The sequence below is a fragment of the Marinobacter confluentis genome, from assembly GCF_004785685.1.
GTDB classification, from domain to species: domain Bacteria; phylum Pseudomonadota; class Gammaproteobacteria; order Pseudomonadales; family Oleiphilaceae; genus Marinobacter; species Marinobacter confluentis.
In genome coordinates, this window is the sequence record NZ_SRPF01000001.1 from 799,482 (window position 1) to 855,951 (window position 56,470).

The following is a 56,470-nucleotide window of genomic DNA, read 5'->3' on the forward strand; positions in this document are numbered from 1 at the left end:
CTGACCGAGTATGGACGCCAGGCGGTTGCAGAAGTGGCGTCGCAGATTGCTGAATCACCCTGGCGCCCCCGTGCCATGTGGTGCAGCCCACTGGTCCGTGCCCGGCAGACGGCTGCAATTGCCTCCGAGATTCTGAATTGTCCGGTGATCGAAAAGAACTTCATTACTCCCGACGATGATCCGGGCAAATGCCTCGATGAAATTCTTGATGCGCCTGACTCTCCGCTGATGATTGTGTCGCACATGCCACTGGTCGGCAGCCTGGCAACGCTGTTTGTTGACGGACATCGCAAGGGCATTCCGCTGATGACGGCCCAGGCCATCGTGTTGGATATGCCGGTTGCCGGTCCGGGCTGTGCAGATCTGAAAGCCCAGTTCCTGCCGTAAGTGGTTAAACCAGACGACGAATTCACTCAGGGCGACGAAATGAGCCAGAAACCTGAAGCCATTGCCGGGCAGATCGAAGCCGTTGCAGGCAAACAGTCAAAACCGCCGCTGGAACAGTGGCATCCCGAGTTGTCCGGGGATATCGATATTGTGATCAACCGAAAGGGCGAATGGCTCTACGAAGGTAAGCCCATTGCCCGCGAGGCCATTGTCAGACTTTTCTCCACGATTCTGCGTCGGGAAGCGGATGGCGACTACTATCTGGTTACTCCGGTCGAAAAATGGCGGGTACAGGTGCAGGACACTCCCTTGCTGGCCCACAGCCTGAAGGCGGAGGGTGAGGGGGATCAGCGTCAACTGTCTGTGACGACCAATGTGGGTGAGGTGGTCGCAATTGACGGTGACCATCCACTGAGCTTCGGAACCTATCCGGAAACCGGCGAGCCCAGGCCGGTGGTCAAGCTACCCCACGGCCTCGAAGCCCGGCTGGTTACCTCTGCTTACTACGATCTTGCAGAGTTGATCGCAGCCGATGAGCCGGATTCCGGCGCACCAATGGGTGTCTGGAGTCACGGAATTTTCTATCAGATTGCCTGATACGGTTGAAAACCTCAGGCCTGGCCCCATCAAAACACGGTAGAAAACGCAGGAAGACACTTGTTAAACTGTGTTTTCACACTTGTTACCGAGCCTGGCTCTCTAACGAGGCCCGGTGGTCGTAAGTTCCTCTGTGCAGTCTGGCTGTTCATGATTACTTTCGATTGCCCATACATTCATTAAACAGTCATTGCGTCACGCAAGGAGATCACATGGCCCAACCTCGTGTTGTCACCATCCATTACACGCTCACCAACGATCAGGGAGAAGAGCTGGACTCCTCCCGTGTTGAAGGTCGCGAGCCTCTGTCTTACCTGGAAGGTGCCCAGAACATCATCGGTGGACTTGAAAACGCACTGAACGAGAAAGCCGCTGGCGATCAGGTAAAAGTTTCTGTCGAGCCTGCTGAAGGCTACGGCGAAGTCAATGAAGAACTGGTTCAGCCGGTTCCGCTTTCTGCGTTCGAAGGTGTAGACACCATTGAGCCAGGCATGCAGTTCCAGGCACAGACCCCGGGCGGCCCCCAGGTTGTTCGTGTTGTTGAAGTTGGCGATGAGACCGTTACCATCGACGCCAACCATCCGCTGGCGGGTCAGACCCTGCACTTCGACGTCGAAGTGGTAGAAGCCCGCGAAGCAACTGACGAAGAGCAAGAGCACGGTCACGCTCACTAAGCACTTCTGTCAATGCAAAAAAACGGCCCTTTCGAGGGCCGTTTTTTTATGTCTCCGTCATGCGCCTGCTTACATGTTCGGATAGTTGGGGCCACCGCCGCCTTCCGGTGTTACCCAGGTAATGTTCTGGGCCGGATCCTTGATATCACAGGTCTTGCAGTGCACACAGTTCTGCGCGTTGATCTGGAACTTGAGGCCAGTACCGTCATCCTTCTCAACCACTTCATACACGCCGGCCGGGCAGTAACGCTGTGCAGGCTCGTTGTATTTTGGCAGGTTCTCCTCAAGCGGAATGGCCGGGTTGGCCAGCTTGAGATGAACCGGCTGATCTTCTTCGTGGTTAGTGTTGGAAATAAACACCGAAGACAGACGATCAAAGGTCAATTTGTTGTCCGGGCGCGGGTATTCAAGTTTCTTGGACTGATCCGCGTTCTTGAGCGTGGCATGATCCGGCACCGTATCGTGGAAGGTGATCGGCAAGCTGGAACGAAGAATGTTCTGCTCAATGTAGGCAATGGCGCCACCGACAAAGTTACCAAACTTGTGCATGCCCGGGCTGAAGTTGCGCTCGTTGTAAAGTTCCTTGTACAACCAGCTGTCCTTGAAGCGATCTTCAAAGCTGGTGATCTCCTCACCGGACTTGCCTTCTTTCAGCGCCTCGAAAACGGCTTCGGCACCCAGAATGCCGGACTTCATCGCGGTATGGGATCCCTTGATCTTGGAGCTGTTCAGGGTGCCGGCGTCGCAGCCCAGAAGCAGGCCACCGGGGAAGCTCATTTTCGGCAGTGAGTTGAAGCCGCCCTTGGTGATGGCACGCGCGCCATAGGCTACGCGCTTTCCCCCTTCCAGGTGCTTCGCCACTTCCGGGTGGGTCTTCAGGCGCTGGAATTCCTCAAACGGGCTCAGGTGGGGGTTGCTGTAGGACAGGTCTGTGATCAGGCCGACATAGACCTGGCCATTTTCCAGATGATAAAGGAAAGATCCGCCGGTCGAGCCGCTCTCATTAAGGGGCCAGCCGGTGGTGTGTACTACCAGGCCCGGTTCGTGTTTGGCCGGGTCTATGTCCCACAGCTCCTTGATGCCAATACCGTAGTGCTGAGGATCCTTGCCTTCGTCCAGTTTGAAGTCATTGATCAGGCGCTTGCCAAGGTGGCCACGGCAGCCTTCGGTGAACAGGGTATACTTGGCTCGCAGTTCCATACCGGGCATGTAGCCGTCTTTCTCGGAACCGTCACGGGCCACGCCCATGTCACCGGTAATAATGCCTTTTACCTGGCCGTCTTCAACAATGGTTTCAGCCGCGGCAAAGCCGGGGTAGACCTCAACGCCCAGACCTTCCGCCTGTTCGGCCAGCCAGCGGCAAAGGTTACCCAGGCTTATGATGTAGTTACCGTGGTTGTGCATGTTTTTCGGCACAAACGCATTCGGGATTTTGGTGGCCCGGTCCTGGCCTTTAAGAAGGAAGATGTCATCACGGGTCACCGGCGTGTTCAGCGGTGCGCCTTTTTCCTTCCAGTCGGGGAAAAGTTCGTTGAGGGCAGTGGGCTCGAACACCGTGCCGGCAAGAATGTGGGCACCGATTTCGGAACCTTTTTCAACCACACAGACCGTCAGCTCCTGCTCGGACTCCTGCGCCATCTGCATGATACGGCAGGCTGCAGACAGGCCGGCTGGCCCACCGCCGACGATCAGAACATCAAATTCCATCGATTCGCGTTCCACGTTGGTCTCCTCAAACATTTCTATTTAATGGGTGCCTATTGGCACTTCCCCAATCTTTCCGATGGTGCGTATGATAGCGATTTCTCGCCTCATAAACGACCGCTTCGGCCTGAAAGTGCTCAACTTGTGTTGGTCGAAGGATACCGCAAAACAGAAATCAAACAAACGTTTGTTTGAAATTTGCTCCCGGGTTTGGCATTGTTGGGTCAGCAGGGCGCATGAAGGTTGTTCTATTGACCCCACTGGCCATTGTGGGCAGTATTATGTCGCCCTGACAGACAGCAGCCCCGCGCGTAGATGCTGTCCTCAAACGTAAACTCATCGTAGAAGAACGAGGAATCTATGAAGGTTCTGGTCGCCGTAAAACGAGTTATTGATTACAACGTAAAGGTGCGCGTCAAGCCGGACAACACCGGTGTGGACCTTGCCAACGTCAAGATGGCAATGAACCCTTTCTGTGAAATCGCGGTTGAAGAAGCGGTTCGTCTGAAAGAGAAGGGTGTCGCCAGCGAGATCGTGGTGGTTACCATCGGCCCCAAGGCTTCCCAGGAGCAGATCCGTACTGCACTGGCACTGGGTGCAGACCGTGGCATCCACATTGAAACCGACGAAGAGGTTCAGTCTCTGGAAGCAGCCAAGCTTCTCAAGAGCGTTGTCGAGAAAGAAGAACCAAAGCTGGTTATTCTGGGCAAACAGTCCATTGATTCCGACAACAACCAGACCGGCCAGATGCTGGCAGCACTGACCGGCATGGGCCAGGGTACGTTTGCCTCGGAAGTAGTCGTTGAGGGTGACAAGGTACAGGTGACCCGGGAAATCGACGGCGGCCTGATGACCGTTGGCCTGAAGCTGCCTGCGGTTGTAACCACCGACCTTCGCCTGAACGAGCCGCGCTATGCGTCTCTGCCGAACATCATGAAGGCCAAGAAGAAGCCCCTGGAAACCATGTCTCCGGCCGATCTTGGCGTCGAGATTACGTCTCGCCTGAGCACCCTGAAGGTTGAGGCACCAGCTTCCCGTCAGGCAGGCATCAAGGTGGCCGACGTAGCTGAGCTGGTCGACAAACTGAAGAACGAAGCGAAGGTGATCTGAATGAGCATCCTTGTAATTGCTGATCATGACAACAGCAGCCTGACTCAATCCACACTGAACGTCGTTGCTGCTGCCAAAGCCATCGGTGGCGACATCGATATCCTGGTTGCCGGTGAAAACTGCGGTTCGGTAGGCGAAGCAGCTGCCAAGGCAGAGGGCGTTAATAAGGTACTGGTTGCCGATAACGCGGTCTACGGCCACTTCCTGGCCGAAAACCTGGCAGAACTGGTTGCCGAAGTTGGCAAGGGTTATGGCCATATCCTGGCTTCTGCCGGTACGACAGGTAAAGACTTTATGCCGCGTGTTGCTGCGCTGCTGGACGTAGCCCAGGTTTCAGACATCATGCGTGTTGAATCAGAAGACACGTTTGTGCGTCCGATTTACGCTGGTAACGCCATTGCGACGGTAAAGGCAACCGACGCCATTAAGGTGATCACGGTTCGCCCGACGGCTTTTGATCCGGTTGCAGCAGAGGGCGGTTCCGCCTCCGTTGAAGCTCTGGACCTGGTGAAAGACGCAGGCCTGTCTGAGTTCATCAACGAGGAAATCGCCAAGTCTGATCGTCCTGATCTTGCCAGCGCTGACATCGTAATTTCCGGTGGCCGCGGTATGCAAAACGGCGAGAACTTCAAGATGCTTGAGCAGGTGGCTGACCAGCTGGGCGCTGCCATCGGCGCATCCCGTGCAGCCGTCGACGCAGGTTTCGTGCCGAACGACATGCAGGTCGGCCAGACCGGTAAGATTGTCGCGCCGCAACTGTACATCGCGGTAGGTATTTCCGGCGCCATCCAGCACCTGGCCGGTATGGGTGACTCCAAAGTGATCGCCGCGATCAACAAGGACGAAGAAGCGCCTATCTTCCAGGTTGCCGATTACGGCCTGGTTGCAGACCTGTTTGAAGCCGTTCCTCAGCTTGAGGAAGAGCTCAAAAAGGTCATGTGATCTGACAGGCCCTGAATACGGGCGGAAAAGAAAGGCACCTGCGGGTGCCTTTTTTATTATCTATTTTTCGTCGGGAGGGTTGCTGCTGTTTTTGAGGCGGGTGCGCATGGTCAGCTTTTTCTCTTTACGACTGATGAACAGCGAGTCGGCAAGAAGGTGCAGGGCCTTATTGGTCGTTCGGGCCGCCTGATAGATCTGCCGACTGGTTTTATTGTGGGTTTCACGGGCGCGCCTGGCGCTTTCGCGAAATTCCTGGTCCGTCGAGAAGTGATCGATAAGACTGAAGGTGGTGGTGGCAATGGCCTGATGCATTTTCTCCACGGCGCTGGTGCCATGTTTGACGGTGTCTTCCAAAAGGCGGGCGCGATTACGGGTTTCCATCAGCTCCATCCGGCTTTTCTGGATATTGCTATTGGCAAGCCTTTGGGCCGCTCTCAGCCCGAGCAGCGCTTTCCGGTTCTGGAAGTGGATGGACGTCGCCAGCGCGAGAAAGCGGGCGGTTACAAGAATCAGGGCAGTGCTGACAAGAAGCAGGGCGTCCATGTGTCTCCTAGCGGTATTCCAGTTGCATCACGACGTCGATTTCACGAACTTCAAGCTCTTTCTTTAATTCTTTCATAACCTCCTGATATACAAGTTTTGTTACCATAATCGGAAGGCGATCTGCGAGCATTCGGGCGGACCGGGATTCCCGACGCGCGACAGCAATCGGATCCTGTACACACAGCGTAAGTACCAGCTCCGGTTCGCGGGTGTGATCCGGTCCGCCACTTTGCTCCCGGGCTTCCTGAATAAGCGCTTTCTGCAGGCGAACCTGCCAGAATAGCCAGGCGCTGATCAGGGCAAGAAACAGGCTCAGAATGAGCAGCAGGGTGGTCAACGTAAAAACCTCCGTAAAAGGCGATGTCAGTTCAGACAGTGTGCGCGATTGTGCAGCCAAAACGATTGGCCGCTGCGACATCAGCAATCAAGTTACAGGGAAATATAACGAAGGAAAATGACATGATCTGGTTAAAAGCATTCATCAGTGGCTTTCTGGCAACGCTGATTTTCCATCAGGGGCTGTTTGGTCTCTTTTATTTGGCAGGTGTGGTGCCTGCTGCGCCGTTCAACATGAATCCGGTGCCGCCTATCGGTATCCCTGCGGTATTGTCCCTGGCGTTTTTCGGCGGGCTCTGGGGGATGGTGTTGTGGCTCCTGCTGGGCCGGTTGCGCGGCCTGGGGTTCTGGCTGTCTAATGTAATTGTTGGCGCAATTGGCCCTACCGCCTTAGCCATGCTTGTCGTATTCCCGATGAAAGGGCTGGAAGTTACCGCACAGACCTGGACCGGTGGTCTGGTGTTGAATGGCTTCTGGGGCCTGGGTGTGGCTCTGTTCATGGTGTTAATGGGCGCGAAAGCAGCGAAGAAGGCCTGAGGCCGGAATTAATCCCGACGATAAGGATGACGAATGAGCGATAAAACGGATACAACCTACGACATAGTCGTATTTGGCGCGACCAGCTTTGTTGGCCAGATACTCACTGGCTATCTGCTTAAAACCTACGGCACGGGCAAAGACCTAAAATGGGCCATAGCAGGGCGTTCCAAGAACAAACTCAACTCCCTCAAATCCGACCTGGGCAAAGACGGCAGCGCCTTGCCGGTCATCGTTGCGGATGCGTCTGATGAATCCGCCCTGAAAGCCCTGTGCGATCAGACCCGGGTGGTGATTTCCACCGTTGGCCCTTACGCGCTTTTCGGTGAACCTCTGGTAAAAGTCTGTGCGGAAACCGGCACGGATTACTGCGACCTGACCGGCGAAGTGCAGTGGATTCGCAAGATGGTCGACAAATACGAAGCCACCGCCAAGTCGTCCGGTGCCCGCATTGTTCATTGCTGCGGCTTTGATTCGATTCCCTCAGACATGGGCGTATGGTTCCTGCAGCAGCAGGCCGAGCAGACATTCGGCGCTCCCTGCCGGGATGTTCGTATGCGGGTCAAGGCTGCCAAGGGCGAGTTCTCCGGCGGTACGGTTGCCAGTATGGTCAACGTCGCCAAGGAGGCCGCCGCGGACCCGGCATTGCGTAAAGAACTGGCGAACCCGTTTTCCATTTGCCCGCCGGGCCACCGGTCCGAAACCCGCCAACCGAGCCTTAAAGGCGCGGAATTCGATAAAGAGATGGGCGTATGGCTGGCCCCGTTTGTCATGGGCGCTATCAACACGCGGATTGTTCACCGTTCCAATGCCCTGCAGGATGCGCGCTACGGCAAGGAATTCACTTATGATGAAGCCATGATCGTCGGGCGTGGCCTGCAGGGCCGGTTAACGGCCTACGGCATCACCGGCGCCCTGACTGGCTTTTTCACCGCCTCAGCGTTCAAGCCGAGCCGCTGGTTGGTTGAAAAGTTTATACCCAAGCCCGGTGAAGGTCCCAGCCCCGAGGTGCAGGAAAGCGGCTATTACGACCTGCGTTTTGTAGGCAAGACTGAAGACGGCAAAACCATCAAAACCAAGGTAGTAGGCGACCGAGACCCTGGCTATGGTTCAACCGCGAAAATGCTGGGTGAAGCCGGTGTCTGCCTGGCCTTTGATGTGGCCGACAAGCCCGGTGGTATCTGGACTCCATCGTCCTTGATGGACGGCAAACTGTTTGATCGCCTGACCAGTAAGGCCGGGCTGTCTTTCGAGGTGCTTGAAACCAGCTAAGCGTCGAGACGGATCACGCGGTCGGTGTCCGATAGGGCATCCGACCCGCGCCCTACAAATTGATAACCGTCTGCCCGCAGCACTGCAAAGCAGCCCGCAAGCATGGATAGCCACATGAGTTTTTACGAAGACCGGATATTGCCCCACATCATCAACAAGGCCTGTTCCATGGGCCAGATCATGAAACTGCGCAGCCAGTTGGTGCCGATGGCAAAGGGCCGAGTGCTGGAAGTGGGCATGGGCTCAGCGATCAACATGGATTTCTACGATGCTGATCAGGTCGAAATGGTCTACGGCCTTGAGCCCTCCGAAGGTATGCGCCGCAAAGCTCAGGGCAACCTCGCTCGTTCGCCGATAAGGGTGGAATGGCTGGATCTGCCCGGAGAACAGATTCCACTGGCGGATAATTCAGTGGACACAGTTCTTTTGACTTTCACCCTGTGCACGATTGCGGACTGGAAAGCGGCGTTACAGCAAATGTGGCGGGTTCTTGAACCCGGCGGTGAACTGCTGTTTTTGGAACACGGCGAATCACCGGACGAGGGGGTTCAAAAATGGCAGAACCGCATCACACCGGGCTGGAAAAAGTTGGCCGGCGGCTGCCACCTGAACCGCAACATTGCCGACCTGATCCGCCAGGGAGGATTCGAAATCCTGGAGCTTGAAAACCTGTACGTTCCCGGAGCCCCGAAAATCGCCGGCTACATCTACAAGGGCAGAGCCCGCAAGCCCGCCTGAGAAGCAGCTGACCACAGGCCAATCCCAATTGCGTTACCGGGCAGGGCCTTATACAATCCTGCCCGTCAAAACCCCTCCTGTGCCCGGGTGGTGAAATTGGTAGACACAAGAGACTTAAAATCTCTCGGCCGTAAGGCTGTCCCGGTTCAAGTCCGGGTCCGGGCACCATATTTTTCAATGGCTTAAAAATCTGCGTTCCTAGCAATGTTTGGGAATCATCTGTCGTGTAGACACTATGTAGACATACCGTTATAACAATATGCGGTCGAGGCTTTCAGAAACCCCAAAACTCATATAGGTTGTCAAAAACTACCTTTTCGTTTAAGGACTTAACGGATGCGGCTTTTACCATCTGATCCCGATATCCAAACGTTATATGGGCGAATCAAAAATTCAAAGATCGATTTGCAGCCGGATTTTCAAAGGGGTGAGGTTTGGACTGAGGATAAGAAAAAGGCGCTTATCGACACGATTTTGCGAGGTTGGCACGTTCCTCCGATCCATATCATAGTTGTTGAAGAAACAGGAGAACAGGAGGTCCTTGATGGACAGCAACGACTGGTTGCCATACGAGATTTCATGTCCGGGGCGTTTCCGGTAGATGGATATTGTGAGCCATTCAATAAAGACATGAAGGCACTAGATGGGCTCTTCTACGAGGAACTCCCTCCGAAGCACAAAAATTTATTCGATAGCTATTCAATTCGACAGTTTTTGATTACAGATTTTGAGCCGGGAGAGCCTGGAGAATTATTTCATCGACTAAACCAGCATGTACGGCTGACACCGGCTGAAAAGAGGAATGCCTTCTATGGGCCGGTCAGGGTTCAAATTAAAGACCTTGTGAAAGGAATGCAGGAACTAGGAATTGATAAATCTATTTTAGGCTTTTCTAACTCTAGAATGGCCTATGACGATGTACTTTCGAAGTTCCTGCTATACGTCGAAAGAGGTTCAATAAGGGAAAAAATTACTGAAGGAGATGTTACGAATCTTTTCCGCAGAAACTTCGGGTTTTCGGATTCAACCGTAAATGATGCAAATGCTGCTCTGAAGGGATTCGCAGAAGCTTTTCACACTGTGAGCACCAGCAAGGTCAAGTTCAATAAAGCAACATTGCTATCTTGGCTTCTGTTCTTTCTCAGAATACGTGTGTCCTCGTATAGTCCCGAAATAACTCCCTACTTTTTACTATCCTTTGAAATGACTCGCCTCTCGGCTCGCCGAGGTTCCGATGAGTTCTCGTGGGATCAGAATGGAACGTTAGAAGGTGGTCTTGAGGAAATTCTTCATGATCAGCTTGCACTAATCAATCTATTTAATGATCGGGCAAGTTCTCGGGTGGCCGATGTTTCGTCTGTTATTGCTCGTGATTTTGTTCTTCATTACTGCTTTTTCTGGGCTTCCTCGAACATCAGCTTTAGCTACGATTCTCGGTTGTCGGATCGAGAACGGCAATTATTAAGAAGAGTTCTTGAGAGGGAGGGGATGGGTCAGCCCAGTAATATCGTCGAACTGGAGAAAATCTCTGAAGACTGGGGAATGTTTGTGTGAGGTCCAAAAAGGCTGACGATTACTGGAGAAAAATATCCGAGGACAGCGCACCCCTCCGCTTAAATAGAGTAGATTTTGATAATCTTGCGGGCGTGGGGAAAGGGACATTTTCATTTTCTTCAACCATAAATGTTGTTTGTGGTAAAAATGGTTTGGGGAAATCTACTCTTTTAAAAAGTATTTACCTCACGTTAAGCGGTAATCCTCACGACCTATATCCGGAAACAGTTTCTAGGCTCGATGGCTCAGAATTTAACGTAAAGTTGATGGATGAGGGTAAAAGTCTTGAAGTTGGCTATCCCAATACTGGTGCGCCAACCAGTGTAATATATCTCGACCCATCCGAATTATGCCAGGTATCGCTTGAGTCACTAAGGCGAGAGAAAAACCTGGATGAAATAATGGAACAACACGAGTTTTTCAAAGTCGATGAGTCTAGCCTCACGGAAATCCGGCGGATCTTGGGCCGGAGCTACAAAGAAATCGAGGTAATGGAGATTGACGACCTTGGCTCCTATAAAGTCACTCCATTTTTCAGAGTCACATTGAATCAGAATACCTACGATTCGAGAGAAATGGCATTGGGTGAATTTTCGGTCCTTTTTCTCTGGTGGTTGCTGTGGAAACGCATTGAAACACCCCATATCGTCCTAATAGAGGAACCCGAAAATTTTTTAACGCCTCAAGCCCAGCGTTATTTGACGGATTATTTAGCACTTGTTGCGTTGAAATCGAAGCTTTGGATCTTACTATCAACCCACTCAGAGCACGTGATAGAAAATGTTGGTGTCCCGTCTACTTCTGTAGTAGTTGAAAATGAAATCGATGGCTCAGTGATAGTTAAAAATCCAAGGCATAAGCTTGAGGTCCTTGAACATTTAGGACTTGATCCAAAAAAACGGGGTTTGATTCTTGTAGAAGATCTCGCCGGAAAAATTGTTTTTGAACAGGCCTGTATATATTTTGGTTCCTTTCTCCTAAATGATTATGAGGTCATAAAGAGTGATGGATCTGGTGCTATGCGGAGTGTCCTTCAGAACTTTCCCCACGATTCGAAGTGCATAGAATGTGTCGGAGTGTTTGATGGAGATGAACGAGGCAAAGTTGATACCAGCCAAATTAAAAACTCACATTTTTTGCCCGGCGATCGAGCGCCAGAGGCCGAATTTAGGGATTTAATTAGGGAAGCGCCTGGCGCCTGTGCCTCAGCGCTCCGTGTCTCAGAAGCGAGGCTCATTGAAAAGCTTAGTTTGGTTACGGGGCAGGATCATCACGATTGGCTTGACAACCTTGGTCGGTCGCTCGGTGCGGATTGCAATTCAATGGTGAGGGATCTCTCTCAGGTTTGGATTGAAACGAAGCGAGATGATTTTTATGCGCTGATAAGCGAACTAGATCCGACTGTAAAACAAGAGCGCCTCACACCTGAAATCGTGGAGGAACATCCCTCTAGGATCGTTGGTTATATTGACGCTTTGAATTTTGATCGTGGTTTTGGGTTTGTAACATCGGATGAGGGGGAAAGGTATTTCCTTCACTTCTCTAATGTTAATCACCTGAAACGTGATTTGTTGGCAGTCTCCAAGAGAGTTTCTTTTATCGCTGAGAAAACCGATAAACCGCTTGATTCAGTAGGTTCTATCGAGTTCGAATAACTAGCTTAGCCGAGTAAATTTTCGCTGTTGGGGCGATTCAGAAAAGTTGACTGTCTGTGATTGGGTAATTCTCTGTTCGTTTTGTGGTCTTCCGTACAGTTATTGACAGAACTCCAAGGTGGCGGGTGAACCTCATTGTTCAGTTTCTCCCAGGCATAAGCGGTATCGGCAGGTAACGCGTCGATTTCCGCCTGTGTCACTTCGCGAATCTGGGTGAGTTGGGCAAGGCGCTCTAGCCAGGCAGTGTTCGATTGGTCGTGCAGGTCCCTGGCCCGGTTGGGGCGCTTAACTTCCCATCTGAAATATCGGGTCAACACATACCGTCCACCAGAACAGAGGCCAAACAGCTTTCCTTTGGATGGTTCACCGTACTGGTTTACCGGGCAGTCAAGGCACTCACCGGTGTCTTGGTCAAACTCAAGCCATTTCGCAGTCTTGATGGGCTGGTCCTTTCGTTTGGCGCAGGGACCATTCATGGCCTCGATAAACCCGGCCCAGTCGCTTTTATCCGCCGCCTGGCGGGCAGCTTCGACGGTTTCATCGTCGGCGTGTTGGAGGCGGCGAAGCTCGCGCCAGACAGTGACCGGTGGCCCACCAATCTGCTGAAACTGGCGGATACCGTGGATGCTCGCCCAGGCACGAACCCTGGGTGCCACGTTTTTCGTTAAGTTGCCGTACCAGTCCTCTGCGTCTCCGCCATTTTCCTGAAACTCGCCGTCGATGTTCTTGCAGATGTACTTGACGATATAGCCGGTGGCGGAGCCCCTTTCGTAGTCGATATCAACTGCCTTAAATCGGGCTTCTTCCGCACCTGGCTCATTACCATCCTCAAGCAGGGCATAGGCGCCCATCAGCTCTACCAGCCGATCATTCTGTGCGGGTTCGACAAACAGCATGAGGTGCCAGTGGGGTGTGCCGTCATGGTGAGGCTCGGCAATTCGAAACCCATAGGTGCGGATGTCTTCACGATCGAGCTGCGCTCGTATCCGGGACCAGAGGCCGGTGAGGTATTGCTGGGCTTCCTGTGGTGTAGAGCCGTTGAACTTTGGATTCGGCTCGCCGGAGACCTTCACTGGATGGTATTTGCTCGGCGTGGTGAGCGTCAGGAACACACCATCATGGTCAAGCTGTCGTGCAATGGTTTCAAAACCGGCCGCACGAACTATCAACTCAGAGCGACGGATGTAGGGGTTACTCACCGTTAGTTCAGACAGTTCGGCCAGCGTATATTCCTGGCATTGATCGTTAACGGCGATCATTTCTTCCAGCAGTGAACGGTTTCGGGTGAGCTGCTCTTGGTGGAGCCTCAATCCCCAATCAGAGACGTACACGCCTTTCTGTTTCGACACCAGGCCATAGTCTCGGGCGAGGTTGTCCAGAGTCTGCTTCTGCGCCTTTCGAACCAGACGTCGCCACCAGCGCTCATCTTTTGTTCGTTCGATACGACTCTCGTTAGTAAGGCCCTTTGGGAGCTCGAAATCATAGCGGGACAGGAATTTCTCGATCGTGACTAGGGTTCGGTCAGGATCTTTAATCCGGGCGTGGATCTGCCCGCAGGCTCTTGCTTTGGCTTTGGCAAAGTCGATTATTTGAGCGTCGTCCACGGAAAACTTGAGGTCGCGCCTCTGGAGCCTGGCGCTAATTTTCTCCAGTGCAATTTCCAACGCAATGCAGTGGGTACCCTGACCTATAAGGTACAGGGCAGGTTCAAGCTTGGGGAATATCTTGGGGAACCGGCGCCGGAAGTCGGTTACGGCCATTCGGGTTTGCCGGGTACCAATGGTGTAAAGGCGGCCCTGGGTCCGGTAGTACCTAAAATCCCGTTGGTTTGGAGCGGTCATGGCGCCCATCCGTAACGGTCTGGAACTGTTGCCGTAACGGTTTCATGGACGGTTAAGTGAACCGTTAACCTAACGGTTTCAGACTGTCTATTTGAGCCTTTAACGGGTTTTGCAGGTTTGGGCAGGTTTTGTACCCGCCTGTATAACCCCAGTGTTCGCCTGGGGTACAGCAGGGGAGTACCGGATGTACCTATGGACCTGAACCTATAAGGAACGGGTATTTCGATTAATCTAACGGCGACCGGTTGGCTGAGTATCATCACGCGACCTCCGAGGTCGAGTGTCGAATCTGTCTTTCGATGTAACTCTCAAGATCCGATAGGCGGTAACGAACTGCCCGGCTGCCAACTTTGATAAACGGAACTCGAGCGCCGGCCCATCGATCTCTTTCGAGAAAGGCTTTGCTGACGCCCAGAAGCTCAGCGGCTTCTTTGGTGGTGAAAAGTGCTTTGTTCATTGCGTGTCTCCAACAGGGTTTGTTTCTGTCGGAGACACATTGACGTTAAGCGGGGAGGGTAAATATTCCCGTCTGGTTCAGACGGGGAGTTTCTGGCGCTAGACGGGGGGTTTTAGCTTGATCGGGGTCTGCCGCCTTTCTTGCTCTCCTCTGGCCTTGGGTCCAGATCCTTAACCCAATCCCTTAAGGTGTCCGGTTTCGTGTAGTAACGTCCACCGCCAAAACGCCGAATTGCCTCATGCTTGCAGATATCGGCAATACTGAGGTTCGGGGACTCCTTCCAAAGTTCCTGGGCGATCTCCCGGCATAAAACGCGATGCTTTTGCTTGTCGGCAAGCTTGGACCAAAAATTGTCGATCTGGTCCTGTTTGATCCGCCCTGGCAGTGCATCCTTTTCATCGTCACCGGTTTCATCAGACAGTTTGTTCTGATGCTCCTGATGCTCAACCTCGGTAAACCAGAACGGGGGAAGTGGTAGCTTGAGAGTTTCGCACAGCTCGCAAACACTGGTCTTGTTGATATGTACCCGCTCGAGTGTTTGCCGCTCAAAAATGCGGTTCTTAAAGCATTGAGGGAAATCTTTCGTTGCGGCCGCATGTCGCCTTAACCATCTCTCCGAGAATTCCTGATATCGTTCCCAGCGTTCATCGTCGGTCAACGGGTTTTCTGGATCTTCATAAGTCGTCGAGACATTGACGGTTATCGGCTCTCCAGTTTTCTCATTGATCTCTTCGTGAGTTGTTTCTTCCGTGATAGATGACTCGAAATCAACGTAGTGCTCGAAATCGACGAGGTTTCTTTCATCCTTCAAGACGATCCCGTTCTCATTGCAAACTTGAATCTCGTGCCGGTATTGCATCCGTGTAATCGTCCTGAGCATGTCCTGAACAGGCAAGGGTAGTTCGCTTGGATCTGAATTATTCGGGTCCTGATCGTGCCACCGATGGGCGACTTCCCAAATACTCAGGTGGTCAATTTCCGGGTGCAACATTCAATTATCCTTGTTTTTCGGCGGATGGAGTTTCCTGAGATTTCGAGAGAAAGAAATCGGTGACTTTTTGCATAGGGACGCGCAGACGCTCGACATCGAAGATGATGTAACCGTCCGTCACATCGTTCGGGTCTTTATGATTCATTAGTCGTTTTAGTGCATAGGCGGGAATATCCAAACGCTCTGCGGCTGTGATGAAGGTGCGTCGCAAGTCATGCAGAGTGAACGTTACGCCGGATAGCTTGGTTACACGGGCAATGGCTGTTCGTGGCTCTGACAAGTGGCCGCGTTCAGCGTCGCTCGGAAACACGAAAGAGCTAGACTTATCGTCGAAGCGCCGCTGTAACAGTTCCTCGATGGCATCACTGAATGGCAACCGGTGAATGCGATTGTTTTTGGTCTCGGAAATGGTCAGGGTCTTTTCTTTGAAATCGACCTGCTCCCAGGTGAGAGTGGCCGCCTCGGTTCGCCGTAGGCCGGTGAGCAGAACCAGGTGAAGGAAATCTCGCGTTGTCTGGTTGTTGAGCTGCATGGTCGCGTCGTACCAGGCCTTCAACTGGTGATCTTTTATCAGCGTTTGCCGCCGCTCGACTTTATACCAGGCGCGCTGGTGACTAAGAACCTCCACCGGGTTGGCTACCAGGAAAGGCTTGCCAGAAGCGTCCTGATAGCGTTGTAGGGCGTGGTTGAATATGGCCCTGAGTATCCGCATCCCATTATCAGCACGGGCAGGACTGCGGGCTCCGTATTCGGCGTGGCGGGTAATCACCATGTCGCGGGAAATATCGCTAAGGGCCCTGGTTTGCCAGTCCTTGAACATTTCTTTCATGGACCGGTTGTAGTCATTGAGGGTGTTGGGTTTCAGGTTCTTCCGGGTCGCCAGATAATCCTGAAAGGCATCATTCAAGGTAATCCGCCTTGCCCGTTTTTCCTGACCCTCCCGGATCGGGTCCACTCCGGAGGCAACCTTACCAAGGAATTTCTGGGCTTCTTTCCTTGCCTGCTCGACAGTCAGATTTCCATACCGGCCCAGGGTTTTTCGCTTAACCCGCCCATCGACGCGCTTTTCCACGATGAACGATTTTGCACCGCCGCTGGTCACTCGCAACCCAAAACCGGCAATGACCGAATCCCGGTAAAAGGCCTGGCTGGATTTCCCATCCGGGCCTGTTTCAGGGACGGTCACTTTATCAACAAAGCTTTTGGTGATCCTCAAGGGTAGGGCTCCATTCGAACTCGTCAGAAAGTCCCTTGTGTCTTCATGTAGACACTATGTAGACAAAAACAGTCAAATTCTAGCGGTTTTCTTCAAACAACAGCAAGCAACTATTTCTAGGAGTGCTACGTAAACAACTGTTTTTTGGTGCTTATTAAAACATTGTCGAATTTCTGCAAAGAAGGGCGCGAATAACTTAAAATCTCTCGACCTTATGGTCGTGCCGGTTCAAGTCCGGCTCCGGGCACCATTTCTCACCTCCGATCATGCTGAATGATTCATCCCGCATATTTGTTGGTTTCCGGGGCTTAAAGTGCTCTATACTCAAACTGTACAGACCTGATACCTAAAAATAATACAGGACGGTTAGTTTCTTATCGAACCTGCGCTTTATTGCCCACAGGGTGAGTAATTTGGCTGAAAGACTGTCTTTACCCGCTGACCGCCCCCTCTGGTTGAAAAAGCCCGTCAATTTCTTTGTCGCTACGGCACTTCTGTGTGCTTTCGCGGTCGCTGGAAACGCACTGGCCGTTCCTCTTTTCTATAGTGTTCAGTTCATTTTTGGTTCAATTGCGGTTTTTATTGCGATTGCCATGCTGGGTGCCTGGCCGGCCATTTTTGTGGCTGCGGCCGGTGGGCTGTATACCTGGTTGCTCTGGGGGCATCCCTATGCCCTCATGGTATTCGTGGCCGAGTGTCTGTTTGTGATCTGGTTCTGTCGCCGCACAGACGGTTCCGCGTTGTTGGCGGATGGTGCCTACTGGTTTGTGCTCGGGATACCGGCAACCTTGCTGCTCTACATCTTTGCCCTGGGGGTTGAGCTGCAGACGGCGTTTCTGATGGCGCTTAAACAGATGCTGAACGGCATCTTTAACGCAGCTGTTGCCGGCATCTTTCTGTTTTTCCTGCGATTGATCCAAAACCGGATCTCCACCGCTTACCTGGTTAGCGATCAGATTCGCGGGATTATTTTTCACACCACCCTGATGATCGCGCTTGTGGCTGGCAGCATTCCGATACTTCAGTTTGCCCATTACAAGCAGCACACCCAGGAGCGACAGGTCGAGGAACAGCTGGCCCATCAACTTGAGCGGGTTGACGCCTTTGTCAGGGCAAATCCCGGGTATACAAATGAAGCCTGGGCTCGTTTCCGGGCAAGCCTTCCGGATAATACGGATGTAGAGATCCAGCCAGCCGGCGCTGCCGAAGCCGCGTCAAAAGAAACGGGGTTTCAGCTGGAGCACAAGACATCGCCGGACGAGCCTTCCCTTATCAAGCGCTGGAAGCAGGGCAACTACCAACTGACCAGCCGAGTGGAAGGGCAGGTGCCGCTGGACGTGGTGATCAAGAGAAGTTCGCGGTCTATATCTGAAGAAATGGACCGGGCCAGCCTTGAGTTTCTGGCCTATCTTGGGGTTCTTCTGGTTCTGGGTATTGCCGTAGCCCGGCTGATGAGCAATCTCCTTACCCGGCCCATCTGGCGCCTGTCCACACTTCTGAACAGTGCGACCAATGGCATTATTACAACCGATGTCAGCGGCCGCACCGAATGGGTAAATCTCGGATTTTCCAGGCTCAGTGGATACAGCCTGGCCGAGCTCCAGGGCAAAAGGCCCGGTGATCTGTTGCAGGGCGTAGACACCGATCCAAAAACCATTGCCCGTATCGGCGAACACCTGCGCCGACAGGAATCCTTTGAAGAAGAAATTCTGAACTACAACCGGCAGGGCAACCCATACTGGATTCGCATCAACTGCGAGCCCCTGCGCTCAGAGAATGGCCAGTTGGCCGGTTTTATCGCCGTTGAGACCGATATCACCGAGCAGCGCAAGATTGCCCATCTGGAAAAAGTGGGCAGTGAAGCATTACAGCGGATAGCCCAGAGCGAAAGGATTGATGAAACGCTGGTGGCGTTGATTCAGAGCGTGGAATCCCTGATACCCGGTGTCCGATGTTCTGTGGAGCTGGAATCCCCGCTATTGAGTGACCACTGTGATCTCCATTTTGCCTGTTACCTGGCCGTACATGAGCAGTCAGGCGGGCGCTACTGGCAATGCGCCCCGGCATCACCGGCGATTGTCGACTCTGCCAACCAGACCATCGGCCGGATTCACGCCTTCTATCAGGTCGGCCGGGCCTGGTCCGCGAACGACGACGAAGTGTTCAAGCGGGCCGCCAGTATCGTATCGGTAGTGATTGAACGTTATTACGCGGAATACAAGCTCCGGGAGTCTGCCAGCGTGTTCCGGTTTGCCAATGAGGGCATTATTCTGACGGATGCGTCCGGCATTGTGGTGGACTGCAACGCCGCCTTCGCAAACATCACCGGGCTCCAGCCCTTTGAAACCCGTGGCCGCCAGATCCGGGAATTGCTGGCCGAGCTGGAGGAAGTTGCCGAGCCGGGCTCAAGGTTCCAGGATTCCATGACCCGGGAGAAGTGGGTTACGGATACCTGGATTCGCCACAAAAGCGGGCAACGCAACTGTGTTCGTCAGAGCGTGAGCGCTGTCAGGAGCAAGCAAGGCACCATCCACCGCTATGTCTATATTTTTAACGACATTAGCGAGCTCAAGGAATACGAAAGCCAGCTGGAAAGTATGGCGAAATTCGACCCGCTGACGGGGCTTCCCAACCGGGCCCTGTTAAGCGACCGATTGCAGCAGGCCATCATTCAGTGTGACCGGACTGGTTCTGAACTGGCGGTGTTTTTCATCGATCTCGATGGCTTTAAACAGATTAACGACCGTCATGGGCATACCGTAGGCGACCAGTTGCTCAAAACCGTGGCAAACCGCCTGAAAAGCGTTATGCGGGAGGGCGATACTCTGGCCCGCTTCGGCGGCGATGAGTTTGTGGTGGTAGCGCCCCTGTCTTTCGAGGTGAAATCGTGTCAGCTGCTACTGGACCGCATTCTGGACGTTGTGTCACGGTCATCGCGGATTCTGGGTGAGGAAGTGAGTATCACCGCCAGTATCGGGGTGACGGTTTACCCCCAGTCTGAAACCATTGATGCTGAACAGCTGCTTCGCCAGGCAGACCAGGCGATGTACTCAGCCAAGCAGAGTGGCAAGAACCAGTGTTTTTATTACGATGCCGACAGTGAACGGGCCGTTCGCGACCTGTTCGGTGATCTCAAACGGATTGAAATCGCCCTGGCCAACGATGAATTCGTGCTTTTCTTCCAGCCCAAGGTCAACATGAAAACCGACGAGCTGATTGGCGTTGAAGCACTGATTCGCTGGCATCACCCCGAACGTGGTCTGCTGGCGCCAGACGAATTCCTACCGGTCGTCGATCAGCACTCACTGGGTATTGCCCTGGGTGAGTGGGTCATCCGGACTGCCCTCCGGCAGAGCGAAGCCTGGAGGAAGCAGGGCCTTAACCTGTCGGTCAGCGTCAATATTGACCCGTACCATCTGGCCCAAGACAATTTTGTCGAAAGACTTGGTGCGATTCTTCAGGAATTTCCGGAGCTTGAGCCGGGGGATTTTGAGATTGAAATCGTCGAGTCTTCGTCGCTGGAGGATCTGAGGGCCGTTTCCCGGGTAATCAATGCGTGCCGGGCCCTGGGCGTGCGCTTCGGGCTGGACGACTTTGGTACCGGCTATTCTTCACTGACCTACCTGCGCCAGTTGCCGCTGGATTATCTGAAAATCGATATGAGCTTCGTGCGGGCGATGCTGGATAACCCGGACGACCTTTCCATCGTCAAGGGTGTGCTGGGTCTGGCGAAATCCTTCAACCTTCCAGTGATTGCCGAAGGCGTGGAAACTTCCGCCCACTACGACCTGCTGATCAGCCTCGGGTGTGATTATGGCCAGGGCTTCTGGCTGTCCCGACCCATTCCCCCAGATGCCCTGTTCAAGTGGGCGAAGCGGTGGCGCAAACCGGAGGATTACGCACTTGACTCAGACCCGGCCGCCCGGGCCGGCTCCGGACGGCTGCCTTGACAGCCTTGCCGCACGATAACGCCGCACTTCCAGCCACCCGTGCACTGCAAGCGCTGTAAAAATGATGGCCCCACCCACGAAACTCATGGATGGCGGCACCTCCCCGAGAAAAATCCAGACCAGCAGGGCGCCAAACAGGGTTTCCATCAGCAGCATCAGGCTGACTTCTGCGGCGGGAATATAACGGGGAGCGATCTGGATCATGATGCTGGATACTGGGAGAAACACCAGGCAGAGCAGGGCGATAAACAGTAAATCCCGGGTTGAGGGAATCACCGCGCCGCCGAGCAATCCCGCCACCAGGGCCACCAGTGAAGCGCCAAACATCAGCATCACGCTCATATCGCTGCCTGGCTGCGAGCGCGCCACGTTCAGGTTGGTTGCCAGAGCCACTGCCGCAACACCCGCCATGATCAGCCCGATGGGGTCACCACGCCCCCATTCGCTGATGGCCATCAGAGTGGCCCCGCAAACGCAGACCAGAATGACCACCCAGGTCCGCCACGGCAGGGTTTCTTTCCAGACTGCCCAGGCAATCAGGGCGGCAATCATTGGCGCCATGTTCAGGATAACCAGGACGTTACCGGCAGCGGTATTCTTCATGCCCATCACAAAGCCAAGGGTGCTCAATGAAAATGCGACGGCGCAGATCATTCCTTTCCGGCCGCACCGCTGGATTTCTGCAATCAGTCGGCCCGGGTAGCGGGCAGCACTGATCAGCAGAAAGCTGATCGCCAGAAGAAGGCCCCGCCAGAACAGGAATACCAACGGGTCGACGCTGGTAATCTTGACCAGCAACGCATCCGGCAGAATGAACAGTACGCCCAGGGCAGCAATCCCCAGGCCTTTCACACGAACTGTCTGGACCTGATCGGCTACTGACATGCCGAGGATCCCCGCAATAGCCGGTCGCCGGCGGACAGGCCCCGATTCTGGAAATACCCCTGGTTCATTTCCAGGGCATAATAGTAGGGCACACCCGCAGGGTATCTTGGGCAGTTACGGCCCTTTTCCGCCGGGCAGGGGTCCATCTGATGAATGGCGCGTATGGTGCCATCCTGATCCAGGTAGGCGATGTCCAGAGGGATCAGCGTTCGGTACATCCAGAAACTGTCTTCCGGGTCGCGCTCATTCCGGTAGACGAACAGCATGCCCGAATCAGCGTCCAGCGATGGCCGGCTCATCAGGCCCTGACTGCGCTGGGCAGGGCTGGTGGCAATTTCTATGGTTATTGGCTGCCTGGTGTCGTCAGACACCAGGCAGGCCTGCTCCACGGGTAGCGACTGATTGGCCGGCACCGCTGCCGCACACCCGGTAAATAGCAGGCCAGCAATTGGCATCAGCGCCCGCAATCTGTTCATGAGCGCAGCCGGTATCCGGTTTTGAAGATCCACCACACGCCAACCATGCAACTGGTCAGGAAAAAGAAGGTCATGCCCACGCTGATACCCACATGCACATCCGAGACCCCGTAGAAGGCCCAACGGAAACCGCTGATCAGGTAAACCACCGGATTGAACAGGCTGACGGTCTGCCAGGCTTCGGGCAGCATATCGATGGAATAGAAGGTACCACCCAGAAAGACCAGGGGTGTGACAATCATCAGCGGGACAATCTGGAGCTTTTCAAACCCGTCGGCCCAGATCCCGATAATGAAACCGAAAAGACTGAAGGTGATGGCGGTCAGCACCAGAAAGGCAAACATCCAGAACGGGTGGAGCACATCGTAGTTCACAAACAGCTTGGCGGTCAGCAGAATGATGATGCCCAGAATCACCGATTTGGTAGCCGCCGCGCCCACGTAGCCCAGCACCACCTCAAGATAGGACACAGGTGCAGACAGGACTTCATAGATCGTGCCGGAGAACTTCGGCATGTAGATACCGAAAGACGCATTGGAAATGCTCTGCATCAACAGCGACAGCATCACCAGCCCCGGAATGATGTAGGCACCGTAGCTGATGTTGTCGATATCACCCATCCTGCTGCCAATGGCGGATCCGAACACCACGAAATACAGGCACGTGGAGATTACCGGTGAGGCCACGCTCTGCATCAGTGTCCGGCGCATGCGGGCCATTTCAAACTTGTAGATTGCGCTCACACCGTGAAGGTTCATGAGGTCAGGACTCCTGAAGAGTTGGCGGTTATTCGTGTACCAGATTGACGAAGATGTCTTCCAGTGAACTTTCCCGGGTCTGAAGGTCGCGATACTCGATACCGAGTTCACTCAGCTTCCGAAGCAGTCGCGCAACGCCGTCCTGCTCTTCCTGGGAATCGAAAGAATAGATCAGCTCATAGCCGTCGTCTGATAGCTCGACCGGCTCAAGGAGCAGCTCACCCGGGAGTTTTTCCATGGGTTTCTGCAGGTGAAGCCTGAGCTCTTTCTTGCCCAGTTTGCTCATCAGCGTGGATTTTTCTTCAACCAGAATGATCTCGCCGTCCCGGATCACGCCAATACGATCCGCCATTTCCTCGGCTTCTTCGATGTAGTGAGTAGTCAGGATGATGGTTACGCCGTTTTCCCGAAGCTTGCGAACCATGTTCCACATATCCCGACGGAGTTCCACATCCACGCCTGCGGTAGGTTCATCCAGAAACAGGATCTGCGGCTCATGGGAAAGGGCCTTGGCAATCATCACCCGGCGTTTCATGCCACCCGACAGCGACATGATACGGTTGCTGCGTTTGTCCCACAGCGACAGGTCCCGCAATACCTGTTCGATGTGAGCCGGTGAGGGCGGTTTACCGAACAGCCCGCGGCTGAAGCAGACGGTGTCCCAAACGGTTTCGAACGAATCGGTGTTCAGCTCCTGGGGCACCAGGCCAATGCTCTGGCGGGCTTTGCGATAATCGCGAATGATGTCGTATCCGGCGGCTTTTACTTCCCCGGAAGAAAGATTCACAATCCCGCATATAATGCTGATAAGGGTGGTTTTACCGGCGCCATTCGGGCCAAGCAGGGCGAAAATCTCGCCGCTTTCAATGTCCAGGTTGATGTTTTTAAGGGCCTGAAAGCCGCCACCATAGGTTTTGTTCAGATTCTTGACGGAGATATCCGGTTGCACTGGGTTATCCTGTGGCTGCGAGTTAACGGCGGGCTAGTTTCTCATGCCAGCCATTCGTTTAGGAAGCTTTGCATTTGCTGAACAGTGCCCGCTTTCCAATGGGTAACTTGTGTAGAATTCTGGGCCTGACCGCCTCGGGTGAACAGACGATCAACAAAGGAACAGGGCAGGGATATGGATTACGGTGATAGCGTCCAGAAAGTTCTCTTGCGGAAGATACAGAAGGCCGAACAGGACCTTGTTCAGCTAAAGCTCGATTACTGCCGCTTTATTTTTGGCCTGAATCATCGGTCGAAAGTGACGCTTGAAGGTGCAACTTTTACGGTCCGGTCGGTGGACGTTGACTCCATGAAGCGCCAGGAGGATGACACCTTCAGCAAACCGGAAATATCCGGCTTGCCCGAAGGTTCAGACGACGATTCTGATATCCGGCCGCTGGGCACCGACTGGGTGCTGGTTTCAAACGAAAGCGTTTGAGGTTACCGCCTCGAACAGGCTTGCGTTGCGGGGGACGAAATGGTGCGTCTTCCAGTATTCTGCACCTTCGATGCCACTGCGGAAGCACGCGAGAAACACCGGGTTGCGAGTCAAGGTCGAAATAACCGTCACTGCTTCCGATTGGCGGATACCCAGTTTGCGCCCTGCAAACTGGCTCACAAGCCCTGCCAGTACATCTGAATTCCGCTGGCCGGGGTGACTCAGGGCACTGGCCGCGCCGTATAACCAGCATACCGCATATTCCCGGACCGCCAGATGCGCGGAATCAACATCGAAACCCTGCTGTTTACAGTCCCTGGCCTGAAGGCTGGCCAGAATGTGCAGTTGGGAAATCAGTTCACACCTGCCAGCGCTGGCTTTTTCGCGGCTTATCGGCATTGCCGGCGAACTCGTGTACCCGGGCGATGCTGACGACATCAACGGTTCGCGGCGGTTCAGGCTGAGCATTCGAAAGGCCAACAGCAGTAGCAGCGAGAGCAGTCCCAGTTCCAGGACAAAGACCAGTCCAGTTATCATCGGAAATCCTGATGTCTTCCTTGAGGCTATAAAGGCGTTGTGTAAGTGCCGGAAACTAATTGTAACCAAATGTTTCAGATCTTAAGAGCACTATTGACTGCAAGAACGCTTACAATCCGTGGAACTGTGATGGGGTAGTCAGGCTCAGCAGGTGGGCATGGTCTGAAGAGCGAGTTTTTTACGGATATACCGCCCCAGGATATCAACACCGATGTTCAGCAGCGCCGTTATGACAATCAGAACCATTGCCCGGTCGAACTGGATATTCTGGATGGAGCTGTCAACGTAGAAGCCAAGGGTATAGATGCCCAGAATCCCCAGGATCGCGGTTTCCCGCATGATGATTTCCCAGCGATAGAACAGAAACGCCAGGAACGAGCGGTAAACCCGGGGTACCAGTTCGTAGGTATAGCGATTGAATCCGATCGGTGCATCCGGTCGAAGCTGGATGCCGCTGGACTGCCTGCCAATCAGATGGCCGATAATACCGCCATTGTGCAGCGCCAGGGCCACGATTGCCGGCAACATCGACGGGCCCCAGAGCTGCAGCAGAATGTAGGCAAGAATGTATTCAGGCGTGGACCTGGTAATCACCAGAAAAACGTGCCCGCCGGTGCGCCTGACCGGCCCGCCGAAGTGATTCGAGATCAGCGGAAATGCCAACAGGGCAAGAATGCCGGTGGCCACCAGTGCGATCTGGGTCAGCAGCAGTGTGTTCCAGATTCCGGGCAGCGCTTCGGTGACCATCAGATCATTGAGCCAGGGCACCAGCCCCGCCAGACCCTCGCCGTTTTTAAGCGGTGAGGGAACAATGTCTTCGGTGAAAAACCGCTCTACATTGCCCCAGACGATGGGCAGCCCTTCGCCAAGGAAGAACGGCGCCCCCAGAATATAGACTGGCAGCAGTTTGGGTTTCACCCAGATAGGCATGGTGGCGATCAGCACGTAGAACAGAATCAGCATGGCGCCGGCTTCAGAATACAGCCCCTGGGAAAACGACGTCTCCAGAAAAAAGCCCAGAGTGGGCAGGCCGACGAAGCCGAGGATGGCGCTGGACCGCAGGCCGCACTCCAGACGGTAGGCGGTATAGGTACGCAATTGCACCCAGCAAGCCGGAATTCTTGTGTACAGAAAGGTGGAAATAACTCCGGTGCCCGGCGGTAAAAGCCGCCCGGGCGTCGGGTCGGTTTCGTCCAGTATTTCGGAATAGACTTTTGCAAAGATGCCGGAATAGGGAATGGCAATGGCCAGCACACCGGTCAGCGGATGAAAACCAAAGAACTGGAGAAAGATCAGCGCCCAGAACAGCTCGTGAATAGCGCGGATAAAAGCGCAGAACACCCGCACCACCGGGTTGCGATAAACCAGCGCCAGGATAAACCCACAGAGACTGCCAAGGGCCACGCCCACAAAGGCAAAGGCGACGGTCCGGAGCAAGGCGACCGCGACCCCTTCAGAGCTGAAAAAGTCTGGTGTAACCACACCCAGGAAGAAGCGCCCGAGATCCTTCCAGGGATTTGCCGATGTAATGGCAATATCGGCGAAAGCGAGGCAGACCAGCGCTATGGCAAGGAAGATTAGGCTGGCTTTGACCGTGGGTGATGACAGCATTTGGGAAATCAGTAAAGGGGCGTGATGTCTGCAGGGTTCAGGCGGTCGCTGGCTTCGTCCAGCGCAATCTGACCGTCCTGAATGCCGACAATGCGGGTGCAATATTTGAGTGCCAGCTCCACGTCGTGAAGGGCAATGACACCGGTGCTGAAGCGTTTTCTCAGCAAATCCATGACCAGATGGGCCATTGGACCGTCAAGCGCTGAAACCGGCTCGTCTGCCAGTAGCAGTGATGATTGTCGGAAAAGTGCGCGGGCAATCGCCACCCGTTGCCGCTGCCCGCCAGACAGGGAAGCCGTAGGCACCCAGATCTTTTCGCGCATGGACAGTTCCTGCAGCAGGGTACGGACCTCTGTCCTGTCCCGGGAAAAAGGGCGAATCAGGGTCAGGGTGTTGTACCAGGTTGCGTGAGCATCCAGCTTGCCCATGAAAATATTATGAAAAACCGGAAGGGCATTCACCAGGCCCAGATCCTGTGGCACCAGCGAAGACTCGCGGCCAACCTGTTGATGGATCAAGCTGATCAGAGTCGATTTGCCCGCGCCGCTTCGCCCGACAAGCGCCACCCGTTCGCCTTGTTTCACACTCAGGGAGAGCGGGCCTATGACCCGCTCCCCGGCGAATGAAGCCGACAGGCCGGTTAAATCAAATCCCGACATTAATCGATGATTCCGATCTGTTTTCCGACCATTTCGATCGGCGTATAGGCGTCATTCGAGACAGGAATAAAACCGGACCGGGGGAAGCTTTCCAGAAGCTCTTTATCTTCCATGTCGAGCAATGCCTGTTTCACCCGATCCATGAAACCTTCGCCGAAACGCTCATTGACGTCTCCGCGGATACTCCATTGATAATTCGGATAGCTTGGCGTGGTGTAAATCACCTTGACCGCATCCGTATCAATGTTTCCGTCCTCGAGCTCCTTCGTCCATACCGAGTAGTTGATCGCTCCCAGCTCATAGGTACCGGCTTCAACCAGTCGCAGTGTGCGGGTGTGGTTGCCACTGAAACCAACTCGTGAGAAAACTTCTTCGGGTGCCTGGTTGAACGCTTCCCGAATATAATATTCGGGGATCAGGCGACCGGAGGTCGAACCCTTGGAGCCAAACGTGAAGGTTTTACCGCGAACTGCTTCTGTCAGTTTTTCGTTCTCCTCCAGGCCAGTGCTCTTGTGGGCGATGATGTATGAATTGAAAGCCTGGTCCTCAACGCCCTGGGCGATAGCCTGGGAGCCGGGTACCAGAGAGCGTGCCTGAACGCCGGACAGCCCACCGAACCAGGCGAGTTGGACCTGGTTGTTGCGGAAGGCGGATACCGCTGCAGCGTAGGATTTCACCGGAATGTAACGAACGTCTACCTCAAGCTTTTCCTCGAGATAGTCAGCGATACCCCGGAAGCGCTCAACCAGTTTGGTTTCGTCTTCGTCAGGTATGGCGGTGAATACAAGGGTCTGAGCTGAAACCGCCGCCGAACTGGCAAAGAATAGAATGCCTGCCGCGGCCAATTTCCGTATAAGGTTGATAGCCATGTTGAATCCTTTGAGTCAGGGATGTGTTACTCGAGACTTGTCTGAAAAAAACCAATGAATGCCGCAAATTAAGGGCGCCAACAGCATACCGTGATTTACGCATTCCCGGAACATCTATACGATCCTGATATCCAAACAGGTTGTTCATCTCGTGAAAAATCCAGTAAGTAAAATGCGGTAAAACGAGGGCAGGAGAAACAAGCCGATGATGATTGTGATCATTACCCCGGCCCCAACCGGTTCAAAAGCGGGGAACCGGGCAACCGCTGAACGCTGGGCCGGACTGCTTGAGCATGAGGGACATCAGGTTTCTGTTCAAACCGACTACATTGACACGCCCTGTGACCTGCTGATTGCCCTTCATGCCTGGCGCAGCCACTCCGCCGTAGCAAGGTTTCGTAAGGTTCAACCCCGGGCTCCACTGATCGTTGTGCTGACGGGCACCGACATCTATCACCACCAGCACAAGTTTCCTGAAGATACGCTTCGAACCATGGAGCAGGCGGATTGCCTGGTCGGGCTGCACCGTCGTGTGGCCTTGGACATTCCGGAACGATTCGCTCCCAGGCTGATGACCGTTCTTCAGTCAGCGGAACAGCTGGGTGCGTCGACAGGCGATACCGACAACTTTCAGCTTTGCGTGATCGGCCACTTGCGGGATGAGAAAGATGCCTTACGCGCGGCCCTTGCCGCCCGCTTACTTCCCGACGATTCCGCCATAAAGGTGATCAATGCCGGAAAGCCACACACGCCAGAGTGGGAGGCACAGGCTCGACAGGAGCAGGAAACCAATCCACGGTTCGAGTGGATTGGTGAAATTGACAAGCCGGCGATTCAGGCGTTGATGAGGCAATCAAAACTGATGGTGATCAGCTCGGTTATGGAGGGCGGCGCCAATGTGGTTTCCGAAGCCTGTCGTGCCGGATTACCGATTCTGGCGTCGGACATTTCCGGCAATATCGGTCTGCTGGGAGACGAATACCCGGGCTATTTCCGCACCGGCGACCACCAGGACCTGGCGCAGTTACTGACCCGGGCCGAAAACTCACCCAGCTTTCTTGCCGAACTCAAAAACAGGGTCAGCAGACGGGCAGCAGATTTCACACCGGAAGCGGAGCAGGCCTCATTGGCCGCAGCCATTGACCGGGCTGTGGCACAGCGAGCCGCGTTAAACCGGGCTAATCCGTCAGGGTAATCGGCTCAATCGGGCCGGTTTCGTCCTGGGGCAGGATCCGCCCGATGATTGCAGTATGTGGATAGCCAAGGCTCTTGAGCTCTGCTACACAAGCCTCGGCCTGGTCCGCAGGCACACTGGCCAGCAGGCCACCGGCTGTCTGCGGGTCGAAAATGAGCGGATACCGCGGGTGTTTCACCCATTTTTCCTGATCCCGAATGCCCCGACGAAGCCGGATGTTGGCCGGCTGAAGTGAGCTCAGAATACCGGCAGCGGCGGTTTCCTCAGCGCCTGGTAATATCGGAATATCGCCAAGACTGACTTCGGCATCGACACCGGAGGGCCGGGTCATTTCAACCAGGTGGCCCAGCAGGCCGAAACCGGTAACGTCCGTGCAGGCTTTGGAACCATAGCGGTTCAGGCATTCAGCGCCGGCCTTGTTTGACTGGATCATCGATGCCAGAGCGCTGTCGATCCACCGGCCCCTGGCTTCCAGCTTGGCGTGCGCCGCAAACAGCGTCCCTGTGCCGATGGGCTTGGTCAGGATCAGGGCATCACCGGCCCTCAGGCCACCCTTGCTCATCACCTGATCCGGATCGATGAGCCCGTTTACCGCAAAACCCAGGGCGAGCTCCTTGCCTTCACCAGTGTGGCCGCCAACCAGGGCACAGCCGGCCTCGTTCAGCACCTCCACGGCGCCGGACATCATCTGGAATACAACGTCCTCAACCTTGGACTCAATACCGTAGGGCACGGTGGCAACCGCTGTTGCACTCTGGGCTTCAGCGCCCATGGCAAAAACGTCACCCAGGGCATGGTTTGCTGCCACTTTACCGAAAGTGTAGGGGTCATCAATAAAGGCACGGAAAAAGTCCACGGTGTGAACCACCGCTTTTCCCGGCGGTACCCTCAATACTGCCGCATCGTCTGGTGCGTGCAGGCCGATGATTATATCGTCCCGCTCAATTGGGCGAAGTTCACCCAGGGCCCGGGACAGCACCGTGCTACCGACTTTGGCGCCACAACCGCCACATCGCATGGCCACGGCGGAAATGGCCTGGGAGGCCTCTTCCGCATTCTGGGCGGCGCCGGTGTCAGGCAGGGCGGCGGATTCTTCCATCGGCGGCAGGTCATTGAATTTCGCCATGAACCGGTGATCGATCCAGTTTTTCCACTGCCACACCCAGGCACCGGAGAAAGACCGGTCTCCGCGGGATGCGATAGCGTATTTATCACCCGTGCTGATCAGCGCCAGCCATTTTTTCTGGGGCCTGAACGGCTTTACAGGCTTGCCCAGGGCAAGCTTTTTCAGGTTATCCGCGAGCGGGCGGCCCTGACGAACTGCAAAAACGCCCGCCTTCTCCCGGGGATGGTTGATCACATTCGCGATGTCACCCGCGGCGAAAATCGAATCGTCGGTTTCGGTCTGCAGGGTATCCCGCACCCGAATAAAACCACCCTCATCAAGGGCCAGGCCGGTATCCTTGAGCCAGGCCGGACCGCCGGCGCGGGTAACCCAGAGTACGTGGTCTGCCTGCACGGATTCCCCGCTCTCGGTTTTCAGGGTCTGGCTATCCACCTGGGAAACGGCAGAACCCAGGTGAACCTTGATGCCGCGCTGCTGGAGCGTCCGTTTGAAAATGTCGCGAACGTCGGCATTGTGGGTTGGCAGAATCTGGGGCGCAGCGTCGAACAGGTGGAACTGCAGCTGCTCCGTGTCATGGCCCCGTTTCTTCATTTCGTTCCGCAGTCTGAACTGCATGGCAAGAGTCAACTCAACCCCGCCGGCGCCGGCGCCGACCACGGCAATACTCAGCGGGCCATCGTGGTTCTCAAGCTGTGACAACAGCGACAGCCAGCGCTGGTTAAAACCATTGATGGGTTTTACCGGAACGGCATGTTCACTGGCCCCGGCCACGTCGCCCACGCGGGGGGATGAACCGATATTCACCGAAAGCAGGTCGTAGGGCACATCCGGACGCGACCGGCAGATCACCTTTTTGGAGTGGCGGTCTATGCCAAGTGCTTCATCGCGATAGAATCGGGCACCGGCAAACTCAGCGAGACGACTGAGATCAATATGGACCTCGTCATAGCTGTAATGCCCGGCAACATAGCCCGGAAGCATCCCGGAGTAGGGCGTGTGGGTGTCTCGGCAGATAAGGGTAAGGCGGACACCGGGCACGGGGTTCATCGCAAAACGCTTCAGAACCCCTACATGGCTGTGCCCACCGCCAATCAGGACAATGTCCCGTAATACAGGCTGGTCAGATTGTTGCATTAAAGAACTTTTTTCGCCTCTGCGCTGAAGGTGCTGAAACCTTTAACCGTACTGAATGCAGCCAGCTTTTCCTTATCCGCATCGGAGGGGTTGGCGATCTGAGAAATATCGGTGATCCCGGCGTCTTTCATTTTTTTCGCGGTAGCAGGGCCGATGCCCTTGATCCGCGTGAGGTCTGTGCTGTCTGCCGCTTTCGCAGCTGCGGCAGGCTTGCGAGCTGCGGGCCTGGCTGAGGTCGGTTTCTTCGCGGCTGGCTTTGTTGCCGGTTTTTTGGCCGTTGTTTTCTTGGCCGATGGTGGCTTGGCAGCAGTGGACTTGGCCGTTGTTTTCTTGGCAGCCGTTTTTTTGGCGGCTGGCTTTTTGGCCGCCGGTTTCTTCGTAGCCTTGGCCGATTTTCCGGATGTCTTCTTTTCGTCACTGCCGGCCCTGCTGCCAGAGATGCCCAGGCGTTCCATCACGCTGCTCTGGAGATCATGGAACTCGTCCATGCGACGATCAAATTCATCACTGAACCGCTTGATTTCACGGTTGCGGAGTTCATCGAGTTCTTTCAGCAGCTTCCTTACCGGCTCCTGAATCTGGCTCTGAAACCCGTCAAGCTGTTTGAGCGAATCATTGATCAGTTTCTCAACCCGTTCTGACGTTTTTTCAAACTCTTTATTAACGCGATCAACAACTTTATCGACATTTGGCTTCTTGGCTTTCTTGCCCATACGAGATTTCTCCTGGCGGTTCAGTCTTGCAATGTATAACGCGGCTTCAGGCCGTCTGACGGTCCCGGGATGATGATGGCCCGGCTGACCGCCGGGACTTCAGGGACTGCTTCTTGCCCAATACATCCCGGATACGGCGAAGTTTCCCTGAAAACTCAGTATCGTTTCCTGTGCTAAGTTCTGAAAAATCAATTGAATAGAAGAAATTGCTACAGTGTTTTCTGCGTTCGGTAATCAGACCATTGATGCCGTCCGCACGGATGTCATCAAAGGGCATTTCCATAACCAGATTCATCACCAGAGTATCCCCGGGCTCGAACACCTTGTCGGTTTTCATGACACAGCCGTAGTCGTCCAGCTCAAACAGCGCTGCCCGCACTTGTTCACGGCGGAACAGGCCCTTTTTAACGTTAAAATGGGCGAACAGATCGGGCAGGGCTTCCTTCATCGTGAACATAGTTTGGATCTACAGACGTCCCTAATCGGTTATTGATTAAACAATAGCCACAGTACTGAGGTTTGGCAATTTATTCAGCACTATACGACCAGTGTTTCAACTGGTTCTCAGGTCATCGGTTTTATTTTGGCTCGGTTCGGGTATTGATCTCATAGATATCGGTACGACGGTCTTTCAGATTGGTAACCGAGCCTTCATTCCGAACCAGTTTGAGTTTCTCAAGATCCATATCCGAGAACATGATCATTTCCGTATTCGGTGTTGTCTCTGCCATCACCGCATCATGGGGGAAGGCGAAGTCCGATGGCGAAAACACTGAGGACTGGGCGTACTGGACGTCCAGGTTCTCGACTTTTGGCAGGTTGCCAACACTGCCGGTGATCACCACGTAGCACTCGTTTTCAATGGCGCGCGCCTGGGCGCAGTGCCTGACCCGAAGGTAACCGTTCTTGGTATCGGTCCAGAACGGCACCATGATGATGTCCACCTCCTCGCTGGCGGCAATACGCCCGAGTTCCGGGAATTCGATGTCGTAGCAGATCATGATCGCAACTCTGCCTGCATCGGTGTCGAACACCTCAAACTGGTCACCACCCTCAATGACCCAGTCGCGGCGCTCGTGGGGCGTGATATGAACTTTACGCTGCTCGTCAACCCGACCATCCCGGTGGCAGAGATACGACACGTTGTAAACGCGATCGTTCTCCAGTAACGGCATGGATCCGGTAATGATGTTGATGTTGTAACTGACCGCCATTTCCGACATTTCATTACGGAACTGTTCCGTAAAGCCGGCGAGAAAACGGATCGCACGGGTCTGGTCGACCTGGTCGGTGAGGCCCATCAGTGGCGCGTTGAAGAATTCCGGGAACAGGGCAAAGTCACTTTTATAGTCAGACAGCGCGTCCACGAAGTACTCAACCTGTTCCAGAACCTCCTCAACCGAGGTGAATTCCCGCATCTGCCACTGCACCGCACCCAGCCGAACCTGCGTTTTCTTGACATTGAGCAGCGAGGACGGCGGCGTGTACAGAATGTTCCGCCATTCAAGCAGGGTTGCGTAGCCCTGGGATTTTTCGTCCTCTGGCAGGTACTTGTGCATCAGGCGGGTAACCTGGAAATCATTCGACAGCTGGAAGGTCAGGATAGGGTCGTAGATATCCTTGCGATCCACCCGCTGGATGTACTCTTCGGGCGAGTACTGGTCCGAGTATTTGAAATAGCCGGGAATGCGGCCGCCCGCCAGAATGGCCCGCAGGTTCATCGAACGGCAGAGTTCCTTGCGGGCTTCGTATAGACGGCGGCCCAGCCGGTAGCCACGGTACTCAGGGTGAATGAATACATCCAGGCCGTAGAGAGAGTCGCCTTCCGGGTTGTGCCAGAGTTTTTCGTTACGAAGAATCAGATCGTCGTAGGTGTGGGGGTTGCTGAACCTTTCGTACTTCACGCAGACGGTCAGTGCCACGGCAATCAGTTCGCCGGACTCTTCAATACAGATCTGCCCGTCCGGGAACTGGCTGACCAGCTGTTTGATCGTATCTTCAGGCCACGCCCCGCCAATATCGTCGTAAATCCGGTCCATCAATACCTGGAGTTGGGGGTAATCATCGGCTTCCAGGTTACGAAGATTAAGGTGCAGTTCTTCGTGGGCCATACACAGCTCCCGTTTGGTGGTTTGGTCGCAATCAGCAACCCAAATGTGATCAAAGGCCACATTTTATCAGACAGCGCTAAAGACTTCGCATCCGTCGTGCTTTTATTTGCCGGGATGGCAGGTAGGGATAAGGATCTACATCAGCGACGCAACCGGTCGACCCGCGCCCTGAGATCTTCCAGGGTGCGTTGGCCGATTCGCCAGGAGTCTTCGCTCAGAAAGGGATTGTCCAGAACCAGAATTTGCCGGGCGCCGAGGTTAAGGTCCTCAATGGCCCTGCCATAGAAGCGGTCGAGATAGTCTGCAAAACTGCCGTCCAGAATGGCGCGCTCCATGCCCAGTTGCAAACGGTGGGCTACGTCCTGGTTGTGCTTGCCAACAAAAAAGTACGACGGCATGGCATAGGCAAACAACAGGTCCGGCTCGATGATGTAGTCCGGGTTGTTAACCAGTCTGAGATCGTAAAGCACCTCGCTGACACCGCGGGCAAAACATTCGAACCGGTCGTTATCCAGCATCCGGAACAGAATTTCGTAGCGGGCATGGGTGACGACTTCGATACCGTTGACCCGCAGAACGCTGGTGTCCGGCCAATGGGTGCCCTGGCCAATGCGTATGCCCCGATCAGACAGATCCGCAATGGATGTGATTCCACTGAACTTTGGCAGGTCGTCCCGCCGCACTACGCAAACGCGCAGGCCCAGAAGGCCGCCGTCGATCGGAAGGGCAATAGCCGTCAGGTCCGACTCCCTTTCGACGTTACTGGCTACATTGGCAATATGCACCAGTGATGAATCACTGTTTACCAACTCACGCAGGGCCCGCCCCTGAGACATCTCCGGACTTCGGCCCAGCACAACCGGGCCGTATTCAGGGGTTTTCTCGAAGGCAAGCGATACCAGGGCCCGAACCGGCGGGCTATCGTAGTTCCGGTACCAGAGCAGGAACCGGTTATCCGAATCATCTGGCCCTTGCACCTGCTCAGTCTGGGCCCTTGCTGGAGCCAGTATCTGCAGGGCAAGGACGAAAAGAAGGGCAACTACCCCCTGCCGAGACTTCATCCTTCCACAACTCGTGCTTCCTGTGCGGTAAACTCTGGATTACTGTACTGCGCGGACCCGGTGCTCGATAATCGGTTTTCGATAGGAGTCTAGATCACAATCGAGAGAACGACACCACCAATTGATGAATCATTTCTGACCGGAGTGAAGGAATGGCTTTGTTAGATACTGTAATTGGCGCTACGGGCCAGTGGGTTTCCGGGGCAGACCCCGATGCAGGCCTTGGGTCCCCCTTGCAATGGCTGCGTAAAACCAGTGGCTATGCGGCGGTCAACCGAATCATCGGGCTGTCAATTCCCTTTGCACCGCGCAACGGTTTCCGGGTGATCGAACTTCGTCCGGGTTTCGTCAAGGCAAAGATTCCCTTGAAAGGCAACAAGAACCACTTTGGCAGCCTTTACGCCGGCGCCTATTTTCTGGTGGCGGAAATTCCCGGTGGTGTGCTCACGCTGTTTGACCTTGGCCCCGCCTACACGCCGATTCTGAAGGAGATGACCCTGCAGTTCCTGCAGCCGGCAAATTCGGATGTGGTGGTGGAGTTCTCACTGGACCAGCAAACCGTTGACGCGATCAAGGCTGAAGCCGATTCGACCGGCCGGGCTGCGTTCGAACTGGAAGGCCTGATGTACGACAAGGACGGCACCCATGTGGCGACGTCCATTGGCCATTACCGGGTGCGCAAGAAAGGTTTCAACGCGGCCAGGAACTGATCCCCGTATTTCTCCAGCTTGGCGGCACCAACGCCCGTGATCTCGGCCATATCTGCGAGGGTCTCGGGTTGCTTCGTCAGAATCTCGAATAGCGTGGCGTCGTGGAAAATCACGTAGGGCGGCACGCCTTTCTCGTCGGCCAGGGCCTTGCGACAGGCGCGCAGGGCTTCCCAGGCCTCCTTGTCCTCCACCTCGTCGGCAAACTTCCGGCCCCGATTGCTGCCGCTGCCGCTGGCAGTGCCACGGGATTTGCCCGCTTTCTGGACCGGATCCTTTCGCAGCTCAATCGCCACTTCGCCTTTCAGTAAAGCTCGACATTCTTCCGTAAGCTGCAGGGCGCCGTAGCCCTCCGGATCGGCCCGTAGATAGCCGTTTGCGACCAGTTGACGGAACACCGATTTCCATTCATTGGCAGACAACTCCTGGCCGATGCCGTAAGTCGACACGGCCTGATGCCCGGATTGCAGAATGCGTTCGTTCTCCGATCCACGAAGCACGTCAATCAGATAGGTGACGCCGAAGCGTTGGCCGGTGCGGAAGACGCAGGACAGGGCTTTTTGCACCGCCACCTTACCGTCCCAGGTTTCTGGTGGGTTCAGGCAGGTGTCGCAGTTGCCGCAGGGCTGGTCCAGGGTGTCGCCGAAATACCTCAGCAGCACCTGGCGCCGGCACTGGGTGACTTCGCAAAGCCCAAGCATGGCGTCCAGCTTCTGGCGCTCGACCCGCTTGAAGTGATCGTTGCCCTGGGACGCTTCCAGCATTTGCCTCAGTTTGATCACATCCTGAAGCCCGTAAACCATCCAGGCTGTGGAAGGGTTGCCATCACGTCCCGCCCGGCCGGTTTCCTGGTAATAGGCCTCCAGGCTTTTCGGTAGGTCCAGGTGGGCCACAAAACGCACGTCCGGCTTGTCGATACCCATACCAAAAGCAATGGTTGCCACAATGATAACGCCGTCTTCCCGCAGAAATCGTTCCTGATGTCGGGACCGGGTGTTGCTGTCCAGGCCGGCGTGGTAGGGCAGTGCGTTGTATCCCTGTTTCTGAAGCAGTTTGGCTGTGGCGTCCACCTTATTGCGGGACAGGCAATACACAATGCCGCAATCGCCGCTGTGCTCCGCGGCAATAAAATCCAGTAACTGTTTGTTGGCATTGGTTTTGGGGGCAATGCGGTACTGGATGTTGGGGCGGTCAAAGCTGCTGATGAAATGCCGGGCCTGAGTGAGGGACAACCGCTCGGCAATTTCCTTGCGGGTACGCTCGTCCGCGGTCGCGGTCAGAGCGATTCTTGGCACGCCTGGAAATTCGCTGGCAAGACGGCTGAGTTCCAGATAATCGGACCGGAAATCGTGGCCCCACTGGGAAACGCAGTGGGCCTCGTCAATGGCAAACAGCGACAGGGACGCGTCTTTTAGCAGGTTTAGGGTTCGTGGCTGGATCAGGCGCTCCGGTGCACAGTAAAGCAGGTCCAGTTCGCCGGTCATCAGGGCATTTTCAGTTTCCTGGGCCTGATGGAAATCCATGGTGGAATTCAGAAACGCCGCTTTTACGCCAAGCTCGGTTAACGCCGCTACCTGGTCTTGCATCAGGGCGATCAAAGGCGAAATGACGACGGCCGTGCCAGTGCGAACCAGAGCCGGCACCTGATAACACAGGGATTTACCGCCCCCGGTGGGCATCAGTACCAGCGCATCGCCGCCGCTGACCACCTCGCGGATGATGTCTCCCTGCAGCAGGCGAAAGGATTCGTAACCGAATACCCTGTGCAGGACGTCTTCCGGGGCTTCTCCTGTGGTTTCAGGGCGAACGGTGCTGAGTTGTTCAAAGTCCATAGTGTGTATCAATCAGGTGTTTTGCAGGGGCGACGAATCATTAGGGCGACATACTACCAGAAACCGCTGCCCCAGAATCATGGCGGGAATGGATACGGGCGCTGAATCCGGGATGGGGGAATCGACAAAGACAGGCAGGCGGTTTGGAGTCTACAATACGGGTTTTTTCTGTAACCAACAGACAGGAAATGCATGCAGGAATTTGACGCAATTCGTCCATACAGCGACGAAGAGACCCCGTTAGCGATCAATAATCTCGTCAGGGACGCCGAGTTTCTGGATATGGTTGGCCGGTTCAAGGCACCGATGGTCGCCCGCTGGGCGCCAGCCCTGCTTCGCGGCTGGATTCGCCGCTGGCTGATACGCCGGTTCGGCGATGTCACCAGAATCAACGACCTGCAGGCCAGATTATCCGGTTACGTGGGAGACCTGGTCGACGGAACCACCAGCCGTGTGACCCAGAGCGGCCTTGAAAATCTCAGCAAAACCGGTGCCTACCTGTTCATTTCCAACCACCGCGATATTGTTTTTGATCCGATGGTGGTCAACTATCTGCTTTTCATCAACGGGTTTAACACCACACGCATCGCCATCGGCGACAACCTGCTTTCAAATCGGGTCTTCGCGGAAATGATGCGCCTGAACAAAAGTTTTGTGGTAAGGCGCAATATGACCAGCCCCCGGGAAATGCGGGATGCCTATCTGACCCTTTCCGGCTTTATCAACCACAGTATCGACAACAACGAAAGCATCTGGATCGCCCAGCGGGAAGGGCGGGCGAAAGATGGCCTGGACTATACCGACCCGGCGATCATCAAGATGTTCTATATGAACCGTAAAAAAAGCGGCCTGAGTTTCGCGGAAGCCATGAACCGCCTGCATATCGTGCCGGTGTCCATTGCCTATGAATATGATCCCTGTGATCTGGACAAGGCCCGGGAACTGGAAACCCGTGCCCGCACCGGGCAGTACGCAAAGACAAAGGACGAAGATACCGAGTCGATCATGAAAGGTTTGACCGGTTACAAGGGTCATGTTCATGTTCATTTCGGCCAGCCCATTACCGACGCCGAGGACAACCCGAAAGCACTCGCGGCAAGGATCGACCACGAAATGCACGGCAACTATCACCTGCATTCCTCCAATCTCGTGGCCTACCAACAGCGCTCACTGCATCCCGATGCTCATCACACTGGCGAATCGGTCAGTGATTCGGTGGTCACCGCGGAAACCTGGTCGCCGGCGGATATCGAGGCCACAAAGGCTGAAATGGAGAGACGTCTTCAGGCCTGTGTGCCACCGGCAGCGCAGAACTATCTGCTGGATATGTACGCCAATCCTGTGGTGTCCGCGCTCCAGGCCAACCAGCCACGCCCTTCAACCACTGACGATTCGTCGAACTGATAGCCGAGGTATCTGTGCAAGATTTGAAAACCATTGAAATCGAGACCAATCCCAACCCGACCGCCTCTGTTATCTGGCTGCACGGTCTCGGCGCCAGCGGTCATGATTTCGAACCTGTCGTGCCGGAGCTGGGGCTACCCGCAGACGCCGCCGTAAGGTTTATTTTCCCCCATGCGCCGAACCTCCCGGTTACCATCAACGGCGGTATGCGAATGCCCGCCTGGTACGACATAAAGGCAATGGATATTGACCGGATCGTGGATACCGAGCAGTTAATGCAGTCAGCTGCAGCGGTCGGCCGCCTGGTGGATCAGGAGATTGAACGCGGCATCAGCAGCGATAAGATCGTGATTGCCGGTTTCTCCCAGGGTGGGGCGGTTGCCTATGAGCTGGGCTTGAGCTATCCCAAACGGCTGGCCGGCATTATCGGGCTTTCAACCTACTTTGCCACCGCTGGCAGTGTTGTTGTCTCTGAAGCAAACAGGGGCATCCCGATCAATGTCTACCACGGCACCCGGGACCCGATGGTGCCGGAATCCCTGGGGCGTATGAGCGTGGATAAACTGAAGGAACTTGGATTTTCTCCGTCCTACCAGACCTATCCCATGGAGCACAGTGTGTGCATGGAAGAGGTCGTGGACATTGGCGAGTTTCTGAAACGCCATCTGCTTTGATTCAACCGCGCCAGAAAGCCGGTGAAAGCACGATCACAACGCTGAGTATTTCAAGGCGACCCATCAGCATACCGACCGACAGAATCCACTTGGCGGCCTCCGGAAGGGGGCCGAAGTTGCCCGCAGGCCCCACAATGGCACCCAGGCCAGGGCCAACGTTAGTCAGCACCGTCAACGCGCTGGAGAGGCTGGTGATGAAATCCAGTTGCATGGCTGCCAGGGCAGTGGTGATTACCAGCAGACACAGTAGAAAAATGAAGGTGTACGCAATCATCGAGGCGATGATTTCATCGCTGACCGCGCGGCCGTTGTAATTGCGGGTCAGCACGGCCCGGGGATGCAGCAGCCGCATCAGCTGTTCCCGAAGTACCAGCAACGACAGCTGGAAGCGGAAAATTTTCATACCGCCCGCGGTGGAGCCGGAACAGCCGCCCACGAACATCAAAAAGAAAAACACCACAAACGCTAACGGACCCCAGGCCGAATAATCGTCTGAGGCGTAGCCGGTGGTTGTCACAATGGATGTAACGTTAAACAGAGTCGCTACATAGCCATCTATCAGGTCCAGATCACCGCCTGAGATCGTCCAGCGATAAGCGGTCAGGAGCGCGGGAACGACTAGAAGAATGGTAAAGAACAGCCGCACCTGCTGGTCCCGGAACAACACGCCGTGCTGGCCATACATCTCCCGGACGAACAGGAAAAACGGCAGGCTGCCGATCATCATGAACGCGGTAGCTTCCAGCAGGATCAGATTGGAATCGAATTTCCCCATGGATAAGTCAGAGGTCGAAAAACCACCGGTCGCGATACTGGTCAGGCCGTGGTTGAAGGCATCAAACAGGCTCATGCCAGACAGCCAGTAAACGGTTACCGCGATGATCGAGAAGGCCAGATAGACGATCAGCAGGCCCCGGCTGAGGGTTTTCATGCGGGGCAGCGCCTTGTCTGTCCACTCTGAGGACTCCGTGGCAAACAGCCGCATACCGCCGACCCGCAGGAACGGCAGTACCGCAACGAACATTCCGATGATGCCGATGCCGCCAATCCACTGAAGGATTGAGCGCCATAGAAGCAGATCCCGGTCCATCTCATCCAGCCCGGATAATACGGTTGCGCCAGTGGTTGTAATGCCGGATGTGCTTTCGAAAACGGCGTCTGCCAGGGTGACATCAAGGTCACTGAGGTAAAACGGCAGGCACGACAGCAGCGCCAGGATAAACCAGCTTGATACGGTAAGAACAAACATGAACCGGGGCTTGAGTTCCTGGGCATGGCGGCGGGTAAGAAGAACCCCAATAACGCCCACGCCCAGACAGATCGCGGAGGACTCTGCAAATGCCATGGCATTGGGTGCTTCAGAAGATGCAAGAAGAAGCACAGGCAACGTCATGAATATACTGAGAAGTATGAACATGATGCTGATGATGAAAATGACGGGGCTCAGATTTCTCAAGGGACGCTCAAGCCGGCTGAACAGAATGGGCGCCAGAATACATCCGCCCCAATGCTTTCGCAAGGCAGAAGCCCCGTGTGTCAGGGTGTTACAGGAAAGTTCAAGCCAGGTAAATTTGAGGTAAACCGGGTCTCTGAGTCTGGTTTCGGGAAGCAGGGCGGGGCAATCTTCCGGGAAATCATCACGCGAAGATCAGGGAGTAACACCATGAAATACCCAGGAAGAGCTCTGTTTATTGCCGCTGTGTGTTCTGCCTCTGTCGCGGGGGCGGACTCCGCCTTTGCTGACGTTTACCGTTCCGGTTCGGCCGGTGTCTATGCCGGTCTGGGCTATAATTTCATCACTATTGATGACGGGTTGGACCAGTTGGATGTGAGCACCGTATCAGCGCGTCTGGGTGTCCAGCCCCACCCGTTTTTTGACATTGAGGGCCGGTTCGGTTTCAGCGCCGACGAAAGCCGGCTTGGTGGGGTGGATTACGCCCTGGACAATACCGCCGGTGCTTACGCGGTGCTGAATCTCGCCAATGAATCGCCGATCACGCCTTATTTCCTGTTCGGTGTTTCCCATATAGAGATTGAGGCAACATCCAGTGCTGGCACTACCACCGAGGAAGATTCCGATTTTTCTTTCGGGGCCGGTATCGATGTGGAAATGGTGCCCGGTGTGTCTGGAAACATCGAATACTTGCAGTACTATGACAATGGCACCACGGTTGTAGACGGTATAGGGCTGGGAGTGACTTTCCGGTTCTGATGCATCCCTGACATCAAGGAGGCACATTGAACCATCTGGCGCATCTGTTTCTGGCCCCGGACAGCGAGCTGCATCGGGTTGGCAGCCTGCTGGGGGATTTCGCCCGAGGCCTTGATTCGAGCGCCTTGCCAACAGCCCTGCACGAAGGGTTGCAACATCACCGCTCGGTGGATGCCTTCACCGACCAGCACCCGGAAGTCATGGCCAGCAAGCGCCTGTTTTCAGCCCAGCGGCGCCGGTTTGCCGGCGTAGCCCTGGACATTCTGTATGACCATTACCTGCTGCGGAACTGGCATCGTTTCAGCACGATGGACAGGGAGGCGTTTATTGATCAGGTCTACCAGGAACTCGAAAACCATCGGCAGACAATGCCGGAAAAGATGCAGCGGGTGACCGGCCTGATCGTGCAGCATGACTGGTTCCGGTCCTATCAGGATCTGGACAATATCGGTTTTGCCCTTGACCGGGTTGCCGGACGTATCCGCTTCAGCCATTCGTTCCACGGTATCATCGAGGAAATCCGTACCCACGATGTGGAGCTTGAGCGCCGGTTCCTGGCCTTCTTCCCGGATCTGCGCGCCCACGCAGAAGTCTGTCTCGACGTAGACTAAAACGTACAAAACGTCTACACTGAGACTTAAGGTGAGTTCATTCACCAGACCGCCCGAAAAAACAGGAGCCCGATGATGAGCCAGGCAACAGCCGTTCAGACGATTGACAACCGGCGCCTGTCGTCCGCAGGCCTGAAAACGGTGCTCACCATTCTTGAGCGCTGGGGATGCACGGCCGAGCAGGCGCAGAAGATCCTCCAGATCTCCCGCCCGGCCTATTACAAATACCGAAAGAATCCCCAGCAGGCGAATCTGAGCCAGGATCAACTCGAGCGGTTAAGCTACCTGCTGAACATTCACGCCTGTCTTCGCACAGTGTTTGAAAATCCTGATAACGTCTATGGCTTCATGGCCATGAAGAATGACAACCCCTTCTTCAACGGCAAAAGCCCACTCGAAATCATCAGCACCGGCCAGTTTGCAGCGCTCTATGAAACCTTCAGGCGAATTGATGCGCTTCGTGGAGGGCTCTGGTGACAGATTCGCTTCCGCCACAAATATCGCTGGGGCCAATGACAGCGTTCCGTCTGGTGAATTCGAAATTTCCGCCGATCAATCTGTTTGATGATGTGGCGGACCAGGACGAATTCGAACTGCTTTATGAATTACAGGCCATGACCAATCCCCGAATACAGACGGAGGTGGGGAACCTCAACCTGATTCGGCGTTCGGAGATACCGTTTGGTATCACCGGATGTTCCTACGCCACGAGTCCGTTTACCCACGTCAATCCAGATGGCAGCCGTTTTAGCGATGGCCAGTTTGGGGTGCTTTATCTGGCGGATAGTATGACCACCGCTATCGCTGAAGTGGCTTATCACCAGGGACGGTATTGGGGTGGCGTGAAAGGTCTTGCCTATGACCGGATGGTTTACCGGGGCCTGAAGTTCAAAATGGCGCAGACCGAATGCCACGATGCCACTACCTATGGCCAGGACCACCCGATCTACCAGCCAGATAGCTATACGGCATCCCGGGCCTTTGGGCGGAAGCTGTTCAGGGCGGGTTCCCGGGTCCTCCAGTATCATTCGGTACGCAACCCCGGCGCCACCTGTTGGGGGCTGTTCACCCCGAAGCACGTGAGCAGTGTTATTCAGAGCACCCATTTCGAATTTATCTGGAACGGGCAGGCAATCAGCGCCGTTCACCGCGTCAGTCGGGTCTGATGTAACGACGAACTGCTTGATAAGCAGCCAGAACCAGCCATAGTGAAGCAGGGGTGTTGAATGGTTAAAAAACCGCGCGGTAAAAAGTACCTAATCAGAGACGCTACCGAGGAAGACCTGCCAGTAATGGTGGATTTCCTTGCAAAGCTGGCTCTGCACGTTGCCAATGCAGCACCACAGAATCTGAAGCCGGATGAAAGCCGCCGACTGGTAACAGTAATGCGTTCGTCCCTGACCGCACCGGATAAGCTATTAGTAGTTGCCGAGGTTCCAGGGGCGGGGCTGGTCGGAATGGGCTATATCTATGTGATGAGCAGCCAGGGAATCTGGGAGCAGACCAGCCACGTGGAATTCCGGTCCGGCTTTATCGACGATGTCTGGGTAGAACCGGAATTCCGCAAACTGGGTATCTTCCCGGATCTACTTCGAAGGCTGGTGGCCTTTGCCGAGAGTCGCCATGCCTATGAGCTGGTTCTGGAATATTCGGCATCCAACAAGGAGGCGAAGGCCGCCTGGACCCGATTAGGGTTCAAGACCGTCGGGGTGCGCGCCGCCGCATTTACCAGCGCGGTTCAGGAAGCTTTGGCAAACAGGAGGCAAGAGTGAGAGGAGATCGATCAGTCAACGTTTTTTACGATGAGATCATGCTGGGCCACAAGCCTGAGGTGGATATGCCGTTTGTGCCAAGCCGCGTTGAGAAGCGCGTTCGGCACATACTGCAGGGGCTGGATTTCAAGTGGAGTTATCCTGAACACCCGGGCCGGCTGACCGCCATCAGGGACTATCTTGAAGAACATCCCATTCCCGGTGTGCATTTCCATACCGGCAAACGCGCCACCTATGACCAGCTTGCCCGCGTTCATACCACATCCTATCTGGATCATATCTTTTCCCTGGAAGGCAAAAGTGCCTGGCTTGATTCAGATACAACAGCCGTTTCACCCGACAGCATTAAAGCCGCAACAGCCGCGGCCGGCAATGCCATTGCCGCGGTTGAAAGCGTGGTGAAAGGCAAGTGCCGAAGTGCTTTCGCGCTGGTTCGCCCGCCGGGCCACCACGCGGAACCGGTCCGGGCCCGCGGATTCTGCATGCTGAACAACGTTGCGGTAGCCGCAGCCCACGCCCAGGCCAAACTGGGCTGCGAAAAAGTCCTGATCATTGACTGGGACGCCCACCACGGCAACGGCACCCAGGACATCTTCTGGGCCGACCCCGATGTGCTTTTCTTTGATACCCATTGCGCAGCGCCTTTTTATCCCGGCTCAGGTTTTCTTGAGGAGGTCGGAGCAGGATTTGGTGAAGGCTACACCATCAACGTTCCGCTACCGGAATCCGCCGGTGATGTAGCTTTTGAAAAGGTCTACCGAGAGATCCTTATTCCGGCTGCGAACCACTTCAAACCCGACCTGGTGCTGGTGTCCGCCGGTTTCGACCCGCACCGCAATGACATGGCCATGAACCTGACTTACGACGGCTTCAAGGTCATCACCCGGATAATCCAGAACATCGCAGACGAACACTGTGGGGGCAGGCTCGCCCTGGTTCTGGAAGGAGGCTATAACCTGACATCGCTCGCCAAGGGGGTTCATTCGGTACTTGAGGTATTGTCGGGCGGTGACGTACCGGAGGTGTTCGAAACCGGGATAAAAGAAGCCGACGAAGCGGCCGAGTTTCACAGGTCTGCGTTCAGTGATGACGACGAACTGTCAGAGGAGCAATAGAGGAAATCAGGGGGAGACTTGAGATACCCATGATTCCGACACCTGATTAACGAGATCAGACTGACGAAATCATGGGTGGCCGTTCTCTAGACGTAGAAGTCCAGCTCTTCCTGGGACTTCAGCAGGTCCCGCATTTTGATGGGGTCATCGCCGAAGAAGAAGACCAGGCCCCAGTGAGTACCAAAGGCTGACCGGTCAGGAACCGTTTCCTCCGTTGGCGCCACTAGCTCATGTGACTCGAAATAGGGGTGGTCCACGCACTCTGGTGGCATTTCCAGCTTGCTGACCACGCGGCGGCGAGGATAAACGCCGAAACAACCTGCATAGCCCTTGGCATCCACCACTTCTTTCGGGAAAAAGGCCGCAACTTCCTCTTTCGTGCTTTTCGGATCAAATACCAGCATGGACGCCTGGTATGCATTGAATCCGTAGGCTTTTTCGATCAGCTCGAATGCCTTGAAGCCCGGTGGGCGATAGGCCACCTCGCCGAAGTACATCTCGCCATCAGCGGTCACAAAATATTCCGGGTGAATGAGACCGAACTTGATTTCGAAGGTCTTGATCAACAGCTCAATCTGCTTGGTAATCGCATTGCGCCAGCTTTCCAGCTGTTCTGTCGCGGGCACGAATACCGAGTAGCCCAGAGTCACGTACTCCGAGATGTTGAGAAACTGGATCTTGCCATCATGAATCCAGGCTTCAACCGCAAACTCCCAGCCGCTGAGATGGCTTTCCATGAGTAGCGGATACTCTTCCGCCGGGATGTGCTCAATCTCTTCCAGGGTACGGATCATCCGATGGCCCAGACAGCCGGCTTTGTCGAACGCCTTCACGTGAATCGGGTCATCCGGGTCGCCATCAAGCTTCAGTAGCGTCTGGTTAACCCGCTTCATGAATCGAACGATGTCCTCTTTTTCGTGAGCTTCCTCGAAAATACCCACGCGAATGCCGCCAAGCTGGGCGCGGCGTTTCATCAGGGCCTTGTCACGGAAAAGAATCGACTGGCCGTACATTCGCGGGCTGTCGAGCAGTACCGAGTTTATAGCACCGGACCATTCAACGGTTTCTTCAAAAAGCGGAATTGCAACATCAACGCCTTCAGCTTTGAGCCGCTCGGCAATTTCCAGAGAGCGATCATTCAGGCGGATGAAGTCCCAGGGTATGAACGGAATCTTGTTGGCTGTGCAGAAATCCGCGGCCCATTCCGGAGCAACCACGATGTAGCGGCGATCAAACTTCTGTGCTGCTTTAATCGCGTTGACACTCCAGCCGAGGAGGGCGATGTAGCCTTTGTTGGGATCTTTTGGCGTTTCCGTGCCTTTGACTGAATCCATGGTCGGATCGAGCCAGGCTGATACATCGTTGGATACGGTAGCTTCTGGTGTTGTCGACATTCTTTAATCTCCTTGCTGGTAAACCCAGACAGACAGCGCCGACATTAAAGCGCGCCAGGTAGTTGAGAATTTTGAAATGTCTGTAGCGGGCGATCATGAATCCCGTTGATCACTTACCAATATAGACCCTGTGGTTACAAATAGAAACGTAAGACCCGGAATGGACCGGGGCTGGCCGGCCATTGGGTCAAAAGTCGTGCTATAAATAGAGACAACTAAATCAACGGGAGCTGTCAATGAGCCTTTCTCCTTTCCATCTCGCAATCCCAGTCTACGCGCTCTCAGACGCGCGCAATTTTTACAACCAGGTTCTTGGGCTGGAAGAGGGTCGCTCCTCTGATCATTGGGTTGATTTCAATTTTTACGGTCATCAATTGGTTATCCACGAACATCCAAAAACAGCTTCCCAGGAAAACGTGCATTCCAACCCAGTAGACGGCCACGACGTGCCGGTTCCGCACTTTGGAATCGTGTTGCAGTGGGATCAGTGGGAAGCCCTGGCAGAACGCCTGCGCTCGTTTAATACCAAATTTGCCATCGAGCCCTACATTCGGTTTAAAGGAGAAGTTGGCGAGCAGGCCACCATGTTCCTTTACGATCCCTGTGGTAACGCACTTGAGTTCAAGGCTTTCAAGGACATGGGGCAGTTGTTTGCGAAATAAGTCGTGAAGTATCTTGAAAAACGCTGTTTATCAGTATTCTGCAGGAGCTTTTGAATGTTGTTTGTAAAAAAGGCAGCCATTATCGCAGTGCTGTCGTGCGTTTCGGGGTTGTCATACTCGGCACAATCTGGAGGCGATACCACCGCTGAAAAACGACCACCGGAAACCATGGGTTACGTTGAATGGATGGTTATAGAAGATACAAGCCTGAGGCTCAAAGCCAGGCTCGACACCGGCGCCAAAACGTCGTCATTGCACGCCGTAAATATCGAAGGATTTGAGAAAGACGGTGACGAATGGGTGAGCTTTCAGATTCCACTGGGCGATCACGAGGACCAGCCAACCGAAGGTGAGATAGACCACGACGACGTCATTCTTGAGTTCGAGCGACCGGTCGAGCGTACCGTCCTCATAAAAAGGAAAGGCGCGCCATCCCAGAAGCGCTACGTCGTGCTGATGGATTTCTGCATTGCAGGCACCAGCCACACAACGCAGTTTTCTCTGACAGACCGCGGCAAGTTTTCATATCCGGCGCTTCTGGGCCGGCGGTTCATGAGAGATGACAACATCCTGATTGATTCAGCCCACACCTTCACCACCGAACGAGAGTGCGAGTACATGACGCTGGAAGAGCTTGCGGAACGACACGAGGACAACCTGGCAGAAGCAACCGACCCTGATGCCTGACGGCGGGGGTTGATCTATCATTAGAAGCCCTGCTGCAACTCAATCGAAATTGAAGTGTTGCGGCAGATCATCCGTAATTTCGAACCAGGTTGCCTTACTACCGACAAACACATGTCGCTCTGCCTTTACTCCGGGATCGGTATCGAGTGTTCCCAGTGGAAAACCATAAACTTCGGGGTGGGCGTCAAATTTCGTGTAAAGGCTCGAGCCACAATTTGAGCAAAAGCCTTTATGCTCACCCGGAGAGGATTCATAGAACTTTAACAAGTGTTGGCCTTTGACTGTTTGCCAGTCCGAAGCATTGACCTTGGCACGGGTCCTGAAGGCTGACGCGTGTAGCTTTCGGCACATTGAGCAGTGACAGTTTAGTACCTCAGATAATGGCCCATTAATCTCGTAGGCAATGCCTCCACAGAGGCAACTTCCAGTTTGTTTCATCCGCACGCGCTCCTTTTCAACACCAGTCTGTCCAGAAAACCTTACTCTAAGACTGGCAAGTTGCCACCTATCAGCTCACTCAACAAACGGGTCAGAGTCTGCAATAATTAAGTCAAGCTTAACTGTGGATCATCACGATGCAGAGACTTCCACCGCTCAGAGGCCTTCAGGTTTTTCGACACGCAGCGAAGGATCTGAGTTTTAAAGCCGCGGCCGAGGCGTTAAATATTTCCAATGCGGCGGTCAGTTCGCACATTCGCGGATTGGAGGAGTTTCTTGGTTTCAAGCTTTTTCACAGGTTGACTCGCGAGGTGCGGCTGACACCGGAAGGGAGCCGGCTCTCTGGTTTTGTTGAAACGGGGTTCCAGGAGCTGGAGCGGGGACTGGCGATGTTTGCGCCGAATTCAGATCCCACAAACCTGAAAGTGGCAACCTTGCCTTCTTTCGCCAATCGCTGGCTAATGCCGAAAATCAGCCAGTTTCAGGCCAACTATCCCAACCTGAAAATAAGCATCATGCCGGGATTTGATCTGGTCGATTTTCAGGGTGACGGCGTGGATTTGGCCATTCGGTATGGCAAAGGTGAGTATCCGGGCCTGGAAACACGGGTTTTGATGGAGGAGTCGCTGGTCATTGTTTGCCACCCATCATTGATCGGTGATCAACCAGTTACCAAGGCGGATCTCGCTCAGTTGCCATGGTTGATCGATGAGTCGATTGATATGCAAGGATCCTGGATCGAGTTTCAGGATGCCCTGGGCATCGACATCCCTGACGCATCTGTAAAACTCGCTGTGACTGAGGCGTCAGCCCAGGTGGAGGCTGTCCTGGCTGGCCGGGGTTTGTCACTGGTTCGCCATAGCCTTGTCGCTGACATGCTTGAATCTGGACTTCTGATTTGTCCGCTGGATTTTTCAATCACTGCTGAATATCAATATTATCTGGTAGCGCCAGAAGCCAAGTTCAGAACGGAAAAGGTGAGGGCGTTTGTGTCCTGGATTACACGGAAAGTCGAAAATTGAATGAAACAATTTACCTTGCCGGCCTGGCAAGCCCCGTCGTGTTTATTATTGTTGTTCATGGAACTAGCCAACCTCCAAAACACAGTCTTCAAACAAGAAACTAGATGCCCATAGACGTGACCTGGTTCATTAAATATTTCATGCAGAGTGTTTATCAGGTTTCTCATGAACTTTACTAGCCTGCCGAGGGCCTTTCACCGCTGTCTGCTCACTTGGCAACGAACCCAACCAAAGGAAGTGGCGACAGTTATCTCGACCATTCGCCCAAAAAACTGAGGAAGCCTCCCTTATGAACAAGCTCGCGTTCTTATTTACGGTCGTCCTGTTGCAGGGGTGTGCCATGCCCGGACCCATTCAGATTGAGAAAAAAGAGGTGCCCATTGCCGGTCAACAATCGCTGATCATCGGCGCATCCCTGGATCAACACAACTACGTCTATATCGACGGCAAGCAATATGAGGTCAGTCCCGGTGACCATTTCCGGGGTCTATACACCTATGCCATTGAGCTGCCGCCCGGCCAGCATACTCTAACTGCGGTGAAATCCGGTGACCCTAACTACTCATCGACTTATTATCCCATTGGCCGCTCATTCCAAACTGAGCCAGGCGAGATCCTGAGCCTTGGCACTCTGCTTATTCAAAAGGTCTCTGAGAAGTCTGGCAGCTTCGTCCATACTTGGGTGCCAAACCACAAAGACGTGGCCAATGCGCTGAGCCCTCTGGCACCGCAGTGGTTGGCTAACGACCTGACGCAGAATAGCTTTGTGGCTGCGGACGGCCAGTACGTGACCGCCAAAACGCTGCGAAACCTATTGGTGATGCGCGCTGAACCCTACGGTGGACTGACCGACCCGAGTCGGATCCCTGCTGGTGCGCCAATCGGTTTTGAGGGCCAGGCCCTAGGTTCGGTAATGATGCACGCGTGGGTGAAAGAAGATGGAAAAATGGTGACCAAGGATTTTCTGCTCTTTCTCACGGACAACACCACGAATTACTTTGAAAAGTGCTCTGGCGCTATGACGGAGATAATGTGCGTCACAGTGGACACCACCAAGCTCGATCCTAGTGGTTTTCCTCTGGACGGCGAGTCGCCGAGAACGCTGCGTTTGATTGACGTTGGAACTGGCCAGACCAGCCATGTGGCCGACATCCCGTTCATCGGACATGGCCGCTCGCTATTGTGGCATGAGGACTTAATCATCGCCGTGGACGAGGATTTCGGTGTCCACACCACCAATGACCAAGGAAAGACGTGGCAATCCCTTGCGACCGGGGTAGAGCGCGAGTTTCTTGAGCTGGTGCTTCGCGGTGTTACTTACGAAGCAAAGAATGGCAATATCCTGGTTCACCTCAGCGGGTCGAACTCCGGTACGGTTGAGATCGACGCGAGCACTGGCGAGCCCACGCTGGCTCGCCTTACGGAGTAACTTTCACCAATATTGAGTATATTTATTCGGTGAAGCTAAGTAGCTTTATCCAAGAAGAGCCTAACGATGAACATAATTTCCCCGATTGCTATCTTTTTATTTTCTTTTATTCTCTGCAACCTCGCGACTGCGAATTCCGGTGCGTCCCAATCTAAAGTCATCTCCCTCGATGCGACAGTGAATCAACTTGTAGATGGCCAGCGTAGGGTTTTGAGTCAAGTTGTGAAGTACTGTGCGACACTTAAACGGACAGGTGAGGCGTCCATTGAGCAGGACCTTAAGTCATATCTTGATGCCTTTCGAGAAGGTTCAAAGGCTGGGCTTGCTGAGATCGCAGCGACGGATCAGAATTTTCTCGGGCGGGAGCCTGCCTATAAGGGTAAAGACTTTGAGGTTATGGACAAGCAAGGACAGCTTTTAGTTGATAAAGCTAAAACAGCTCCCGTGAAGGAATGTGCGAAGTTCAGTGCTTTCTTTAATTCTGCTACCGCAACAGCATTCCGAAACGACATACTGCGAAACCATAACGATTATCAAGCAAGACGTGCCAACCATTGCGCCCAACGCCCCACGCCGAAAGGCTGTGAGTAAGCTAGCTTTTTTGAAACTATTCGTGGAAATAGGGTAAAACCCCACAGCCTCAAACAAGAACTGTCAGGGAACATTCACACAAGGGAGATAGTGATTTGAAAATTTTGTTTATCCTGTTATTGGGAGGGCTCGTCGCAGCCTGTGCGAACACAAACTCAAACACCGATAACACGGACAATGCCGATGCGGCAACGGCTGAGATGAGCGAAAAGGACAAGGCGCTAAGCTGTCTACTCCGGTGGGACATGTCATTTTACGCCTATACCATGCGTTCAGCAGGAGGCACTCAATCCCAAGCGATCGAGGAACTAAACAACTGGTATGGGGAATCACACTTCATTGCTAAAGAAATTCGACCGGCTACAAACATCGTATACGGTTTGAAAGATATCAAAACGGACCCGGTGCATGCGCTGGGAGATTCACTTAAACCCGGCTTTCAGGAGTGCCTGACTGAGAAATCAATGGCTGACAGCTCGCCTTACTTAGCTAGGTGCCTAGATATGGGAATTTATATTACCTACGTCGCATCCGCAAAATCACGGCAGCTCAGCAAACAACAGGTGATTGACCAATTGAGCCCGCTTACCGACCACCAACACTCGATCATTACTCAAGTCTACTCCAGCCCGCAGTACGAAGCAGGTGTCGAGAGAATGAAACTTTGGGGCCAGTGCATCCAGCGTTTTGAAGGCTAACGGGGGTACTTTTGCTGCTCCCATGCAGTAAAGGAGGGCGGGCCGATCAGCCATGGCGGTTGATCGGCGTTTCTGGATAACCTGGCTCGAGATCATAATGAGTCTGTAAATTGAGCCAGAAATGCTCGGTGGTTCGAAAATAACGCGCCAGTCCACAATGTCCATAGGTGGGTAGAGCCGAATATAAGCCCGCGGGTAAGAGAAAAGGAGAATTTTTGGTGATATTTGTAGGAGAGCGCACAGTCAGTGGGCCTGGTCGTAACTACTCAAGATCTAATAGACAAAATTTGCATCATATTATATTTAACATAATATACATTATACGCAATAACATGTGCATTTATGAGGGGCTATCGCGAATTTGGTTTTCTCTTTCCTCCCGCACCGACCGACCTGTTATCAGCCTCAACTACTGGTTTTGAACAAGTTCACTCAGGCCCCGATCTAAACGAAGAATTTAGTAAAACTGCTCGATGCAAGTCCTATCTGTTGTGAGAAATTGGGCGCATACTGAACGTCGACAGTAAATGCATCGGCATCAGAAAGAGCGCCGATGTAGTTCACCTACAATCAGAGTTGGACAAACCGCATGAGCAAAAGTCAGGACAGAAAAAAAGACATCAAAAAGAAACCGCTTTTAACCGCGAAGGAAAAAAAGAAGGAGAAAAACGCCAGGAAAAACGAGACCGATGTGCTGGGACATTGATCTAAGGGCTTTCCCCCCAAGAACTGGCCGGCAGCTTTTTTGGTAATGGAATAAATTCCTCGTCATCTCCGGGAACCTTGTCAAACCGTCCCTCGCGCCAGTCAGCTTTTGCCTGGACAATTCGCTCCTTCCGGGATGGAACCTGTGCCTTAACTTCTTGATTTCCTGCGAAAGGTGTTTAGCACCTTCTATGGTCGTACACTATACTCTTCTAGGCACGATGCGTTACGGGCAAGCTTAGGGATAAGGATGATGAACAGGAACATGGCATTGAGCGCCCTACTTTGTATCGTATTTTTCCTGGGCTTTGCCCCGATGCTTCTTCATGCCGACAATATTCGAATCAGTCTTCAACTCCAGCCTAATCAGAGAGACCAGTTTGAACTGATTTTCAATCAGTTTTATCTGGAAACCGGGATCAAAGTGACGTCCTTGGTCGAACCCGATCTCGCCTACAAACGCAAAGTGCCAGTCTGGCTCCTAAATGACACGCCTGATGTGATGTTCTGGAGTGCTTCACAACGACTTTATCGTTTTGCAGAGCAAGGTTTGATTCTGCCCATTACAGACCTTTGGAATGAACAGAATTACGACGAGCAATTTTCACACGTAAAACGAGGCGTAACCTTCAAAGGGGACGTCTATGCGATTCCCTTTGCCTACTATCACTGGGGCATTTTTTTTCGCAAAACGATGGTCGAAAAATTCGGTGGAGAGCCGGAAGACTGGGAATCCTTTCTAGCAATGCTGGCCCGTATGAAGGAGTCCGGGATTACCCCGATTGGTATCGGATCGAGACAGAAATGGCCCGCAGCAGCCTGGTTTGACTATATCAATCTGCGCATGAATGGCCTGGATTTTCATCTTGATTTGCTTACCGGAAACGTCTCCTTCTACGACGAAAAGGTTCGAAATGTCCTGACTGAGTGGAAGAAACTAGTAGACAGAGATTTTTACAATCAGGACCACGAACTCTACAACTGGGATGAAGTGCTTCCTTTCTTTTACAGGGATAGGGTTGGTTTTCTATTGCTTGGAAATTTCGTTGCCAGTAAATGGCCCAATGGCGACCCTTTGTTTGAAGACATAGGCTTTATGCCCTTCCCCAGAATAAACAAAAACATGCCCTTTTTTGAGAATGCGCCGACTGACGTCTTTATGATTCCGAGAAACGCCACGAACGTAGAGGAAGCGAAAGCTTTTATTCGCTTCATAGCGCGTGCCGATGTGCAATCCTCTCTCAACGCAGGTCTAGGGTACCTTCCCCCGAACAAAGACGGCATTGTTGGAGCAAGCCCACTCATCAGAGAAGGTGAGAAATTATTGAGTCGGGCTGAGGGGCTTGCCCAGTTCTTTGACAGAGATACGCTCCCGGATTTTGATCGGCTGGCAACTCCCCTGATGGCAGAATTCATCACCACCGGAGATATAGAAGAGATCACTGAAAAGCTGGAGCACGCCAGAATTAAGGTATTTGGTTCGAAGTACGGCGTTATGGGGACTTCCTCGGAATTGGGTTCAGACTGAATACTGAGAGCACAAACAGCTTACACTTAAGTTTTTTCTAATCATCGCTGAGTTTTACCCGTTTGTTACATGTACCCGTCGTTGAAAGAATTCAAGGACGATAACCAGTAACGGGTGAACCAGATGCCATTCAATACGACCACTATCAAAACCGCTGGAGCCACTCCAAGGGCGAGCACAGTTAAGTTTAATGTTTTTGCGATGCTCACAAGATGGCGAATTAACTACAAGGGCCGTAAGGAGCTCGCCTCCCTGCCGGATTTTATGCTCAAGGATCTCGGGATTTCTCGGAGCCAGGTTGAACAGGAATACTCCAAGCCGTTCTGGAAAAACTGAAGGAGCGCCTGTCATGAAAATTGAGGTCCCGATTGTCAGCGCTTTTGTAGACGGTAATTCCGGCGGCAACCCGGCGGGTGTTGTGCTGAATGCCGAAAGGTTTGAGCCTGAGCAAAAACAGAGAATCGCGGCAGCAGTTGGTTTGTCAGAGACGGCGTGTGTGTCGCCATCCAAACTGGCCGACATAAAACTGGAATTTTTTACACCAACTCAGCAGATCGCCCACTGTGGTCACGCAACAGTCGCAACATTCAGTTATCTGCGCCAGAAGGGTTTACTCAACAGCGATGATTCCTCGAAAGAGACGATTGATGGATGCAGGGCGATAAAGATGGAGGGTCAGCTAGCCTTCATGGAGCAGACAGCGCCCCGCTATGAAGACCTTACTAGTGACCAGCAGCGGTTGACGCTTCGTGCACTCGGGATAACCAGTGCCGATCTGACTGGGGGTTCCAGGCCAACACTGGTCAATACGGGTAATAGCTTTGTCGTCGTCGGTATTCAAGCCGCTGACGTAATCCAGGCGGTGAAGCCTGATCTTGCATTGATGCAGAAGCTCAGTGATGAACTTGATCTTATTGGGGTTTACGCGTTCTGTTTCGAAGGCATCCAAAATGGGCGAGATGCGGGCGCCCGAATGTTTGCGCCAACGGAAAGATCGAAAGCCTGTTTGTCGGGGGCCGGGGGGCTCTCAGAGACATCCTAGACGTTGAGCTTTGATGCCAGACCCTCGCGTTCAAGCAGCCTGCGCTTGCGCTCCACGCCCCAGCGGTAACCGCTGAGTGATCCGTCGCTGCGAACCACGCGGTGGCAGGGCACGACAAAACCAAGTTTGTTGGCGGCGCAGGCCTGGGCGACGGCGCGAACGGATTCAGGTGAACCAATCTTGCAAGCGACCTGGGTATAGCTCGCTGTCTGACCCGGGCGTATCGTGCGGAGTGCATTCCAGACCCGCTGCTGGAAAGCTGTGCCCTGAATGTCCAGGGGTAGTTGAGTGTCACTATCCGGCGCATCAATGAGAGAAACAACTGAGTCAATTATCGTGCTGAGTTCGGGCCCGCCTGCCTCCAGTTGAGCTTTGCTGAAACGCTGTTGTACCTGTGCCGGCAAAGACGAGGGATCGTCTCCAAACTCGATGGCACAGATGCCTTTATCATTGACTGCCACGATCACCCAGCCCAAAAAACACGGTGCAGTTGCATATTCAATAACCAGGTTTGCGCCCTTCTCCTTGCGATCAATCGCGCTGCGTGCATCGAGCCGGCTTTCGTCACTGGCAATCATCTGGTCACGAGCCATCTTTAAACCTCCAATTCCCCTACTCATCACATCCTGAACTTAAAGCGTATAAGTCTGTCTGATGCAATCTGATATACCGCTATTTTACGCCACATGAAATGAGGACACCCAATGAAACTGCAGAAGCGTTCAAGTATCTGGTTATCCCTGACTCTGTGTCTGGGGCTGTCTGGCACCGCTTTTATTGCACACGCACAGGACGATGCTGCGTCAGGCACCGATCCCAACGGTGCAAAAGGAATGCAGCACCACTCCCCTCACGGGAAAGATTATAAAGGTCACCATGGCA

At 54.0% G+C, this 56,470-nt stretch carries 57 protein-coding genes and 1 tRNA gene (2 of these 58 only partly in view); 33 read left to right on the forward strand and 25 right to left on the reverse strand.

The window, feature by feature from the left end:
* The 3 genes from E5Q11_RS03720 to E5Q11_RS03730 form a co-directional block, all read left to right on the forward strand.
* Positions 1-387: the 3' portion of a SixA phosphatase family protein gene (locus E5Q11_RS03720; RefSeq protein ID WP_135802034.1), read on the forward strand. The gene continues 63 nt to the left of window position 1, outside the view; only the last 387 of its 450 coding nucleotides appear in the window; its start codon lies beyond the left edge, outside the window; it ends in the stop codon at positions 385-387.
* Between the two features lie 39 nt (positions 388-426).
* Positions 427-984: a DUF1285 domain-containing protein gene (locus E5Q11_RS03725; protein ID WP_135802035.1), complete on the forward strand. Its 558-nt coding sequence runs from the start codon at positions 427-429 to the stop codon at positions 982-984.
* 212 nt (positions 985-1,196) lie between these two features.
* Positions 1,197-1,658 carry an FKBP-type peptidyl-prolyl cis-trans isomerase gene (locus E5Q11_RS03730; RefSeq protein WP_135802036.1) on the forward strand — a complete coding sequence of 154 codons (462 nt, stop codon included), beginning with the start codon at positions 1,197-1,199 and terminating at the stop codon, positions 1,656-1,658.
* A 69-nt stretch (positions 1,659-1,727) separates the two neighbouring features.
* Here the strand turns inward: E5Q11_RS03730 and E5Q11_RS03735 are convergent, their stop codons facing one another.
* Positions 1,728-3,380: an electron transfer flavoprotein-ubiquinone oxidoreductase gene (locus E5Q11_RS03735; RefSeq protein WP_135802037.1), complete on the reverse strand. Its 1,653-nt coding sequence runs from the start codon at positions 3,378-3,380 to the stop codon at positions 1,728-1,730.
* A gap of 342 nt (positions 3,381-3,722) precedes the next feature.
* Between E5Q11_RS03735 and E5Q11_RS03740 the strand changes: the two genes are divergently transcribed.
* On the forward strand, positions 3,723-4,472 hold the full coding sequence (locus tag E5Q11_RS03740; protein ID WP_135802038.1) for an electron transfer flavoprotein subunit beta/FixA family protein: 750 nt from the start codon (positions 3,723-3,725) through the stop codon (positions 4,470-4,472).
* A complete protein-coding gene (locus tag E5Q11_RS03745; protein WP_135802039.1) occupies positions 4,473-5,414 on the forward strand; it encodes an electron transfer flavoprotein subunit alpha/FixB family protein in 942 nt (313 codons plus the stop codon).
* A gap of 60 nt (positions 5,415-5,474) precedes the next feature.
* Here the strand turns inward: E5Q11_RS03745 and E5Q11_RS03750 are convergent, their stop codons facing one another.
* Complete coding sequence (locus E5Q11_RS03750; protein ID WP_135802040.1) at positions 5,475-5,957, reverse strand: hypothetical protein; 483 nt, start codon at positions 5,955-5,957, stop codon at positions 5,475-5,477.
* Positions 5,958-5,964: 7 nt separating this feature from the next.
* Entirely contained in the window at positions 5,965-6,294 is a 330-nt protein-coding gene (locus tag E5Q11_RS03755; RefSeq protein ID WP_135802041.1) for a hypothetical protein, read from the reverse strand.
* A gap of 122 nt (positions 6,295-6,416) precedes the next feature.
* On the opposite strand from E5Q11_RS03755, the gene E5Q11_RS03760 reads away from it, so the two are divergent.
* The 6 genes from E5Q11_RS03760 (at position 6,417) to E5Q11_RS03785 (ending at position 12,049) form a co-directional block, all read left to right on the forward strand.
* Positions 6,417-6,830 carry a hypothetical protein gene (locus tag E5Q11_RS03760; RefSeq protein ID WP_135802042.1) on the forward strand — a complete coding sequence of 138 codons (414 nt, stop codon included), beginning with the start codon at positions 6,417-6,419 and terminating at the stop codon, positions 6,828-6,830.
* A 33-nt stretch (positions 6,831-6,863) separates the two neighbouring features.
* The gene (locus tag E5Q11_RS03765) at positions 6,864-8,102 is read left to right on the forward strand and encodes a saccharopine dehydrogenase family protein (protein WP_135802043.1); all 1,239 of its coding nucleotides are present in this window, start codon (positions 6,864-6,866) and stop codon (positions 8,100-8,102) included.
* A 114-nt stretch (positions 8,103-8,216) separates the two neighbouring features.
* A complete protein-coding gene (locus E5Q11_RS03770) occupies positions 8,217-8,840 on the forward strand; it encodes a class I SAM-dependent methyltransferase (protein ID WP_135802044.1) in 624 nt (207 codons plus the stop codon).
* Positions 8,841-8,921: 81 nt separating this feature from the next.
* Positions 8,922-9,008, forward strand: a tRNA-Leu gene (locus E5Q11_RS03775).
* Between the two features lie 168 nt (positions 9,009-9,176).
* Entirely contained in the window at positions 9,177-10,394 is a 1,218-nt protein-coding gene (locus E5Q11_RS03780; RefSeq protein ID WP_135802045.1) for a DUF262 domain-containing protein, read from the forward strand.
* Complete coding sequence (locus E5Q11_RS03785) at positions 10,391-12,049, forward strand: AAA family ATPase (protein WP_135802046.1); 1,659 nt, start codon at positions 10,391-10,393, stop codon at positions 12,047-12,049. The genes E5Q11_RS03780 and E5Q11_RS03785 overlap by 4 nt, the downstream gene beginning before the upstream one ends.
* A 5-nt stretch (positions 12,050-12,054) precedes the next feature.
* On the opposite strand, the gene E5Q11_RS03790 is transcribed toward E5Q11_RS03785, so the two are convergent.
* The 4 genes from E5Q11_RS03790 to E5Q11_RS03805 form a co-directional block, all read right to left on the reverse strand.
* Complete coding sequence (locus tag E5Q11_RS03790; protein WP_168215600.1) at positions 12,055-13,890, reverse strand: replication endonuclease; 1,836 nt, start codon at positions 13,888-13,890, stop codon at positions 12,055-12,057.
* A 259-nt stretch (positions 13,891-14,149) separates the two neighbouring features.
* Positions 14,150-14,347 carry a helix-turn-helix transcriptional regulator gene (locus tag E5Q11_RS03795; protein ID WP_085680607.1) on the reverse strand — a complete coding sequence of 66 codons (198 nt, stop codon included), beginning with the start codon at positions 14,345-14,347 and terminating at the stop codon, positions 14,150-14,152.
* Positions 14,348-14,459: 112 nt separating this feature from the next.
* Positions 14,460-15,338, reverse strand: a complete 879-nt coding sequence (locus tag E5Q11_RS03800) for a hypothetical protein (RefSeq protein WP_135802048.1) — start codon at positions 15,336-15,338, stop codon at positions 14,460-14,462.
* A 4-nt stretch (positions 15,339-15,342) separates the two neighbouring features.
* Entirely contained in the window at positions 15,343-16,554 is a 1,212-nt protein-coding gene (locus E5Q11_RS03805; protein WP_135802049.1) for a tyrosine-type recombinase/integrase, read from the reverse strand.
* Between the two features lie 413 nt (positions 16,555-16,967).
* On the opposite strand from E5Q11_RS03805, the gene E5Q11_RS03810 reads away from it, so the two are divergent.
* Positions 16,968-20,504, forward strand: coding sequence for an EAL domain-containing protein (locus E5Q11_RS03810; RefSeq protein WP_135802050.1), 3,537 nt, complete (start codon positions 16,968-16,970; stop codon positions 20,502-20,504).
* On the opposite strand, the gene E5Q11_RS03815 is transcribed toward E5Q11_RS03810, so the two are convergent.
* From E5Q11_RS03815 to E5Q11_RS03830, 4 genes are read right to left on the reverse strand one after another with little or no spacing between them, the layout of a single operon-like run.
* Positions 20,463-21,389 carry a DMT family transporter gene (locus E5Q11_RS03815; RefSeq protein WP_135802051.1) on the reverse strand — a complete coding sequence of 309 codons (927 nt, stop codon included), beginning with the start codon at positions 21,387-21,389 and terminating at the stop codon, positions 20,463-20,465. The two genes, E5Q11_RS03810 and E5Q11_RS03815, sit on opposite strands and share 42 nt — an antisense overlap.
* A complete protein-coding gene (locus E5Q11_RS03820; protein WP_168215601.1) occupies positions 21,380-21,865 on the reverse strand; it encodes a DUF192 domain-containing protein in 486 nt (161 codons plus the stop codon). Before E5Q11_RS03820 ends, E5Q11_RS03815 begins: the two co-directional genes overlap by 10 nt.
* Positions 21,862-22,623 carry an ABC transporter permease gene (locus E5Q11_RS03825; RefSeq protein ID WP_135802052.1) on the reverse strand — a complete coding sequence of 254 codons (762 nt, stop codon included), beginning with the start codon at positions 22,621-22,623 and terminating at the stop codon, positions 21,862-21,864. The genes E5Q11_RS03820 and E5Q11_RS03825 overlap by 4 nt, the downstream gene beginning before the upstream one ends.
* Positions 22,624-22,651: 28 nt before the next feature.
* Entirely contained in the window at positions 22,652-23,572 is a 921-nt protein-coding gene (locus E5Q11_RS03830) for an ABC transporter ATP-binding protein (protein ID WP_135802053.1), read from the reverse strand.
* 174 nt (positions 23,573-23,746) lie between these two features.
* Between E5Q11_RS03830 and E5Q11_RS03835 the strand changes: the two genes are divergently transcribed.
* The gene (locus E5Q11_RS03835) at positions 23,747-24,049 is read left to right on the forward strand and encodes a hypothetical protein (RefSeq protein WP_135802054.1); all 303 of its coding nucleotides are present in this window, start codon (positions 23,747-23,749) and stop codon (positions 24,047-24,049) included.
* On the opposite strand, the gene E5Q11_RS03840 is transcribed toward E5Q11_RS03835, so the two are convergent.
* The 4 genes from E5Q11_RS03840 to E5Q11_RS03855 form a co-directional block, all read right to left on the reverse strand.
* On the reverse strand, positions 24,032-24,586 hold the full coding sequence (locus tag E5Q11_RS03840) for a hypothetical protein (protein WP_135802055.1): 555 nt from the start codon (positions 24,584-24,586) through the stop codon (positions 24,032-24,034). The genes E5Q11_RS03835 and E5Q11_RS03840 overlap by 18 nt on opposite strands.
* Positions 24,587-24,730: 144 nt before the next feature.
* Complete coding sequence (locus E5Q11_RS03845) at positions 24,731-26,197, reverse strand: PhnE/PtxC family ABC transporter permease (RefSeq protein ID WP_135802056.1); 1,467 nt, start codon at positions 26,195-26,197, stop codon at positions 24,731-24,733.
* An 8-nt stretch (positions 26,198-26,205) separates the two neighbouring features.
* Positions 26,206-26,856 (reverse strand): ATP-binding cassette domain-containing protein, encoded by a 651-nt coding sequence (locus E5Q11_RS03850; protein ID WP_135802057.1) that lies wholly within the window; start codon positions 26,854-26,856, stop codon positions 26,206-26,208.
* Entirely contained in the window at positions 26,856-27,725 is an 870-nt protein-coding gene (locus E5Q11_RS03855) for a putative selenate ABC transporter substrate-binding protein (RefSeq protein WP_135802058.1), read from the reverse strand. The genes E5Q11_RS03850 and E5Q11_RS03855 overlap by 1 nt, the downstream gene beginning before the upstream one ends.
* Before the next feature lie 205 nt (positions 27,726-27,930).
* Between E5Q11_RS03855 and senB the strand changes: the two genes are divergently transcribed.
* Positions 27,931-28,920 (forward strand): selenoneine biosynthesis selenosugar synthase SenB, encoded by a 990-nt coding sequence (senB, locus tag E5Q11_RS03860; protein WP_135802059.1) that lies wholly within the window; start codon positions 27,931-27,933, stop codon positions 28,918-28,920.
* Here senB and selD read toward each other — a convergent pair.
* The 5 genes from selD to E5Q11_RS03885 form a co-directional block, all read right to left on the reverse strand.
* The gene (gene selD / locus E5Q11_RS03865; protein WP_135802060.1) at positions 28,904-31,180 is read right to left on the reverse strand and encodes a selenide, water dikinase SelD; all 2,277 of its coding nucleotides are present in this window, start codon (positions 31,178-31,180) and stop codon (positions 28,904-28,906) included. The two genes, senB and selD, sit on opposite strands and share 17 nt — an antisense overlap.
* Complete coding sequence (locus E5Q11_RS03870; protein ID WP_135802061.1) at positions 31,180-31,893, reverse strand: helix-hairpin-helix domain-containing protein; 714 nt, start codon at positions 31,891-31,893, stop codon at positions 31,180-31,182. Before E5Q11_RS03870 ends, selD begins: the two co-directional genes overlap by 1 nt.
* A 46-nt stretch (positions 31,894-31,939) precedes the next feature.
* Positions 31,940-32,341, reverse strand: coding sequence for a hypothetical protein (locus E5Q11_RS03875; RefSeq protein ID WP_135802425.1), 402 nt, complete (start codon positions 32,339-32,341; stop codon positions 31,940-31,942).
* 130 nt (positions 32,342-32,471) lie between these two features.
* A complete protein-coding gene (locus tag E5Q11_RS03880; protein WP_135802062.1) occupies positions 32,472-34,004 on the reverse strand; it encodes a bifunctional GNAT family N-acetyltransferase/carbon-nitrogen hydrolase family protein in 1,533 nt (510 codons plus the stop codon).
* Between the two features lie 140 nt (positions 34,005-34,144).
* Positions 34,145-35,065, reverse strand: a complete 921-nt coding sequence (locus tag E5Q11_RS03885; RefSeq protein WP_135802063.1) for an amino acid ABC transporter substrate-binding protein — start codon at positions 35,063-35,065, stop codon at positions 34,145-34,147.
* A gap of 152 nt (positions 35,066-35,217) precedes the next feature.
* Between E5Q11_RS03885 and E5Q11_RS03890 the strand changes: the two genes are divergently transcribed.
* Positions 35,218-35,775, forward strand: a complete 558-nt coding sequence (locus tag E5Q11_RS03890; protein ID WP_135802064.1) for a PaaI family thioesterase — start codon at positions 35,218-35,220, stop codon at positions 35,773-35,775.
* On the opposite strand, the gene recQ is transcribed toward E5Q11_RS03890, so the two are convergent.
* Positions 35,733-37,604, reverse strand: a complete 1,872-nt coding sequence (gene recQ / locus E5Q11_RS03895) for a DNA helicase RecQ (RefSeq protein ID WP_135802065.1) — start codon at positions 37,602-37,604, stop codon at positions 35,733-35,735. The genes E5Q11_RS03890 and recQ overlap by 43 nt on opposite strands.
* Before the next feature lie 192 nt (positions 37,605-37,796).
* Between recQ and E5Q11_RS03900 the strand changes: the two genes are divergently transcribed.
* A complete protein-coding gene (locus E5Q11_RS03900) occupies positions 37,797-39,008 on the forward strand; it encodes a lysophospholipid acyltransferase family protein (protein ID WP_135802066.1) in 1,212 nt (403 codons plus the stop codon).
* Positions 39,009-39,022: 14 nt separating this feature from the next.
* On the forward strand, positions 39,023-39,682 hold the full coding sequence (locus E5Q11_RS03905) for an alpha/beta hydrolase (RefSeq protein ID WP_135802067.1): 660 nt from the start codon (positions 39,023-39,025) through the stop codon (positions 39,680-39,682).
* Position 39,683: 1 nt separating this feature from the next.
* Here the strand turns inward: E5Q11_RS03905 and E5Q11_RS03910 are convergent, their stop codons facing one another.
* A complete protein-coding gene (locus tag E5Q11_RS03910) occupies positions 39,684-41,099 on the reverse strand; it encodes a TrkH family potassium uptake protein (RefSeq protein ID WP_135802426.1) in 1,416 nt (471 codons plus the stop codon).
* Positions 41,100-41,345: 246 nt separating this feature from the next.
* Between E5Q11_RS03910 and E5Q11_RS03915 the strand changes: the two genes are divergently transcribed.
* The 6 genes from E5Q11_RS03915 (at position 41,346) to E5Q11_RS03940 (ending at position 45,392) form a co-directional block, all read left to right on the forward strand.
* A complete protein-coding gene (locus E5Q11_RS03915) occupies positions 41,346-41,894 on the forward strand; it encodes an outer membrane beta-barrel protein (RefSeq protein WP_135802068.1) in 549 nt (182 codons plus the stop codon).
* Positions 41,895-41,920: 26 nt separating this feature from the next.
* Complete coding sequence (locus E5Q11_RS03920; RefSeq protein ID WP_135802069.1) at positions 41,921-42,505, forward strand: acyl carrier protein phosphodiesterase; 585 nt, start codon at positions 41,921-41,923, stop codon at positions 42,503-42,505.
* 75 nt (positions 42,506-42,580) lie between these two features.
* Complete coding sequence (locus tag E5Q11_RS03925) at positions 42,581-42,982, forward strand: MbcA/ParS/Xre antitoxin family protein (protein ID WP_135802070.1); 402 nt, start codon at positions 42,581-42,583, stop codon at positions 42,980-42,982.
* A gap of 35 nt (positions 42,983-43,017) precedes the next feature.
* Positions 43,018-43,671, forward strand: coding sequence for an RES family NAD+ phosphorylase (locus E5Q11_RS03930; protein ID WP_135802427.1), 654 nt, complete (start codon positions 43,018-43,020; stop codon positions 43,669-43,671).
* A 60-nt stretch (positions 43,672-43,731) separates the two neighbouring features.
* The gene (locus tag E5Q11_RS03935) at positions 43,732-44,277 is read left to right on the forward strand and encodes a GNAT family N-acetyltransferase (protein WP_135802071.1); all 546 of its coding nucleotides are present in this window, start codon (positions 43,732-43,734) and stop codon (positions 44,275-44,277) included.
* Entirely contained in the window at positions 44,274-45,392 is a 1,119-nt protein-coding gene (locus tag E5Q11_RS03940; protein WP_191964451.1) for a histone deacetylase family protein, read from the forward strand. Before E5Q11_RS03935 ends, E5Q11_RS03940 begins: the two co-directional genes overlap by 4 nt.
* Positions 45,393-45,478: 86 nt before the next feature.
* Here E5Q11_RS03940 and E5Q11_RS03945 read toward each other — a convergent pair whose 3' ends face one another.
* Positions 45,479-46,786, reverse strand: a complete 1,308-nt coding sequence (locus E5Q11_RS03945; RefSeq protein ID WP_135802072.1) for a carboxylate--amine ligase — start codon at positions 46,784-46,786, stop codon at positions 45,479-45,481.
* A gap of 236 nt (positions 46,787-47,022) precedes the next feature.
* Between E5Q11_RS03945 and E5Q11_RS03950 the strand changes: the two genes are divergently transcribed.
* Complete coding sequence (locus E5Q11_RS03950) at positions 47,023-47,448, forward strand: VOC family protein (protein WP_135802073.1); 426 nt, start codon at positions 47,023-47,025, stop codon at positions 47,446-47,448.
* 54 nt (positions 47,449-47,502) lie between these two features.
* Positions 47,503-48,135: an ATP-dependent zinc protease family protein gene (locus tag E5Q11_RS03955; RefSeq protein WP_135802074.1), complete on the forward strand. Its 633-nt coding sequence runs from the start codon at positions 47,503-47,505 to the stop codon at positions 48,133-48,135.
* A gap of 39 nt (positions 48,136-48,174) precedes the next feature.
* Here the strand turns inward: E5Q11_RS03955 and E5Q11_RS03960 are convergent, their stop codons facing one another.
* Positions 48,175-48,573, reverse strand: coding sequence for a GFA family protein (locus E5Q11_RS03960; protein ID WP_135802075.1), 399 nt, complete (start codon positions 48,571-48,573; stop codon positions 48,175-48,177).
* A 137-nt stretch (positions 48,574-48,710) separates the two neighbouring features.
* Between E5Q11_RS03960 and E5Q11_RS03965 the strand changes: the two genes are divergently transcribed.
* From E5Q11_RS03965 to E5Q11_RS03995, 7 genes are all read left to right on the forward strand, one after another.
* The gene (locus E5Q11_RS03965; RefSeq protein ID WP_135802076.1) at positions 48,711-49,595 is read left to right on the forward strand and encodes a LysR substrate-binding domain-containing protein; all 885 of its coding nucleotides are present in this window, start codon (positions 48,711-48,713) and stop codon (positions 49,593-49,595) included.
* Between the two features lie 289 nt (positions 49,596-49,884).
* Positions 49,885-51,024, forward strand: a complete 1,140-nt coding sequence (locus E5Q11_RS03970) for a hypothetical protein (RefSeq protein ID WP_135802077.1) — start codon at positions 49,885-49,887, stop codon at positions 51,022-51,024.
* Positions 51,025-51,090: 66 nt separating this feature from the next.
* Complete coding sequence (locus E5Q11_RS03975; protein ID WP_135802078.1) at positions 51,091-51,615, forward strand: hypothetical protein; 525 nt, start codon at positions 51,091-51,093, stop codon at positions 51,613-51,615.
* A 95-nt stretch (positions 51,616-51,710) separates the two neighbouring features.
* Positions 51,711-52,313 (forward strand): hypothetical protein, encoded by a 603-nt coding sequence (locus E5Q11_RS03980; RefSeq protein WP_135802079.1) that lies wholly within the window; start codon positions 51,711-51,713, stop codon positions 52,311-52,313.
* 970 nt (positions 52,314-53,283) lie between these two features.
* Positions 53,284-54,546, forward strand: a complete 1,263-nt coding sequence (locus E5Q11_RS03985) for an ABC transporter substrate-binding protein (protein ID WP_191964450.1) — start codon at positions 53,284-53,286, stop codon at positions 54,544-54,546.
* A gap of 123 nt (positions 54,547-54,669) precedes the next feature.
* A complete protein-coding gene (locus tag E5Q11_RS17850) occupies positions 54,670-54,882 on the forward strand; it encodes a DUF1127 domain-containing protein (RefSeq protein WP_191964449.1) in 213 nt (70 codons plus the stop codon).
* Positions 54,883-54,895: 13 nt separating this feature from the next.
* Complete coding sequence (locus E5Q11_RS03995; protein ID WP_135802081.1) at positions 54,896-55,588, forward strand: PhzF family phenazine biosynthesis protein; 693 nt, start codon at positions 54,896-54,898, stop codon at positions 55,586-55,588.
* On the opposite strand, the gene E5Q11_RS04000 is transcribed toward E5Q11_RS03995, so the two are convergent.
* The gene (locus E5Q11_RS04000) at positions 55,585-56,181 is read right to left on the reverse strand and encodes a methylated-DNA--[protein]-cysteine S-methyltransferase (protein WP_225314948.1); all 597 of its coding nucleotides are present in this window, start codon (positions 56,179-56,181) and stop codon (positions 55,585-55,587) included. The genes E5Q11_RS03995 and E5Q11_RS04000 overlap by 4 nt on opposite strands.
* A gap of 111 nt (positions 56,182-56,292) precedes the next feature.
* Between E5Q11_RS04000 and E5Q11_RS04005 the strand changes: the two genes are divergently transcribed.
* On the forward strand, positions 56,293-56,470 hold the 5' portion of the coding sequence (locus E5Q11_RS04005) for a Spy/CpxP family protein refolding chaperone (protein ID WP_135802083.1). 362 nt of this gene lie beyond the right edge of the window; 178 of the gene's 540 nt are visible here — the first part of the coding sequence; the start codon lies at positions 56,293-56,295; its stop codon lies off the right edge, out of view.

Excerpts from the sequence above, each read along its gene's own strand:
- E5Q11_RS03725 (WP_135802035.1), top strand. The coding sequence starts at position 427 with ATGAGCCAGAAACCTGAAGCCATTGCCGGGCAGATCGAAGCCGTTGCA.
- E5Q11_RS03730 (WP_135802036.1), top strand. The coding sequence starts at position 1,197 with ATGGCCCAACCTCGTGTTGTCACCATCCATTACACGCTCACCAACGAT.
- E5Q11_RS03740 (WP_135802038.1), top strand. The coding sequence starts at position 3,723 with ATGAAGGTTCTGGTCGCCGTAAAACGAGTTATTGATTACAACGTAAAG.
- E5Q11_RS03745 (WP_135802039.1), top strand. The coding sequence starts at position 4,473 with ATGAGCATCCTTGTAATTGCTGATCATGACAACAGCAGCCTGACTCAA.
- E5Q11_RS03750 (WP_135802040.1), bottom strand. The coding sequence starts at position 5,957 with ATGGACGCCCTGCTTCTTGTCAGCACTGCCCTGATTCTTGTAACCGCC.
- E5Q11_RS03760 (WP_135802042.1), top strand. The coding sequence starts at position 6,417 with ATGATCTGGTTAAAAGCATTCATCAGTGGCTTTCTGGCAACGCTGATT.
- E5Q11_RS03765 (WP_135802043.1), top strand. The coding sequence starts at position 6,864 with ATGAGCGATAAAACGGATACAACCTACGACATAGTCGTATTTGGCGCG.
- E5Q11_RS03770 (WP_135802044.1), top strand. The coding sequence starts at position 8,217 with ATGAGTTTTTACGAAGACCGGATATTGCCCCACATCATCAACAAGGCC.
- E5Q11_RS03780 (WP_135802045.1), top strand. The coding sequence starts at position 9,177 with ATGCGGCTTTTACCATCTGATCCCGATATCCAAACGTTATATGGGCGA.
- E5Q11_RS03790 (WP_168215600.1), bottom strand. The coding sequence starts at position 13,890 with ATGACCGCTCCAAACCAACGGGATTTTAGGTACTACCGGACCCAGGGC.
- E5Q11_RS03795 (WP_085680607.1), bottom strand. The coding sequence starts at position 14,347 with ATGAACAAAGCACTTTTCACCACCAAAGAAGCCGCTGAGCTTCTGGGC.
- E5Q11_RS03800 (WP_135802048.1), bottom strand. The coding sequence starts at position 15,338 with ATGTTGCACCCGGAAATTGACCACCTGAGTATTTGGGAAGTCGCCCAT.
- E5Q11_RS03815 (WP_135802051.1), bottom strand. The coding sequence starts at position 21,389 with ATGTCAGTAGCCGATCAGGTCCAGACAGTTCGTGTGAAAGGCCTGGGG.
- E5Q11_RS03820 (WP_168215601.1), bottom strand. The coding sequence starts at position 21,865 with ATGAACAGATTGCGGGCGCTGATGCCAATTGCTGGCCTGCTATTTACC.
- E5Q11_RS03825 (WP_135802052.1), bottom strand. The coding sequence starts at position 22,623 with ATGAACCTTCACGGTGTGAGCGCAATCTACAAGTTTGAAATGGCCCGC.
- E5Q11_RS03835 (WP_135802054.1), top strand. The coding sequence starts at position 23,747 with ATGGATTACGGTGATAGCGTCCAGAAAGTTCTCTTGCGGAAGATACAG.
- E5Q11_RS03840 (WP_135802055.1), bottom strand. The coding sequence starts at position 24,586 with ATGATAACTGGACTGGTCTTTGTCCTGGAACTGGGACTGCTCTCGCTG.
- E5Q11_RS03845 (WP_135802056.1), bottom strand. The coding sequence starts at position 26,197 with ATGCTGTCATCACCCACGGTCAAAGCCAGCCTAATCTTCCTTGCCATA.
- E5Q11_RS03850 (WP_135802057.1), bottom strand. The coding sequence starts at position 26,856 with ATGTCGGGATTTGATTTAACCGGCCTGTCGGCTTCATTCGCCGGGGAG.
- E5Q11_RS03855 (WP_135802058.1), bottom strand. The coding sequence starts at position 27,725 with ATGGCTATCAACCTTATACGGAAATTGGCCGCGGCAGGCATTCTATTC.
- senB (WP_135802059.1), top strand. The coding sequence starts at position 27,931 with ATGATGATTGTGATCATTACCCCGGCCCCAACCGGTTCAAAAGCGGGG.
- selD (WP_135802060.1), bottom strand. The coding sequence starts at position 31,180 with ATGCAACAATCTGACCAGCCTGTATTACGGGACATTGTCCTGATTGGC.
- E5Q11_RS03870 (WP_135802061.1), bottom strand. The coding sequence starts at position 31,893 with ATGGGCAAGAAAGCCAAGAAGCCAAATGTCGATAAAGTTGTTGATCGC.
- E5Q11_RS03875 (WP_135802425.1), bottom strand. The coding sequence starts at position 32,341 with ATGAAGGAAGCCCTGCCCGATCTGTTCGCCCATTTTAACGTTAAAAAG.
- E5Q11_RS03880 (WP_135802062.1), bottom strand. The coding sequence starts at position 34,004 with ATGGCCCACGAAGAACTGCACCTTAATCTTCGTAACCTGGAAGCCGAT.
- E5Q11_RS03885 (WP_135802063.1), bottom strand. The coding sequence starts at position 35,065 with ATGAAGTCTCGGCAGGGGGTAGTTGCCCTTCTTTTCGTCCTTGCCCTG.
- E5Q11_RS03890 (WP_135802064.1), top strand. The coding sequence starts at position 35,218 with ATGGCTTTGTTAGATACTGTAATTGGCGCTACGGGCCAGTGGGTTTCC.
- recQ (WP_135802065.1), bottom strand. The coding sequence starts at position 37,604 with ATGGACTTTGAACAACTCAGCACCGTTCGCCCTGAAACCACAGGAGAA.
- E5Q11_RS03900 (WP_135802066.1), top strand. The coding sequence starts at position 37,797 with ATGCAGGAATTTGACGCAATTCGTCCATACAGCGACGAAGAGACCCCG.
- E5Q11_RS03910 (WP_135802426.1), bottom strand. The coding sequence starts at position 41,099 with ATGTTCATACTTCTCAGTATATTCATGACGTTGCCTGTGCTTCTTCTT.
- E5Q11_RS03915 (WP_135802068.1), top strand. The coding sequence starts at position 41,346 with ATGAAATACCCAGGAAGAGCTCTGTTTATTGCCGCTGTGTGTTCTGCC.
- E5Q11_RS03925 (WP_135802070.1), top strand. The coding sequence starts at position 42,581 with ATGAGCCAGGCAACAGCCGTTCAGACGATTGACAACCGGCGCCTGTCG.
- E5Q11_RS03930 (WP_135802427.1), top strand. The coding sequence starts at position 43,018 with ATGACAGCGTTCCGTCTGGTGAATTCGAAATTTCCGCCGATCAATCTG.
- E5Q11_RS03935 (WP_135802071.1), top strand. The coding sequence starts at position 43,732 with ATGGTTAAAAAACCGCGCGGTAAAAAGTACCTAATCAGAGACGCTACC.
- E5Q11_RS03945 (WP_135802072.1), bottom strand. The coding sequence starts at position 46,786 with ATGTCGACAACACCAGAAGCTACCGTATCCAACGATGTATCAGCCTGG.
- E5Q11_RS03950 (WP_135802073.1), top strand. The coding sequence starts at position 47,023 with ATGAGCCTTTCTCCTTTCCATCTCGCAATCCCAGTCTACGCGCTCTCA.
- E5Q11_RS03955 (WP_135802074.1), top strand. The coding sequence starts at position 47,503 with ATGTTGTTTGTAAAAAAGGCAGCCATTATCGCAGTGCTGTCGTGCGTT.
- E5Q11_RS03960 (WP_135802075.1), bottom strand. The coding sequence starts at position 48,573 with ATGAAACAAACTGGAAGTTGCCTCTGTGGAGGCATTGCCTACGAGATT.
- E5Q11_RS03965 (WP_135802076.1), top strand. The coding sequence starts at position 48,711 with ATGCAGAGACTTCCACCGCTCAGAGGCCTTCAGGTTTTTCGACACGCA.
- E5Q11_RS03970 (WP_135802077.1), top strand. The coding sequence starts at position 49,885 with ATGAACAAGCTCGCGTTCTTATTTACGGTCGTCCTGTTGCAGGGGTGT.
- E5Q11_RS03975 (WP_135802078.1), top strand. The coding sequence starts at position 51,091 with ATGAACATAATTTCCCCGATTGCTATCTTTTTATTTTCTTTTATTCTC.
- E5Q11_RS03985 (WP_191964450.1), top strand. The coding sequence starts at position 53,284 with ATGGCATTGAGCGCCCTACTTTGTATCGTATTTTTCCTGGGCTTTGCC.
- E5Q11_RS17850 (WP_191964449.1), top strand. The coding sequence starts at position 54,670 with ATGCCATTCAATACGACCACTATCAAAACCGCTGGAGCCACTCCAAGG.
- E5Q11_RS03995 (WP_135802081.1), top strand. The coding sequence starts at position 54,896 with ATGAAAATTGAGGTCCCGATTGTCAGCGCTTTTGTAGACGGTAATTCC.
- E5Q11_RS04000 (WP_225314948.1), bottom strand. The coding sequence starts at position 56,181 with ATGGCTCGTGACCAGATGATTGCCAGTGACGAAAGCCGGCTCGATGCA.